Annotated in this window: 57 protein-coding genes, 1 tRNA gene and 1 pseudogene (2 of these 59 cut by a window edge); 32 read left to right on the top strand and 27 right to left on the bottom strand. The window is 59.9% G+C overall.

Features of this window, described 5'->3' with window-relative positions; genetic code table 11:
• The 3 genes in view from GBO37_RS18055 to GBO37_RS18045 are tightly spaced (at most 57 nt apart) and all read left to right on the top strand, a layout consistent with a single transcriptional unit that may run on beyond the window.
• Positions 1-1,017, top strand: the 3' portion of a protein-coding gene (locus tag GBO37_RS18055; protein WP_252930300.1) for a PLP-dependent aminotransferase family protein. 339 nt of this gene lie to the left of the window's left edge; only the last 1,017 of its 1,356 coding nucleotides appear in the window; its start codon lies beyond the left edge, outside the window; the stop codon is at positions 1,015-1,017.
• Between the two features lie 57 nt (positions 1,018-1,074).
• Positions 1,075-1,563, top strand: a complete 489-nt coding sequence (locus GBO37_RS18050; protein WP_252930286.1) for a MarR family winged helix-turn-helix transcriptional regulator — start codon at positions 1,075-1,077, stop codon at positions 1,561-1,563.
• Positions 1,560-2,798 (top strand): MFS transporter, encoded by a 1,239-nt coding sequence (locus GBO37_RS18045; RefSeq protein ID WP_252930285.1) that lies wholly within the window; start codon positions 1,560-1,562, stop codon positions 2,796-2,798. Before GBO37_RS18050 ends, GBO37_RS18045 begins: the two co-directional genes overlap by 4 nt.
• A gap of 7 nt (positions 2,799-2,805) precedes the next feature.
• Here the strand turns inward: GBO37_RS18045 and GBO37_RS18040 are convergent, their stop codons facing one another.
• On the bottom strand, positions 2,806-3,402 hold the full coding sequence (locus tag GBO37_RS18040; protein WP_252930283.1) for a histidine phosphatase family protein: 597 nt from the start codon (positions 3,400-3,402) through the stop codon (positions 2,806-2,808).
• A gap of 129 nt (positions 3,403-3,531) precedes the next feature.
• Here GBO37_RS18040 and GBO37_RS18035 point away from each other — a divergent pair, with 129 nt between their 5' ends.
• Positions 3,532-4,554 (top strand): DUF4113 domain-containing protein, encoded by a 1,023-nt coding sequence (locus GBO37_RS18035; protein WP_252930282.1) that lies wholly within the window; start codon positions 3,532-3,534, stop codon positions 4,552-4,554.
• Positions 4,555-4,606: 52 nt separating this feature from the next.
• On the opposite strand, the gene GBO37_RS18030 is transcribed toward GBO37_RS18035, so the two are convergent.
• Positions 4,607-5,515, bottom strand: a complete 909-nt coding sequence (locus GBO37_RS18030; RefSeq protein WP_252930280.1) for a DUF4145 domain-containing protein — start codon at positions 5,513-5,515, stop codon at positions 4,607-4,609.
• 443 nt (positions 5,516-5,958) lie between these two features.
• On the opposite strand from GBO37_RS18030, the gene GBO37_RS18025 reads away from it, so the two are divergent.
• Positions 5,959-6,917 (top strand): IS630 family transposase gene (locus tag GBO37_RS18025; protein ID WP_127898215.1). Its coding sequence is split into 2 segments (ribosomal slippage): positions 5,959-6,300 and positions 6,303-6,917, totalling 957 coding nucleotides; the frame shifts between segments, so codons are not numbered across the junction.
• Positions 6,918-6,952: 35 nt separating this feature from the next.
• Here GBO37_RS18025 and GBO37_RS18020 read toward each other — a convergent pair.
• Positions 6,953-7,510 (bottom strand): TetR/AcrR family transcriptional regulator, encoded by a 558-nt coding sequence (locus GBO37_RS18020; protein ID WP_164871409.1) that lies wholly within the window; start codon positions 7,508-7,510, stop codon positions 6,953-6,955.
• 772 nt (positions 7,511-8,282) lie between these two features.
• Here GBO37_RS18020 and GBO37_RS18015 point away from each other — a divergent pair.
• The 5 genes from GBO37_RS18015 (at position 8,283) to GBO37_RS17995 (ending at position 16,101) form a co-directional block, all read left to right on the top strand.
• Entirely contained in the window at positions 8,283-9,479 is a 1,197-nt protein-coding gene (locus GBO37_RS18015) for an IS256 family transposase (protein WP_252930279.1), read from the top strand.
• A 109-nt stretch (positions 9,480-9,588) separates the two neighbouring features.
• Positions 9,589-10,689: an efflux RND transporter periplasmic adaptor subunit gene (locus tag GBO37_RS18010; RefSeq protein ID WP_252930278.1), complete on the top strand. Its 1,101-nt coding sequence runs from the start codon at positions 9,589-9,591 to the stop codon at positions 10,687-10,689.
• Positions 10,686-13,751, top strand: coding sequence for an efflux RND transporter permease subunit (locus tag GBO37_RS18005; RefSeq protein ID WP_127898212.1), 3,066 nt, complete (start codon positions 10,686-10,688; stop codon positions 13,749-13,751). The genes GBO37_RS18010 and GBO37_RS18005 overlap by 4 nt, the downstream gene beginning before the upstream one ends.
• Positions 13,752-13,817: 66 nt before the next feature.
• The gene (locus GBO37_RS18000) at positions 13,818-15,092 is read left to right on the top strand and encodes an alpha/beta fold hydrolase (RefSeq protein ID WP_252930277.1); all 1,275 of its coding nucleotides are present in this window, start codon (positions 13,818-13,820) and stop codon (positions 15,090-15,092) included.
• Positions 15,085-16,101 carry a DUF4105 domain-containing protein gene (locus GBO37_RS17995; protein ID WP_205963140.1) on the top strand — a complete coding sequence of 339 codons (1,017 nt, stop codon included), beginning with the start codon at positions 15,085-15,087 and terminating at the stop codon, positions 16,099-16,101. The genes GBO37_RS18000 and GBO37_RS17995 overlap by 8 nt, the downstream gene beginning before the upstream one ends.
• Here the strand turns inward: GBO37_RS17995 and GBO37_RS21695 are convergent.
• Positions 15,994-16,305, bottom strand: coding sequence for a hypothetical protein (locus tag GBO37_RS21695; protein WP_371927630.1), 312 nt, complete (start codon positions 16,303-16,305; stop codon positions 15,994-15,996). The two genes, GBO37_RS17995 and GBO37_RS21695, sit on opposite strands and share 108 nt — an antisense overlap.
• A 439-nt stretch (positions 16,306-16,744) precedes the next feature.
• Here GBO37_RS21695 and GBO37_RS17990 point away from each other — a divergent pair, with 439 nt between their 5' ends.
• Together GBO37_RS17990 and GBO37_RS17985 are read left to right on the top strand one after the other, a co-directional pair.
• Entirely contained in the window at positions 16,745-17,944 is a 1,200-nt protein-coding gene (locus GBO37_RS17990) for a DUF1173 family protein (protein WP_252930276.1), read from the top strand.
• Between the two features lie 98 nt (positions 17,945-18,042).
• Positions 18,043-18,237 (top strand): hypothetical protein, encoded by a 195-nt coding sequence (locus tag GBO37_RS17985; RefSeq protein ID WP_139085623.1) that lies wholly within the window; start codon positions 18,043-18,045, stop codon positions 18,235-18,237.
• A gap of 345 nt (positions 18,238-18,582) precedes the next feature.
• Here GBO37_RS17985 and GBO37_RS17980 read toward each other — a convergent pair.
• Positions 18,583-18,691: transfer RNA gene (locus tag GBO37_RS17980), tRNA-OTHER, on the bottom strand.
• Between the two features lie 510 nt (positions 18,692-19,201).
• On the opposite strand from GBO37_RS17980, the gene GBO37_RS17975 reads away from it, so the two are divergent.
• The 3 genes from GBO37_RS17975 to GBO37_RS17965 all read left to right on the top strand — a co-directional run bounded on the left by GBO37_RS17975 (position 19,202) and on the right by GBO37_RS17965 (position 22,898).
• On the top strand, positions 19,202-19,615 hold the full coding sequence (locus GBO37_RS17975; RefSeq protein WP_252930275.1) for a DUF3768 domain-containing protein: 414 nt from the start codon (positions 19,202-19,204) through the stop codon (positions 19,613-19,615).
• Positions 19,616-19,878: 263 nt separating this feature from the next.
• Positions 19,879-21,753, top strand: coding sequence for a ParB/RepB/Spo0J family partition protein (locus tag GBO37_RS17970; protein WP_252930274.1), 1,875 nt, complete (start codon positions 19,879-19,881; stop codon positions 21,751-21,753).
• 563 nt (positions 21,754-22,316) lie between these two features.
• Positions 22,317-22,898, top strand: coding sequence for a hypothetical protein (locus GBO37_RS17965; RefSeq protein ID WP_252930273.1), 582 nt, complete (start codon positions 22,317-22,319; stop codon positions 22,896-22,898).
• A 236-nt stretch (positions 22,899-23,134) separates the two neighbouring features.
• Here the strand turns inward: GBO37_RS17965 and GBO37_RS17960 are convergent, their stop codons facing one another.
• Positions 23,135-23,419, bottom strand: a complete 285-nt coding sequence (locus tag GBO37_RS17960; protein WP_252930272.1) for an HU family DNA-binding protein — start codon at positions 23,417-23,419, stop codon at positions 23,135-23,137.
• A 649-nt stretch (positions 23,420-24,068) separates the two neighbouring features.
• On the opposite strand from GBO37_RS17960, the gene GBO37_RS17955 reads away from it, so the two are divergent.
• The 7 genes from GBO37_RS17955 to GBO37_RS17925 all read left to right on the top strand — a co-directional run bounded on the left by GBO37_RS17955 (position 24,069) and on the right by GBO37_RS17925 (position 31,381).
• Positions 24,069-25,265, top strand: a complete 1,197-nt coding sequence (locus tag GBO37_RS17955) for an adenine-specific methyltransferase EcoRI family protein (protein ID WP_045983959.1) — start codon at positions 24,069-24,071, stop codon at positions 25,263-25,265.
• A complete protein-coding gene (locus GBO37_RS17950; protein WP_045983956.1) occupies positions 25,262-26,428 on the top strand; it encodes a DUF262 domain-containing protein in 1,167 nt (388 codons plus the stop codon). Before GBO37_RS17955 ends, GBO37_RS17950 begins: the two co-directional genes overlap by 4 nt.
• Before the next feature lie 780 nt (positions 26,429-27,208).
• Positions 27,209-27,466 carry a hypothetical protein gene (locus tag GBO37_RS17945; RefSeq protein ID WP_045983957.1) on the top strand — a complete coding sequence of 86 codons (258 nt, stop codon included), beginning with the start codon at positions 27,209-27,211 and terminating at the stop codon, positions 27,464-27,466.
• A complete protein-coding gene (locus GBO37_RS17940; protein WP_252930271.1) occupies positions 27,463-27,951 on the top strand; it encodes a hypothetical protein in 489 nt (162 codons plus the stop codon). The genes GBO37_RS17945 and GBO37_RS17940 overlap by 4 nt, the downstream gene beginning before the upstream one ends.
• The gene (locus tag GBO37_RS17935; protein ID WP_252930270.1) at positions 27,948-28,400 is read left to right on the top strand and encodes a hypothetical protein; all 453 of its coding nucleotides are present in this window, start codon (positions 27,948-27,950) and stop codon (positions 28,398-28,400) included. Before GBO37_RS17940 ends, GBO37_RS17935 begins: the two co-directional genes overlap by 4 nt.
• Positions 28,397-29,836 (top strand): DUF4942 domain-containing protein, encoded by a 1,440-nt coding sequence (locus GBO37_RS17930; protein WP_252930269.1) that lies wholly within the window; start codon positions 28,397-28,399, stop codon positions 29,834-29,836. The genes GBO37_RS17935 and GBO37_RS17930 overlap by 4 nt, the downstream gene beginning before the upstream one ends.
• Before the next feature lie 657 nt (positions 29,837-30,493).
• Positions 30,494-31,381 carry an ArdC family protein gene (locus GBO37_RS17925; RefSeq protein ID WP_252930267.1) on the top strand — a complete coding sequence of 296 codons (888 nt, stop codon included), beginning with the start codon at positions 30,494-30,496 and terminating at the stop codon, positions 31,379-31,381.
• A gap of 475 nt (positions 31,382-31,856) precedes the next feature.
• On the opposite strand, the gene GBO37_RS17920 is transcribed toward GBO37_RS17925, so the two are convergent.
• The 4 genes from GBO37_RS17920 to GBO37_RS17905 form a co-directional block, all read right to left on the bottom strand.
• Complete coding sequence (locus GBO37_RS17920; protein WP_252930266.1) at positions 31,857-32,258, bottom strand: hypothetical protein; 402 nt, start codon at positions 32,256-32,258, stop codon at positions 31,857-31,859.
• A 73-nt stretch (positions 32,259-32,331) separates the two neighbouring features.
• Complete coding sequence (locus GBO37_RS17915) at positions 32,332-32,745, bottom strand: hypothetical protein (protein ID WP_252930264.1); 414 nt, start codon at positions 32,743-32,745, stop codon at positions 32,332-32,334.
• Positions 32,742-33,479 (bottom strand): hypothetical protein, encoded by a 738-nt coding sequence (locus tag GBO37_RS17910; protein WP_252930262.1) that lies wholly within the window; start codon positions 33,477-33,479, stop codon positions 32,742-32,744. Before GBO37_RS17910 ends, GBO37_RS17915 begins: the two co-directional genes overlap by 4 nt.
• The gene (locus GBO37_RS17905) at positions 33,469-34,236 is read right to left on the bottom strand and encodes a ParA family protein (protein WP_252930261.1); all 768 of its coding nucleotides are present in this window, start codon (positions 34,234-34,236) and stop codon (positions 33,469-33,471) included. Before GBO37_RS17905 ends, GBO37_RS17910 begins: the two co-directional genes overlap by 11 nt.
• A 665-nt stretch (positions 34,237-34,901) precedes the next feature.
• On the opposite strand from GBO37_RS17905, the gene GBO37_RS17900 reads away from it, so the two are divergent.
• From GBO37_RS17900 to GBO37_RS17890, 3 genes are read left to right on the top strand one after another with little or no spacing between them, the layout of a single operon-like run.
• Positions 34,902-35,486: a helix-turn-helix domain-containing protein gene (locus tag GBO37_RS17900; protein WP_252930260.1), complete on the top strand. Its 585-nt coding sequence runs from the start codon at positions 34,902-34,904 to the stop codon at positions 35,484-35,486.
• The gene (locus GBO37_RS17895) at positions 35,473-37,335 is read left to right on the top strand and encodes a relaxase/mobilization nuclease domain-containing protein (protein ID WP_252930259.1); all 1,863 of its coding nucleotides are present in this window, start codon (positions 35,473-35,475) and stop codon (positions 37,333-37,335) included. Before GBO37_RS17900 ends, GBO37_RS17895 begins: the two co-directional genes overlap by 14 nt.
• On the top strand, positions 37,328-39,337 hold the full coding sequence (locus GBO37_RS17890) for a type IV secretory system conjugative DNA transfer family protein (RefSeq protein WP_252930257.1): 2,010 nt from the start codon (positions 37,328-37,330) through the stop codon (positions 39,335-39,337). The genes GBO37_RS17895 and GBO37_RS17890 overlap by 8 nt, the downstream gene beginning before the upstream one ends.
• A gap of 48 nt (positions 39,338-39,385) precedes the next feature.
• On the opposite strand, the gene GBO37_RS17885 is transcribed toward GBO37_RS17890, so the two are convergent.
• The 9 genes and pseudogenes from GBO37_RS17885 to GBO37_RS17845 all read right to left on the bottom strand — a co-directional run bounded on the left by GBO37_RS17885 (position 39,386) and on the right by GBO37_RS17845 (position 45,144).
• Positions 39,386-39,709, bottom strand: coding sequence for an H-NS family nucleoid-associated regulatory protein (locus GBO37_RS17885; protein ID WP_252930256.1), 324 nt, complete (start codon positions 39,707-39,709; stop codon positions 39,386-39,388).
• Between the two features lie 368 nt (positions 39,710-40,077).
• Positions 40,078-40,611 carry a peptide-methionine (S)-S-oxide reductase gene (locus GBO37_RS17880; protein ID WP_103243975.1) on the bottom strand — a complete coding sequence of 178 codons (534 nt, stop codon included), beginning with the start codon at positions 40,609-40,611 and terminating at the stop codon, positions 40,078-40,080.
• Positions 40,612-40,662: 51 nt separating this feature from the next.
• On the bottom strand, positions 40,663-41,157 hold the full coding sequence (locus GBO37_RS17875; RefSeq protein ID WP_018429639.1) for a Dps family protein: 495 nt from the start codon (positions 41,155-41,157) through the stop codon (positions 40,663-40,665).
• 198 nt (positions 41,158-41,355) lie between these two features.
• A complete protein-coding gene (locus GBO37_RS17870; RefSeq protein ID WP_103243974.1) occupies positions 41,356-41,622 on the bottom strand; it encodes a hypothetical protein in 267 nt (88 codons plus the stop codon).
• A gap of 170 nt (positions 41,623-41,792) precedes the next feature.
• The gene (locus GBO37_RS17865) at positions 41,793-42,074 is read right to left on the bottom strand and encodes a DUF427 domain-containing protein (RefSeq protein WP_046092728.1); all 282 of its coding nucleotides are present in this window, start codon (positions 42,072-42,074) and stop codon (positions 41,793-41,795) included.
• A 69-nt stretch (positions 42,075-42,143) separates the two neighbouring features.
• A pseudogene (locus GBO37_RS17860) lies at positions 42,144-42,368 on the bottom strand (glutaredoxin domain-containing protein); the annotation flags it as partial.
• 100 nt (positions 42,369-42,468) lie between these two features.
• Positions 42,469-43,746: a thiolase family protein gene (locus GBO37_RS17855; protein WP_198427195.1), complete on the bottom strand. Its 1,278-nt coding sequence runs from the start codon at positions 43,744-43,746 to the stop codon at positions 42,469-42,471.
• A gap of 56 nt (positions 43,747-43,802) precedes the next feature.
• Complete coding sequence (locus GBO37_RS17850) at positions 43,803-44,507, bottom strand: ferredoxin reductase (protein WP_252930255.1); 705 nt, start codon at positions 44,505-44,507, stop codon at positions 43,803-43,805.
• Between the two features lie 31 nt (positions 44,508-44,538).
• Positions 44,539-45,144, bottom strand: coding sequence for a sulfite oxidase-like oxidoreductase (locus GBO37_RS17845; protein WP_033982388.1), 606 nt, complete (start codon positions 45,142-45,144; stop codon positions 44,539-44,541).
• Positions 45,145-45,749: 605 nt separating this feature from the next.
• Between GBO37_RS17845 and GBO37_RS17840 the strand changes: the two genes are divergently transcribed.
• The 6 genes from GBO37_RS17840 to GBO37_RS17815 all read left to right on the top strand — a co-directional run bounded on the left by GBO37_RS17840 (position 45,750) and on the right by GBO37_RS17815 (position 50,018).
• Entirely contained in the window at positions 45,750-46,763 is a 1,014-nt protein-coding gene (locus GBO37_RS17840) for a zinc-binding alcohol dehydrogenase family protein (RefSeq protein ID WP_066117801.1), read from the top strand.
• Between the two features lie 73 nt (positions 46,764-46,836).
• The gene (locus GBO37_RS17835; RefSeq protein WP_004357630.1) at positions 46,837-47,268 is read left to right on the top strand and encodes a heme-binding protein; all 432 of its coding nucleotides are present in this window, start codon (positions 46,837-46,839) and stop codon (positions 47,266-47,268) included.
• Positions 47,269-47,330: 62 nt separating this feature from the next.
• Positions 47,331-47,621: a DUF1330 domain-containing protein gene (locus GBO37_RS17830; RefSeq protein WP_011191344.1), complete on the top strand. Its 291-nt coding sequence runs from the start codon at positions 47,331-47,333 to the stop codon at positions 47,619-47,621.
• 151 nt (positions 47,622-47,772) lie between these two features.
• Positions 47,773-48,243: a hypothetical protein gene (locus GBO37_RS17825; protein WP_011191345.1), complete on the top strand. Its 471-nt coding sequence runs from the start codon at positions 47,773-47,775 to the stop codon at positions 48,241-48,243.
• A 3-nt stretch (positions 48,244-48,246) separates the two neighbouring features.
• Entirely contained in the window at positions 48,247-48,759 is a 513-nt protein-coding gene (locus tag GBO37_RS17820; protein WP_004357637.1) for a DM13 domain-containing protein, read from the top strand.
• The gene (locus tag GBO37_RS17815; protein ID WP_103827477.1) at positions 48,747-50,018 is read left to right on the top strand and encodes an MFS transporter; all 1,272 of its coding nucleotides are present in this window, start codon (positions 48,747-48,749) and stop codon (positions 50,016-50,018) included. The genes GBO37_RS17820 and GBO37_RS17815 overlap by 13 nt, the downstream gene beginning before the upstream one ends.
• Before the next feature lie 30 nt (positions 50,019-50,048).
• On the opposite strand, the gene GBO37_RS17810 is transcribed toward GBO37_RS17815, so the two are convergent.
• The 8 genes from GBO37_RS17810 to GBO37_RS17775 form a co-directional block, all read right to left on the bottom strand.
• On the bottom strand, positions 50,049-50,450 hold the full coding sequence (locus GBO37_RS17810) for a RidA family protein (protein WP_004099044.1): 402 nt from the start codon (positions 50,448-50,450) through the stop codon (positions 50,049-50,051).
• Between the two features lie 106 nt (positions 50,451-50,556).
• The gene (locus GBO37_RS17805; protein ID WP_004099042.1) at positions 50,557-51,006 is read right to left on the bottom strand and encodes a hypothetical protein; all 450 of its coding nucleotides are present in this window, start codon (positions 51,004-51,006) and stop codon (positions 50,557-50,559) included.
• An 87-nt stretch (positions 51,007-51,093) separates the two neighbouring features.
• Positions 51,094-51,666 carry a hypothetical protein gene (locus GBO37_RS17800; protein ID WP_047722653.1) on the bottom strand — a complete coding sequence of 191 codons (573 nt, stop codon included), beginning with the start codon at positions 51,664-51,666 and terminating at the stop codon, positions 51,094-51,096.
• 91 nt (positions 51,667-51,757) lie between these two features.
• The gene (locus GBO37_RS17795) at positions 51,758-52,726 is read right to left on the bottom strand and encodes a magnesium and cobalt transport protein CorA (protein ID WP_252930253.1); all 969 of its coding nucleotides are present in this window, start codon (positions 52,724-52,726) and stop codon (positions 51,758-51,760) included.
• Positions 52,723-53,427, bottom strand: a complete 705-nt coding sequence (locus tag GBO37_RS17790) for a glutathione S-transferase N-terminal domain-containing protein (RefSeq protein WP_004099038.1) — start codon at positions 53,425-53,427, stop codon at positions 52,723-52,725. Before GBO37_RS17790 ends, GBO37_RS17795 begins: the two co-directional genes overlap by 4 nt.
• Positions 53,428-53,559: 132 nt before the next feature.
• The gene (gene msrA, locus GBO37_RS17785; protein WP_004099036.1) at positions 53,560-54,099 is read right to left on the bottom strand and encodes a peptide-methionine (S)-S-oxide reductase MsrA; all 540 of its coding nucleotides are present in this window, start codon (positions 54,097-54,099) and stop codon (positions 53,560-53,562) included.
• A 1-nt stretch (position 54,100) separates the two neighbouring features.
• Positions 54,101-54,544, bottom strand: coding sequence for a peptide-methionine (R)-S-oxide reductase MsrB (gene msrB, locus GBO37_RS17780; RefSeq protein WP_004099035.1), 444 nt, complete (start codon positions 54,542-54,544; stop codon positions 54,101-54,103).
• A gap of 146 nt (positions 54,545-54,690) precedes the next feature.
• Positions 54,691-55,566, bottom strand: a complete 876-nt coding sequence (locus GBO37_RS17775) for a LysR family transcriptional regulator (RefSeq protein ID WP_011191349.1) — start codon at positions 55,564-55,566, stop codon at positions 54,691-54,693.
• A 228-nt stretch (positions 55,567-55,794) separates the two neighbouring features.
• Between GBO37_RS17775 and GBO37_RS17770 the strand changes: the two genes are divergently transcribed.
• A protein-coding gene (locus tag GBO37_RS17770) for a bifunctional alpha/beta hydrolase/OsmC family protein (protein ID WP_045269764.1) crosses the window boundary here: on the top strand, positions 55,795-56,227 show its 5' end (the start). It continues 800 nt past the right edge of the window; 433 of the gene's 1,233 nt are visible here — the first part of the coding sequence; the start codon lies at positions 55,795-55,797; its stop codon lies off the right edge, out of view.

The following is a 56,227-nucleotide window of genomic DNA, read 5'->3' as shown; positions in this document are numbered from 1 at the left end:
CGGCGCGCGCTGCGTCAGATCAGCCGAAGCGACGATGCCCTTCTAGCGGATTACGGCAGCTCGCGCGGAGGGCAAGACCTGCGGTACCTCCTGGCGCGGCAATGCGCTGAGGAAGGTTTGCCGGTCGATCCCGACATGGTGCTACTGACCGGTTCAGGATCGCAGACACTCGACCTGATCTGTCGTCTCCTGCTGCGGCCAGGGGATACGGTTTTGGTCGATGATCCCTGCTACTTCAACTTTCAGGCGCTGCTGCGCGTTCTTGGGGTCCGGATCGTTTCGGTGCCCTTCACACGGGAAGGCCCTGATCTGACTGCGTTCGCCGAAGCGCTAAGAATTCATCGCCCAAGCCTCTACCTCACGAACTCGGCGCTGCAGAACCCGACCGGTGCCACACTATCGGCACAAACCGCGCACCGTCTGCTGTTGCTGGCATCGGAGTGGGATCTGACCATTGTAGAGGATGACACATTCGCTTCTTTGGAGCCGGACCTGTCACCTCGCCTCGCAATCCTCGACGGCTTGCAGCGCGTCATTCGGATCGGCAGCTTTTCCAAAACGCTATCGGCTGCAGCGCGCTGTGGCTACGTCGTAGCACGGCCGGAACTTGTTGAGGCGCTGACGGACTTGCAGGTCGCCACTAACTTTGGGGGGCCGAGCCCCGTCGCTGCTGAAATCGTCCGGATCACGCTGGCGGACGGAAGCTACCGCAAGCACATCGTCGCCACCCGAACCCGGCTGGCACGGGCGCGGCGGGACGCCTCCGAGAGGTTGGAACGGCTTGGGATCGTACCCTGGCTCATGCCCCGCGGCGGCATCTACCTGTGGTGCCAGTTGCCGGAGGGGAAGGACGCGCAATCCCTGGCAAGGACCGTGCTGGAGAGAGGGATAATCCTCGCCCCTGGCAACGTTTTCAGCGCCGCAGGGACGGCGGGAGACTTCTTGCGCCTAAACGTCAGCCAAGTAGCGCCCTCTATCTATGAGGAATTGGCAAAGGCCCTGCGAACGGTGGCTTAGAACTCCAGTCGGCAAAAAAGCTTGGAGAAAGGATAGTGCTATTATAATAGGGCTATTATGGTCCGTTCATCCAAGAAACCGCGCAGCCTGCTGTTCCCCTTGTCCTTGCTGCTGCGGGAGCTCGATGAGGCCATAGGCGTCCTCTATCGTGACAATGAGGTAGACGGGGTTCGCCCGCGTTTCAGCATGGCTCTGATCGGCCTTGCCGACCACGGGCCGATGACTATTCGTAACCTTGCTGAGTTTACCAACGTGACGCATGGCGCAATGAGTCAGTCCGTCAAGGCAATGAAAGCCGCTGGCATGGTCACGACTGAACCGGGACAGGATGCGCGTAGCATCGTGGTCAGCCTCAGCGACAAAGGCAAATCGGCTATCGGATTTCTCGAAGCTGAATGGGATGCCACCGAAGCGATGCTCGCGGAGCTGGACGCCGATTTGCCATATCCGCTGACCCGTGTGATTTCTGATATTCGGTCGCGCCTTGATCAAGAGCCATTCCAGCAGCGCCTTGCCCGGCATCTGCACGCCAGACAGTCCGAATGAACCCGTTCCGGCTGTTGGACATTGGCCCGCTGCGCGGAGATCCAACCTTCCGCCGCTTCTGGACCGGCACCTCCTTGCAGGCACTTGCCGGTCAACTGTCCGCCTTCGCGGTTCTCTATCAAATGTGGGAGATGACACACTCGTCTCTGATGACAGGGATGGTCGGCCTGACGCTGGCTGTCCCAATGGTGGCATTCGGACTTTGGGGCGGTCTTCTTGCCGATACGCGCGACAAGCGCGGGCTGATCCTCCTAGCGAATGTCGGCGCAGTCTTTTTTGCGCTTTGCTTGCTCGTGCAGGCATTGATGGAGTTCAATTCGCCGGCCTTGCTTCTTGGGCTGGCAGCGGCGCAAGCCGGAAGCATTGCTATCGGCGTGCCCTCCCGGAAAGCCATGATCCCCGACCTCCTTCCGCGCGAAAAGGTCAGCGCGGGTATTGCGCTATCCTATGCCAGCTTTCAGGCGGCAATGCTTGGCGGGCCCGCCCTGGCGGGGATCGTTTCAGCTATCTGGGGAGTGGCGGGGTGCTATGCGGCAGAAACTATCGCCTTTCTGCTGGCCTTTCGCGGGCTTGCCGCGTTGCCGAGCAAACAGACCCATGGGTCTGGAGACAGTGGGAAAGGACGATTGGTGGCTGGATTCCGTGCGATCTGGAAGAAACCGCCGCTGCGCGGCTCGTTGCTGACGGACCTTGCCGCGATGATGCTCGCCATGCCGATTGCCCTGTTTCCGGCACTGAACGAAGCGCGCTTTGGCGGCACCCCCGAAACGTTGGGCCTCTTTCTGTCAGCTATGGCCGCTGGTGGTATCGCAGCCACTCTGCTGTCAGGGACCATTACGTCCCATCCCCGCCAAGGCGCGCTTCAACTTGGCGCGGCTTTGACCTGGGGGCTGTCACTGGCGGTCGCTGGTTTGACCGGGTCCGGATGGGTGATGCTCGCGTGTCTCGCATTGGCCGGTGCCGCTGATACGGTAGCGGTCATGACTCGCGGGACAGTTGTTCAACTGTCCTGCAAACCTGAGATGCGGGGGCGTGTCTTGGCGGCTGAACAAATTGTCGGTGCCGCTGCCCCTCAGATTGGAAATTTCCGTGCCGGATTGATGGCGACAGCCCTGCCTCCCGGCGCGGCATTGGCGTGCGGAGGCGCCCTTTGCATTTTCGCTGTGGCTGCCATTGCCTTTTCACATCTTGGCCTTATGCGTTTCAGGACAACTGAGCCCAGCTCGGTGACGTGAAGAGTCCCTAGCCGCCGGCCATAAGCGCTTCCATCGGCTGCCATCCGCAATGTGGGCTCCGGGCTTTTAGGTCGAACGCAAACCAGCACCCGCCGCCTCCCGGACCTTGGTCGAAGCGTCGGCTGATAGCGATGCCTGACAGCGCGCAAAATAGGAGCGTGCCGACCCCTCCATGCCCGACGAACAGAATATCCCCTTCATGTTGGTCTGACAGGCAGGATTCGACTTCAGCCACTACGCGGCGCTGCGCGCTCTCTGCCGTCTCCCATCCGCGTACGCTCTTGGCAGGCTCGGCAAAGAACTGATCCGCAACGGCCTCAAATTCTTGTGGTGGGAGAAAGCCGGTCGCGCTGCGGTCATTTTCATGCATCCGCGGCCGAACCTCCATGGCCACTCTCAATGCTAAGGCGAGGGGCTTGGCAGTCTCAAGCGCCTTGGTCTCGTCGCTACTGACCACCCTCTGCGTTCGTGAAAGAGATCCAAGCTGCGCAGCCAATATAGCGACCCGATTGCTGCCTACTTCATTTAGTGACCACGCCCGGATGTCTTTTAGAGGCTCTATCAGCACCTGCGGATGGGTTAGGTAGCGGACGATATTGGGCACGGCTAAGCCTCTGGTGACGGACGCTGCTAACGGAAATACTCATGGTGCCCCTTCCATTGGTCAATGTCTGAAAAGTCCCGCAAAGCGGATTGACTTCTATTCCACATAAACGGCGACCTCAGCCGCCGCGTGGTCGAGGTCCTGCACAGCTATTCCCCCCGCCTCGACGTCTATTCGATAGACGAGACGTTCGTTGACCTTGCGGGCTTTGGGGATCGCATGGAGGCACATGCCGCCCAAATGCGGGATGCAGTCAGAACCGAGACCGGCATTCCGACCTGCGTTGGCATCGCCCCCACCAAGACGCTTGCCAAGCTGGCGAACTATGCTGCCAAGAAGAACCCGCTTTTTTCCGGGGTCTGCAATCTCATGGACCAGGATGTGCGGGACTATGTGATGCGCCGCATTCCCATAGGAGAAATCTGGGGCGTGGGGTCCGCGACAGAGGCCAAGTTGAAGGCCCAAGGGATCAATTCTGCCGCCGAGCTGCGCGACCTGCCTTTGGCTCTTGGCCGCAAGATCGGCACGGTTGTCCTGGAACGCCTGGTGGCCGAGCTGCGCGGCGTGTCCTGCGTCGATTTTGAGGACGTGGCCCCACAGCGCAAGGGCATGGCCGTCACCCGCTCCGCGGGCACGCCCATGACCAGCTTCGACACCCTGGCCCAGGCTATCAGTGCCCACGCTACACGGGCGGCCGAGAAGCTGCGGCAGCACGGCTTGGTGGCAGGCACGATGACGGTGTTCTATCACACCAACCCGCACAAGCCCGACAGGCCGCGCCATTCCTTTTCGCGTAGCATCCGCTTGCGGCCCATGTCCAACCACACGTTCGACTTGGTGGATGCCGCTGTGGCCGCTGCGCGGCGGGGCTGGAAGGGCGATCCGTCCGGAAACGGCTATGGCTATACCAAGGCCGGGATCATCCTCGATGACCTGCTGGCCGAGGCCGACCGACCCGCCATGCTGTTTCCCCCAGATCGACCGCGCGACGCGCGCCTGACAGACGCGCTTGATACGATCAATGACCGCTTCGGCAAGAAGACGATGGTGCTGGCGCGGGAAGGGGTCAGCCGAACCTGGGCGACGAAGGCGGATCACCGATCACCAAGATACACAACGAGGATCAGCGAACTTCCTACCCTTCGAGTCTAATAGAGCGCTCTATTGCTTAACTACTAACTTTCACCTCAGCCGTGTTTTCGTATTAGACAAATTTTGCCATTGAAATAAACGTCTTTCCGGCAATATTTTTGAATCTAAGATGCAATCTTTTAGATCTGAGTATTTTAATAATTTTAGCTACTGAAAGAAGATAGTTCTCGGCATCTTCTGGAGTAATGCTGGAAGCTTTATCGTGCGCAGCCCTGTTTCGAAGCTTGCGGAGCCCATTGACAGAGTTAACAATATTTTTAGATATGTATTCATTATCGAGAGAGTCTTTTGATGTGTTTTTAAGCATTGGAAGGGGGTCATTTATGCCTAATTCTTCAATTAATGCATGCCACTCATATGCCACATAATCATATCCTTCGATTACAGCCAATGCCGGGTTAATTTCGCACAATATTATTAAATCATTCATTTCGTCAGAATCAATAAAGTCTTTAGTGCTTAGTAGTTTCTTGTTTTTCTCAATTCTATTATCCAAATTGGCATCACTATTGGTTTCTGCTTGGTCACTGGTTTCTACGTTACCATTAGTTTCTGCTTCGTCGCTGGTTTCTACATCACCATTGGTTTCCACTTCGTCACCGGTTTTTACATCACCATTGGTTTCTGCTTCTTCACTGGTTTCTACATCGCCTTTGGATTCAACATCACCATTGGTTTGTGCAGCGCCATCAGAATTTATTTGTTCTCGGGTGTCCGTGTTCTGTTTGGATGCCACCTCTTGTATATCGCTTACTACATCTCGCAGCACATCGCTGAAGTCGACAGTGTTACCAGCAATGGATGCTGATTTAATGCGTGAAATAAGCCTTTTTACTGGCTCTCCAAAGAAAAATATTGCAAATACGACAATGGCAGGCCAAGCTAAGGCACTGACCAAGCCAACTAAAGTTTCTGCAAAAATTTCAGCGCCTGATTTTATTATAATTGAGTTAGGGGTCATCAAGCGATCTTTCATTTTTTTGAGAGACTACAGCTTCTAAAGGCTCTGTACAGTATTTTCCGGTGGCGTGCCTCCTGTTGGTTGGTCTAAGGCTGATCGCCTTGGACCGCCCGCCCCGAGGAACCGCGCTCTGGGGTTAGCTGGCAAGTGCTGGCCTGCGCCCAAAGCCTATACTCCTGCCCTTCCTTTGCGCTTGGTCATGCCCGGTTATCTCGTTCCGAGCTTGCCCGTGCAGAGACGCATTAGTTAGAGCTGCGGTGTGGCCTCGGATATTCTTAGAGAGAGGGCTTCAAGTTCTTGGATGCACGTATCATATGAACCACCCGATTTTGGGAAATCATCGCGCAAACGCTGGTAGAAACTAGAGCGTTTCTGCAAAACCCGGAATCATGGGATTTTCATAGGGGTCTGCTTGTGATTCATCCTTTCTAGGAGGATGGATCATGTCAGCACCTTTACCGAATGCGCTGCGTGCGCGGTTCAAGGCTTGTCTCGAAGAGGGTTTGAGTGGGCGAGCTGCCGCGGCGCGATTGATGCTCTCGCCTGCGACGGGGTCTCGTTGGGCCCGGGCAATTCGGCAGCACGGGGATGCAGTGCCCGCGCCGCAGGGGCGGCCACGCGGGCGCGGAAAGCTTGCGCCGCATCAGGCCTTTTTTGAAGAGCTGGTCGCCCAGGATCCGGATATCACGCTCTATGAATTGCGCGATGCGCTGGCCATGGCCGAGGGCGTGAAGGTTCATCACTCCTCGATTGCGGCTCTGCTCAAGCGGCTTGGTTTCACCTATAAAAAAAATCGTTGGTGGCCTCCGAACAGCACCGCGCCCGTGTAAAACAAGCCCGGCACGAGTGGCAGGAGCGGCGCATTCCCTTTATGCGTCGCCAGCCCGAACGGCTGGTGTTCATTGACGAAACCTCCGTGAAGACGAACCTGACCCGACTGCGAGGGCGCGCCTGCCGCGGCCAGCGGTTGCGGATGGACGCGCCTTTCGGTGGCTGGGGCACACAGACCTTCATCGCAGGCCTCACGTCGGAGGGGCTCATTGCGCCCTGGGTGATCAAAGGCGCGATGGATGGCTCCGCCTTTGCGACCTATGTCCGCGATGTCCTGACCCCGGAACTGACGCCCGGCACGGTCGTCATCCTCGACAACCTGGCCACTCATCGCAACGTCGAGGCCGCCGAAGCCATCCGTGACGCCAAGTGTTGGTTCCTGTATCTGCCGCCCTATTCACCCGACCTGAACCCCATCGAGCAGGCTTTCTCGAAGCTGAAGGCGCATCTCCGCAAAATGGGCGCACGAACCTTCGATGACCTGTTCAAAGCCCTTGGTGACATCTGCAGCATGTTCTCACCCCAGGAGTGCTGGAACTACTTCCACGCGGCAGGGTATGTATCAGGTTAATACAGAAACGCTTTAAGCAATACGAACCATCTCAGTTAATGGGCCATGCCAAACGGCCAGGTTTCAGCCAAAAGCTTCGGCATGATCGTTTCTACAAATTGCTCCGGCGTTGCGCCCGCAAATAGATACTGTGCTTTTCCGTCTACGACCAAGTTCGCCATGCCATGGATCGACGACCAAACCACGAAAATCTCGGCCATATTGTCTTCCACAGCGCCTTTTTGACGCGTGATCGCGGCTGCAAAACCTGACAACGCACGGGTGGCAGCCGCCACATAGCGGGGGTTGTCGCGATCGACGAGATCAGGTCGGAACATCAGCCGGAACCGCCCAGCATGGGCCAGCGCGAAGCTGACATAAGCAATCGCCATTTGCCGCAGATCGGCAATAGGGTCATCAGTCGGTATGACCGCGTTCAGCGACGCGCCAAGGCTATCATAGCCTAGCAGAGCCACCTCTGTCAGCAGCCCCGAGGTGGAACCGAAGTGGTGCGCGGGTGCACCGATTGATACACCTGCACGCCGTGCAGCCTCGCGCAGCGAGAGGCCCTCGATCCCGCGGTCGCGGATGATGCCATCGGTCGCTTCGATCAACGCCACCCTCAAATTTCCGTGATGGTAGCCGGATTTCCCGGAGATGGAATCACTGTGCATCTATGCAGTGCTCAATTCTTGTGTTACGCGCCGTATCTTCACCGCGCTCCTGATAGTAACGAGGATACGACTAGAATGAAACACCGACTGATAGCGGCTTAAAACTAGGGATTTTCGCGTTCTTTTGCCTTTGCGGCGCTGGAGCGGGCTGACAAGATCGAAGCAACAGCTCCGTTGGGCGGGCCTCGTAAAGCTGTTAAACCGTTTTGTTAATGCCTTGGTGCCACTAACTCTTGATGGGATAAACCGAGCTTGCATTCGAAGCTCTATATGCAACCTACGTGCGGTTTGCACCTGTGGGATTTCATCTGCGCAGATTTCTCGACTGTTCCAGCAACGGGGCGTCTTTTGGTTCAAGGGCTCTTCATCTGTGCAGGAGTCGCGTTGCCCCCGGAAAAACAGCTGAAACTCTGAGCATTGGAAAGGTTGAGTCTTCCTGGCAGCACCTTGATTGGGTCCACATATCGCGACTGCGTCCCGCTGCTTCGACTTTTTCCGAACACCAGACGCTGCGCTTGACTAGGCACATAGCTGGGCAGGCTCCTGTGACATTTTCCGTTCAAAACGGCAGTGTCCCGGGTGGTGGTGTAGGAGGCCGCGCGCGGAGCCTTTGGCGTAGCGCAGCGCGCGGCCGTGGGTGACGCTGGCGGTCACCGCCGATCTTCGGAAAAGGTTCGGGTTGCAACACCTGGAACCGAGAACGGAGATGACGATGACCGACGACAGAATGGCGCTGATCGAGTTGGTTGAGAAGGAGGCTGACGGCGATCTCGTGCGCGAGATGCTGGCCTTTGCGGCCGGGCGCATCATGGAGGCCGAGGTGGAGGCCCGGACGGGTGCGGCCAAGGGCGCGCGATCGCCGATGCGTGAAGTTCAGCGCAATGGCTACCGGGAGCGCCACTGGGACACGCGAACGGGGCGGATCGCGTTGGAGATCCCGAAGCTGCGCAAAGGCAGCTACTTCCCGAGCTTCCTTGAGCCACGCCGCACCGCCGAGAAGGCCCTCGTGGCGGTGATCCAGGAGGCCTACGTCCACGGCGTTTCGACCCGTTCGGTCGACGATCTGGTGAAGGCCATGGGCGCGGGCGGCATGTCCAAGAGCCAGGTCAGCCGGCTCTGCGCCGAGATCGACGAGCGCGTGAACGCCTTCCTGACCCGACCACTGGAAGGGGCATGGCCCTACCTCTGGCTTGACGCGACCTACCTGAAAGTCCGCGAGGGTGGTCGGATCGTCAGCCGTGCCGTGATAATCGCCGTGGCGGTGAACGAGGACGGCAAGCGCGAGGTTCTGGGTGTCGCCACCGGTCCATCCGAAGCCGAGACCTTCTGGACCGAGTTCCTGCGCAGCCTCGCCGACCGCGGCCTGCGCGGCGTGAAGCTGGTGATCGCCGATGATCACAAGGGCCTCCGGGCCGCTGCACGCCGCGTCTTCAACGCGACCCACCAGAGATGCCGCATTCACTGGATGCGCAACGCGCTGGCCCACGCCCCTGCCAAGCAGCGCACGGCGGTGGCGGCGATGCTGAAGACGATCTTCGCGCAGGAGACCAAGGCCGAGGCCGAAGCCCAGTGGGAGATCGTGGCCGACGCCCTGCGCGAGAAGCAGCCCAAGCTCGGCGCCCTGATGGACAACTCCCGCGACGACGTCCTGGCCTACATGTCGTTCCCCCGCGAGCACTGGACCCAGATCGCCTCGACCAACCCGCTCGAAAGGGTGAACCGCGAGGTGAAGCGGCGCGCCGATGTCATCGGCATCTTCCCCAACGACGAGGCCATCATCCGCCTGGTCGGCGCACTGATGCTTGAGACCAACGACGAATGGGCGGTCGCGCGGCGCTACATGTCGCTTGAAACCCTCGCCCGCGTCACCGACAATCCCAACGTCAGGCTGCCCGCCGTGGCAACCTGATCAAGCTCGAACCTCTCCGAGGCTCGGCGCTCCTACACCACGCCGTGGGACACTATCTTCAAAACCGGCCATGCCATCTGGCGACGATCCATGCACGAAGGCTACTTTTATGAAATTCAATATCTCTGCGGTCATTTCCCTGACGCTTCTGGCGTCTTTGTCTCCAGCATTCGCACAGGTGGGCGATCCGGGCGAAAGCCTGCGCCCGGCCAAATTGATGGTCCTGGAAGAGGCCGCCGACTTCGTCGAGCGGCGGTTTTTCGGGCGAATCGCGGCCAGATCGACCGTTGATCTGTCCTTTCGGGCGGGCGGCCAGATTGAGGAACTGCCTATCCGACAAGGCCAGTTTGTCGAAGCGGGCACTCTTCTGGGACGACTTGATCGCGGTCCCTTCGAACGCGCCGTGAATGAGGCGCAGGTACAGCTTAATCAGGCCGAACGGCAGTTGGCACGTCTCAGTAAATTGGGGGCGGGCGTCGTAGCCCTAGCTGAAATCGAGAATGCCCAGAGCACACGTGACGTGGCACAGGTGGCCTATGAGGATGCATTGGACAGCCTGAACTATGCCACGATGCAAGCTCCCTTCGACGCGCTCATCTCGCAGCGACTGGCGGATCAATATGCGACAGTTGCGGCGGGCGAACCCGTCGTTCGAGCACATGACATGAGCGAAATCCAGGTTCACATTCAGGTGCCGGAAATCCTGTTCCGCCAGTTCGGCGGCCAGCTGGAGTTTCAGGCCAGCGCGCAGATGGTCGTCGACGGCCCTCTTTATCCATTGGAATACCGCGAGCTGACCGCCGAGGCTGCCGAAGCGGGCCAGACCTATCGCGTAGCCTTCGCGTTCGGCGAGGATCAGCCCGAAAATCTGTTGCCGGGGGCCTCGGCCACGGTTCAGGTCACCGTCCAGCGCCCGGGCTCGGACAGCGTCGTGACGCTGCCGGCCAGTGCGCTGCGCTATGCGCCCGATGGCCGCCCTCAGGTGCTGGTTTATCGCCCCGATGACGCCGACCCCGATCGCGGCACGCTGGCCAGTCGCAGCGTCACGATCGAACCCGCCGGGGGCACCAGGTTTTACATGCTGGACGGTCCCGAGCCGGGCGTGACCATCGTCGCCTCGGGCGCGGCGATGCTGGCTGACGGGACGCGGGTAGGCCGCTTTACTGGTCTGTCCAACGACAATGGTCCTACGCCCGAGGCGTCGCAATGAACCTAGCACGTAAGGCGATCGACGCGCCGCTTCTGACTTGGCTTTTGATTCTCGGCTGCCTTCTGGGCGGCCTGTGGGGGTATGCGACCGTAGGCCGGCTGGAGGACCCGAGCTTTACCATCAAGCAGGCGGTGGTGATCACCTCCTATCCCGGGGCCTCGGCGGAACAGGTCGCCCGCGAGGTCAGCGAGCCCCTAGAATCCGCGATCCAGCAGATGGCCTCGCTGGACACGGTGACCTCGTCGAACAAGCCCGGCTCATCGCGCATCGATGTCGAAATCCTGTCTACGGTCAGTGGGGCCGAGCTGCCGCAGGTCTGGGACGAGCTGCGCAACCGCGTGGCCGATGCCGGTGCCCAATTGCCCGAAGGCGCGAACCTGCCGGTCGTAAACGACGATTTCGGCGATGTGTTCGGGATCTTCATGGCGGTGACCGCGCCCGGGTTTTCGGATGCCGAGATCCACGAGATCTCGACCTATCTGCGGCGCGAGATCCTAACGGTCGAGGGCGTGTCGAATGTGGCCATCGCCGGTTTGCCGGAAGAGGCGGTCTATGTCATGCCAGACATGGCCATCGCATCCAATCTGGGTGTCCCGCCCGGCGCTTTGATCGACCAGATCAGCGCGGCGGCAGCCGTGTCACCCTCGGGGTCTTTGGCGGCGGACGGCAACCGCTTCGGGATCGACGTGCCGCGCGGCACCAACAGCGTCGATGCGCTGCGCGAGCTGACCGTGAACGTGGGAACCTCGGTATTTCAGATGACCGACATCGCCACGGTCGAACGCGGTCGCGTTCCCACCCCGCGCGAAATCATCCGCTTTGACGGGCAAGAGGCGTTCACGCTTGGCATAGCGGGTGTGTCGTCGCAGAACATCGTCGATATCGGCATGCGCGTCGATGCCAAGATAGCCGAACTGTTGCGGGAGCTGCCCCATGGCGTGCAGCTCCACCCCATTTATCAGCAACATCTGGTCGTGGACGAATCCTCGTCCGCATTTCTGGTCAATTTGGCGATGTCGGTGGCGCTGGTGGTGGTGGTGCTGGCGCTCTTTATGGGATGGCGGTCGGCGGTCGTCATCGGATCGACGCTGTTTCTGAACGTGATCGGAACGTTCTTCTTCATGTCGCTTGGCGGGATAGAAATGGAGCGGATCTCGCTTGGCGCGCTGATCATTGCGATGGGGATGCTGGTCGACAATTCGATTGTCTTGGCCGAATCGATGCAGATCAAGATGGCCTCGGGCAGCTCGTCCCGCGACGCCGCCGAGGATGGCGCGAAGCGGGTCCAGCTGCCGCTGCTGGGCGCGACGGTGATCGGCATCATGGCCTTTGCCGGCATCGGCCTGTCGCCGGATGCGACGGGCGAGTTCATGTTCTCGCTGTTCGCGGTGGTGGGGATCTCGCTGCTGCTGTCCTGGGTACTGGCGCTCACCGTCACGCCGCTTCTGGCCCATTACGTCTTCAAGCGCGGCAAGGGCGACGGTGAGGGTGGCGATTACAATGGCCCAGTCTTTCGGGCCTATCGCACGGTACTGGGTGGGGCGCTGAGGGCGCGCTGGCTGTTTCTGGCGGCGATGATCGTCATCACCGTGCTGTGCTTTCGCGGCTTTGCCTCGGTGCCCCAGCAGTTCTTTCCCGACAGCAGCACGCCGGTCTTTTATGCGCATTACAAACTGCCGCAGGGCAGCGACATCCACAGCGTGTCGGACGACATGCGCAAGGCCGAGGAATGGTTGCTGCAGCGCGACGAGGTGACGTCGGTCGCGACCTTCGTAGGCTCGGGGGCGACGCGCTTCATGCTGACCTATTCCCCAGAAGAGGCGCTGCCCAGCTATGGCCATCTGATCATCCGTACCGCCACGACCGAAACGATCCCGCGGCTGTTGGAGGATCTGAACGAATTTGGTCGCGAAACGCTGCTTGAGGGCGAGTTCCGGACCGAACGTCTGGCCTTTGGTCCCGGCGGCGGCGCGCCCATTCAGGCGCGGATTTCGGGGCCCGATCCAAAGGTTCTGCGCGCGCTGGCCGATCTGGTCAGCACCACGCTGACCCGGCAGGATGCGGGATTGATTGATATCCGGACTGACTGGCGCGAATACGAGCCCGTGCTGATCCCAGAATATGCCACGCAGCGCGCGCAGACGGCCGGGATTTCGCGCGCCGATCTGTCAGATGCCGCGCTGATGGCGACCGAGGGCCTGCCCGTCGCGATCTATCAGGAAGCCGACAGGCAGATCCCGATCCGCCTGCGCGGCAGCGGCGCCAATCCCGATCTCGCCCAGCAGATCGTCTATTCCGAGGCTGCCGAGGATTACGTCAGCATGGAGCAGCTGATCGAACGCGTTGGATGGGAGCCCCGCGACACCCTTATCCAGCGCCGCGACCGGGTTCCGACGATCACGGTCGAGGCGGGGATCCCCACAGGGGGCAATGCATCCGATGTCTTTTCTACCATCCGCGCCCCGGTCGAGGCAATCACCATGCCCGATAGTTATGTCCTCGAATGGGGAGGGGAATATGAAAACAGCACCGACGCGCAACGCAGTCTGGGCCAGCAATTGCCGGCTTCACTTCTGATCATGGTGCTGATCTCGATCCTTTTGTTTGGCAAGCTGCGCCAGCCGCTGATCGTGTGGCTTCTGGTGCCCATGGCCGTCAACGGAGTGGTGATCGGTCTTCTCATCACCGGCCTGCCATTCTCCTTCACCGCGCTTCTGGGGCTGCTGTCACTGTCGGGGATGTTGCTGAAGAACGGCATCGTATTGGTCGAGGAGATCGATCTGGTTCGGGCAGAGGGCATGCCCTTCCGAAAGGCGATCATTGAAGCATCGACATCAAGGCTGCGCCCGGTCGTGCTGGCGGCGGTCACCACAATCCTGGGGATGGCTCCGCTGTTGTGGGATCCATTCTTTGCCTCGATGTCGGTGACCATCATGGGCGGTCTGGCCTTCGCAACTATCCTGACCCTGATCGCCGCGCCGGTCCTCTATTACGTGTTGTTTAGCAAGGAAAGAAAAATGGAGGAAGGCGGGAGTGCTAATCCGGTCGGGGCAAGCGGATGATGCGCGGCCTTGCGGCGAATGGGGCTGCCTTCAGGTCACCCATGACAGCACCTGCTGAGAGGCTTCGTGGCGCTAGCAGACTCCGGCAGCAATGCGCGTCCCGCAAATCGGGTGCAGATCAGCGGTAACGGCCTGCGGGACGTGTTTGATAGACAGCCAGCGGCGGCTGGAACAATGGATAATGGGAGAACTGGAATGACCAACGCTCAAGGGTGCTTGCACGCGAACAGGGCATCCTGCCTTTTGATTATGGCCATCACCCTGTTCCTTGGCGGGTGCGCTGCCAGACCCGGTCCTGAGGTTCTGCGAACGATCGAGGCGCGCGTTCCCGGCGCGCAGACCGTCACCATCTATGCCGCCACGACCCGTGAGCGGGCGGCTGAGAACGCTAATGTCTTCACCTCGGGGCGTGCCAGCCAGCCGAACTACTCGTCCTTCGATATCTCGGTGCCGCCCAACCATCAGCCAGGCGTGATCGAATGGCCGGACGAAGAGATCGACCCGCAGACCAGCTTTGCCACGGTCGGGCAAAGCATCCTGACCCGGCAGGGCTTCCTGCAAAAGGTCGCCGCATCGCAAGACAGCAGAAAGGACGTGCTCATCTTCGTGCACGGCTATAACTACAACTTTCCCGAGGCGCTGTACCGGCTGACCCAAATGACGGTCGATGCCGATCTGGACAACACTCCGATCCTGTTCGCCTGGCCTTCTCAGGCTGCCATTGCGGGCTATGTGGCCGACAAGGAATCCGTTACCTATTCGCGCGATGCGCTGGCCGATCTGCTGGCGGCGCTGGCGCGGGACCAGCGCATCGGCACGATCACCGTCTTTGCCCACTCGATGGGCGGCTGGCTGACGGTCGAGGCGTTGCGCCAGCTGCGCCTGTCGGGGCAAAATGACATCCTTGACCGCCTGACCGTCGTGCTTGCGGCGCCCGATATCGACGTCGATGTGTTCCGCGCGCAGATGCAGGTCCTCGGCCCGATGACGCAGCCGATGGCAGTGCTGGTCTCGCCCGATGACCAAGCCCTGCGCGTCAGCAACCGGCTGAGCCGCTCCCGCGCGCGCGTCGGCGCGCTGGACATCACCGACCCGGCCGTGCAGCAGGCCGCGCGAGAGGCTCGCTTGGCGATCATCGACATCTCCAGCCTCGAGGCTTCGGACGGCCTGAACCATGACCGGTACGTCAGGCTGGCCTCCTTCTACGCCAATCGGGGGCGGGAGGGAGGAGACGGCCCTGGCCCTAGTCTTCGCCGCACAGGGGCCTTTGTATTCAACACGGTCGGCGCCACCCTTTCCAGCCCATTCTCGATCGTGGGCGAGGCTTTGGCGGGTGAGTAGGACCATCCCGCAGACCCGGCGTGGACGACGGTGGCTTGCCGGGGCTGCCTTCACGCTTGTCGTGCTGATCGCCGCAGCCCTGGTGGGGCTGGCCCTGAGGTATCAGCTGGATGGATTCGCGCGCTGGTTCTGGATCCTTGCCGTCGGCGTGACGGCCCTTGCCATTCTGGCGCTTCGGGCCGCCGGGCGACGCGGCGCGAGCCGGGCGGTGCTGCTGCCCCTCGTCGCCGTGGCTTTGGGATGGTGGCTGACGATCCGGCCCTCGGGCGATCGGGACTGGGCGCCAGATGTCGCCCATGGCGTGACCGCGCGGATCGAGGGGCAGACCGCCATTCTGGAGAATGTCCGCAATTTCGAGTGGCGCAGCGAACAGCATTTTACCCCGCACTGGGAAACGCGCCGCTATGATATCGGCGCGTTGTCCTCAGTCGATCTAGCAACATCGACATGGGGCAATCCAGCCATCGCCCATACGCTGATCAGCTTCGGCTTTTCTGACGGCGCCTTCCTGACCTTTTCAGCCGAGATCCGGCGAGAGCGGCACGAATCCTTTTCCGAGATCGGCGGCTTCTTCAAGAAATTCGAACTGGTGATGATTGCCGCCGACGAAGCGGACATCCTTCGGCTGCGGACCACCATGCGCCGCGAGGATGTCGCCCTGTACCCGTTGGACCTGACAGCGTCGCAACGCCGGGCGCTGTTCCTGACCTATCTGGACAAGGCGAACCAGCTGGCCGCGCAGCCCGCCTTCTATCATACGATTACCGCCAACTGCACCACGATCATCTTTCAACTGGCCCGGGTGGTCGAGCCGGGCATCCCGATGGACTGGCGCATCCTTCTATCCGGCTATCTGCCAGATTACCTGCATGACCATAGGGTGACCGGCGCCGGGCTGCCGCTAGAGGAGGTCAGGACTGACGCCCGTATCAGCGCCAAAGCACAGCAGGCCGACCCCGCCATTCCCTATTCCATTGCCATCCGTGCCGAGGATCCCCCCCGGCGCTGACCGTCGCCTTGCTTCCGCCGTTATCCTCGACTTTTCTTTCCTTCGCAAAACATAGAGGGTGTCATCCCCGGATTTCGTACGCCCGAGGGAAAGAGCGGAAGTTTGCGGTGAGCGGTGGCAATGCCGACTGAACTTTGCAACGGCATGAAGATAGGATCGTTGTGTGGCCGGCGACAGGTTGCGAAGCGTCATGTCGTCGATCATACGGCGACGCAGCGGGCTAACCGCTGATGTGGCATCAGCCATGGGATGGTCTCCTGATCAAAGGTTGGTCTCAGCAACCAAACCTTCTCATCAGGAGGCCATTCCCGCCAAGAGCGACGCCCTCCCGCGTCAGCGGGTTCGTTCAATCCCATGATTCCGGTTTTTGCAGAAACGCTTTAAGCCACTTGGAAAGATCGGTTAGGGGGTAGGTGCCAGACCAGTACCTGCCGGTCATCGTGAACATCGTTTCAGTGTGAGTCACTTTCATTCTGTATGCGCCTCTGTCTGGTAAGTGCGTTTCTTACAGTATGGCCCGTCTAGCATGATGCGGATTCCCCAAGTATAAATTAGCGCCGGGTTAATTCACAACCAGACAACAATATTCTCTGGAAATTACAGCTGATATGCACGATTCTCTTTCTTATTGAAGGAGAGCATTATGGTAGCCGAAAATACTTATCGCCTCGGTCATTCGCGTTTCAGCACATCGACCGAAGGTTTGCAACGAATCTTGGAAGGCGCATACGATAAGAAGGCCAGGCCGCTGTGCCAATGCAGCCGCCAGGAACCAGCAATGTATATCGCCAAGGTCGGGAACGAATATATCCTGAAACGAATGCCCGGAACGGGTCATCTTCATGATCCAGTCTGTGAGACCTTCGATCCACCCCCGGAACTGTCCGGCCTGGGCCAGGTGAACGGACAGGCCATCGTGACCGACGAGGCGGGCGGCACGATGCTCAAACTGGATTTTCCGCTATCGGTGAAGGGCGGACGTGCCGCCCCCGTGGCCGATCCGGGAGAGGCCGCATCATCCGCCATCGCCAGCCCGGCAAAGCTGCGTTTGCTGGCCATGCTGCACTACCTTTGGGAAGCTGCGGGTTTGAACAGGTGGCGGAATAGTTTCGGCCGCCGCCGCAGCTGGTTCATCATCCACCGTGAATTGATGGCCGCGGCCGCAAAAGTCAGCACAAAGGCCGGGCCGATCTCTGGCAACCTCTTTGTCCCCCCGCTCTATTCCATCGAGGAAAAGGAAAGGCTCGCCGCCGAACGGCGGCGCTTCCTGCACCGGCTTCAGCCGGTTGCAGGAAAGCCCACACCCCTTGGCATCATCATCGCAGAATACAAAGGCTATGAGCCTTCGACCTACGGTCGAAAGCTGATTCTCAAGCATCTCCCGGATTATCCCATGTTCCTGGACGAGGAGACCGGGAAGCGGTTCGACAGGATCGCGGCCGACAAGATCGAGACTATTGAGGCAACGCCGAACAGCCATCTGATCGTCATTGCGACCTTCAGCCCCAAGCCGAGCCACGGCAACATCCGCGAAATCGCCGTCATGCCCGTCAACGGGCAATGGATTCCGTTCGATCACGACCGCGAACACCAGTTGCTGGACGCCCTGGCCGAGCGCGACTTCATCAAATGTCTGAAATACAACCTGTCGGCCACGGCGCCTGTCGCCAATGCCCTGCTACTGGATACCGGAACGCCTGTCGCCATGTTCGCCCCCAGTCACGACATGACGGAGGAGGCGTATGACGACCTGCAAAAGATCGCCGCCGATGGCGTCTATCCGCCGTGGCTGTGGGCACCCGGAGAATTTGACTTGCCTGGTATCCCAGGTAACTCAAAATAATCGCATGGTATGCCAGCTCTTTCTGCGGATACTTATATATCGGTTTCATAAATTTACTTTGCAAACCCTGAGAACCTGCACAGTAAAAGGATAATATAATGGACGGTTATTGCCCTTATTGCTTAGTGCCAAGTTTTCACATCTGGGCCTGCCCACATTGCGGAGGGGTCAGACCTATTCCGGATGAGAAGCTTGAGACCAAAAAAGATAAGTCAGGTGTGGGGGGCTGGACGATTTTGTTGCTGATCGCTGGTCTCGGCATGCTGATGCAGATTTCTGCGCTGTTTCTCTGACCGATCCGGGCGTCCCCTTCGGGCCGCGTCCCCGGTTCCGGCCGGCTGCACCGGCCTCCACCCGAGCTGGTCGGGGCGATGCGCCCGGCTGCGCTGCACGGTTGAATGTCTCGTCCCGAGCCATCCCCCCGCACACCGGTCCTGGGCGCCCTGCCCTGCCCATCTCGTCCCTGACGGGCGGGACCGCTGACGCAGGACGCGCCCGGTTGTCCAGTCGTGCACCGGGAACGGCCTTGGAAGTAAAGGTGCGCGACCGCAGCAGGAGCGATGCCTTATGGGAGCTTAGGTTAAATAAGATCGGGCCACCGTTAGGTGGCCCGAAATGCCCGTAGCCGTAGACGAAGTTGGCGGAAGCGATGAGATTCGAACTCACGGTAGGGAAGACCCTACGTCGGTTTACTCTAGCTACGGGCGGTATTCAGGCCGATGGTTTAGACCGCTCACCCACACTTCCGGTAGTAATAATCTAGCGGAGCTTCCTCTCATTGCAAGAGGGCTTAAGTGAGAAATGCATAGGCTGAGGATGTCAAAACTCGGTAGGCTAGTTACGGCGTCCGGAAGCTTGATCTAAAGCATGTGAGACGGGCTATAGTAATACTGAAGATCCCCGCGCGAGGCGCGGCGATCGAGACGCAGGGGGGATTTGGACAAGCCAAACGCCCCCTGCCCTTGTTGGGCCAGGCGCTGCGCGCCTGTCCGTCAGGGGACCGCCGGTCCCCCACCGCAACACGAAAATGCTGCACGTCCTGCGGGGCCGTGTCCTCGCGCTGCGCGCTGCGGGCCGCACCACCCCCTTGTCCGTTTGATTTTCCCATTGCGGCGGTTCCCCCCCTGCCCTCGCCGGGAGGCAAGGGTTCAGGAGAGGGGCGCGCTTCGCGCTTCCTCGCCTGACCCCTCGCCCATTTTGGGCACCGGCCACAGGGCAAAGTCCGGGCCGGGATCGTCGCAAAAGAAGGAACGCCAAATGGCACAAGCAAACCAGACCGACACCGCCACCGAGCAGGCCCGCGACCACATGCTGCGCCTGCTGATCGCAGAGCAGAACGACGCCTTCCGCCGCTGCCTGGGCTTTGCCGCCCTATGGCGGGACCATCATCTGAAAGGCCGTGCTGTCGTCACGCCGGGTTTCGAGGCCCTGCCGGTGGCGACCAAATCCGCCTTGATGGAGAAGGTTATCAACTTCAGCGACTTCACCGAAGAAAACGACCCTTGGGAGGATCATTCCTTTGGGCGCGTGGAAGCCGATGGCGCTGCGATTTTCTGGAAGATCGACCTTTACGACACCGCCTACACCTACGGCGCAACGATGCCCGATTGTGCCTGTGACCCCGGCCAGACGCGCCGTGTCCTGACGCTCTACCTGCCGTCCGAACACTGACCAGAGATCGGCCTGCTTTCGCTCCGTTAGCAGGCCGATGCTTCCCGCAGCTTCAACCGGAAAGGGGGTGAACACATGAGCAAAGCAATCTTTGAACAGCGCCTCGCGGAAGCATGGGCACTTGTCAGGAAGGGCGATGATTTTGGGATCGGCCGCCGCTTCCTGAACCAGCACGGGGCCGTTTAAGCCCCCCCGCCTTGTCCTGCCCTCACAGCCGGACAAGGCACCAATAAGCATAATCGTCGCAAACAGGAATGCCACCCATGACAACCGAAATCATCACCGCAGCCGCCATCCAGTATTTCCCGCTGGCCCAACTCTATGTCTCCGACATGAACCCGCGTCAGGATGCGGACCCGGAGGGGATCGACCTGCTGGCCGACAGCCTTGCCATGATCGGCCTGATCCAGAACCTCTCCGGCACCGTTGACGCGGATGGCCGCGTCGGCATCGTCGCCGGGGGCCGCAGGCTGCGCGCCATTGCCCGCGCGGTTGAGCGTGACCCGACCGTGACCAAGCGCCACCCGGAACTGGCATCTGTTCCCGTCCGCATCGCCCCAAACGAGGCCACCGCGCGGGCATGGGCCAGCGCCGAGAACGCCGCCCGCGAGGACCTGGCCCCCGCCGATGAAATCCGGGCCTATGGCCGGATGAAGGAGGCAGGCGCAGACGTGTCCACCATCGCCCGCAGCTTCGGCAAGACCGAGGCGCATGTTTACCGCCGCCTTGCCTTGGCCGCACTGCCCGTCCCCGTTCTGGACGCCTTGAAGGCGGGCCAGATCAGCTACGGGATGGCGAAAGCCTTCACCGTGTCCCAGGACGAGGCCCTGACCTTGCAGGTTCTGGCCGAGGTGAAGGGCCGCGACCTGTCGGAACACCAGATCAAGCGCGCTTTGCAGCCCGACGCCATCAGCGGCACCGACCGCCGCGCCGTGTTCGTCGGGCTGGACGCCTACGAGGCCGCTGGCGGGCGGTTGATCCGCGACCTGTTCAGCGACACGACCGCACTGAACGATGCCGACCTGCTGGACCGCCTGTTCATCGAGAAACTGAAAGAGGAAGCGGCGAAGGTCGGGGCGGTCTGGAAATGGGCAGAGGTTATGACCGACAGCTATATCCCCTATGACACCACCGAGAAGATGGACCGGGTTTACCGCGTCGAGGGCGAACTGACCGAGGAACAGGCCGAGCGTTACGACGAGTTGGCCGAACTGGCGAACGGCGACGTTCTGGACGAGGCAGGCCAAGCCGAACTGGCGGAACTGGTCGCAATCCTTGACGGAGACTATACCGATGCACAGCGCGCCGTGGCCGGGGTGTTCGTCTATGTGGGAAGCGATGGACGGCTTTGCGTGACCAACCCCCTTGTCAGCCCCTATGACCGGGAGGAAGCAATCAAGACGCAGGTTCTGACCGGACACGCCGCAACGCGCCACGGCGCGGCCAGCGTCGAGGATGCCCCCAAGTCGCCCTATTCCGGCGCGCTGGTCGAGGACATGAAGGCCGTGCGGCTGGCCGCGATCCAGACCGCGTTGCTGGACAAGCCGGAAATGGTGTTCGACCTGCTGGCCTTCGGCCTGTCGCTGGCATCGGGCGTCAGCACCCATGTGTTCGACCTGTCGCCGGGACGCCCCAACAACTGCCCGAGCAAGCCCGAGGGGTTGGAGTTTTCCGAACGGCTGACCCATGCCCCTGCGGGACATGAGGCATGGAGCCGCCCGGAACTGCGGATTGACGATCTGGCGACCGCCTTCCGCACGTTCGTCGCCGCTGGCAAGAAAGCCCGCAACGCGGCGCTGGTCGAGAGCGTGGCGCGGACCCTGCCCTATGGCGCAGGTAGCGCGGAGTTTTTCGGACTGATCGAGGCCGATGCCGGGGCCGGTATCCGCAAGGTCTGGACGCCCACCGCCGAGAACTTTTTCAGCCGCGTCAGCGCCGACTATCTGGACGCGCTGCATCTGGACCTGACCGCCTGTGATCCGCAGGGGAACGGTTTCAAGGCGCACAAAGCCCAGAAGAAGGCCGAGAAAGCGCAGTGCATGGAGCGTCTGTTCAGCGATGCCGAGTATCAGAAGGCATGGAAGATCGACGCAGAGAAGAAGGCCCGCATCGAGGCTTGGACCCCGGACTGCTTCTGAAAAAAATGAAGGGGCGGGGAGAATAGCCGCCCCTTCAATCCAACAGGAGGAAGAACCCGAATGTATGTTGCAACTTATTGGGATGGCAATACCTGAATAGACCCGCGCAGCGAGCTATAAACATTTATTGAAGACCGGCAGGCGATGCTCACCGCCGCTGCAATCCACAAGAACGCCCGCCCCTGTTTTACTACCGCTCAAACCGACATTTCCGCCGCAGCTCCTGTTCAGTAGAGCGCGGCCCCGCCCATCCTTCTGCGACGAAGGTTCAACTGGCCCCGCCTCGCGCGGGGCCTCTTTTCCATCGCCGCCTTTTGTCGTGACAGGGCAAGGAAAAGCAGAGCGGACGGCCGTCTATGCCGGCCACCCCCGCCAGGCCCGGCCCTTCGGGCGGAGCCTTGCCATCGGCAAGGCAGCACCGCGATACAGAAACGGCAGAATAACAATCAAAGCCGAAAAAATATGGCGCAGGTGATGCTTCGCATCCCTTGCGCCATATTGGTCCGCAGTTATTATCAAAGCAATGTCTTTTGAGAAACCTCTATTCAACAGCCGGAAATATTATGATCGACATGAGCCTTGAAGATAAAGCGCATTACGTCATGGGAAAAAGCATCGACTTCGATCCAGCAGTTTTTACAAATGCAGATATGATAAATGCGGCCACCCGTATCATGAGCCACGTGGCAGTTGTCCGAGCCGATACGTTCTGGAAGCCCGAAACTGTTGGTCAAAGCAGGCGATACGGACTCTCGTTCTATCCCAAAGGTCAGAGGCCGATAATTTACCTGAATGTCCTCAAACACAAAGGCGACAAGCTGGAACTGTTCGACACGATCCTGCACGAAGCGTTGCATTGTTCCGCGCTGTATCTGGATCGCCACGACGAGCTGCCAAGCGATGAACAGTCGATAGAATACAGGCTGGAAGAACTTTGCGTGTCGTCTGGCATGAGTAAGCTATATCCCATGCTCAAAATCGCAGACATGCGGGAAGCAAGTCGGCGACAAAAGAAAATCGTAGATCAGTCGATAAAATCCTTGAGGCAGGACATGTCTGAGAATGTCATTGAGGAATGGGTCGCCAAGGGCCAAGAAGCTGCGAATTGGCTTCATAACATCATCACGCCCGAAACCCGGTCATAGACAGCGATCCGGGCGTCCCCTTCGGGCCGCGCCCCCGGTTCCGGCCGGCAAGACCGGCCTCCACCCGAGCTGGTCGGGGCGATGCGCCCGGCTGCGCTGCACGGGTGAATGTCTCGTCCCGAGCCATCCCCCCGCACACCGGTCCTGGGCGCCCTGCCCCGCCCATCTCGTCCCTCACGGGCGGGACCGCTGACGCAAACCACGCGCGCAATCATTTGCCATGACAGATTATGGCCTTAATTTTCTCGATTGAGCCTGCCGTAAAGGAGATTGGAGCCTTTGAACCAAGGCACGGACTTTTGCGGTATGGATACCGCTATCCCCGTCTTGGGGTTTCGACCGGTGAACGCCACCCGAGGTCTGACTTCAAAAACACCAAATCCTCTGATCTCAACCCTTTGTCCACGCGCAAGGCTCGCGATAATTGCCTCAAAGATCTTATCAACTGCGGCCTCGACGTCCCTTGATGGAAGATGAGGTCTTTCAGCTACAATTCTCTTTATCAATTCAGAACGAACCATGCAGTCCACCTCAGCAAAAACTTCAAGGTCACGAAATTAGCTGATCATAACCCGAAGCGATCTTATCTGTTCCTATTTTGGTCCCAGGTTTATTTGAAATAGCGAGATCCCGCGCAGGCGCGTGATCGAGACGCAGGGGGGATTTGGACAAGCCAAACGCCCCCTGCCTTTGTTGGGACAGGCGCTGCGCGCCTGTCCGTCAGGGGACCGCCGGTCCCCCACCGCAACAGGAAAATGCTGCACGTCCTGCGGGGCCGTGTCCTCGCGCGTCGCGCTGCGGGCCGCACCACCCCCTTGTCCGCTGGATTTTCCCATTGCGGCGGTTCCCCCCCTGCCCTCGGCCGGGAGCAAGGGTTCAGGAGAGGGGCGCGCTGCGCGCTTCCTCGCCTGACCCCTCGCCCATGTTCTGTGGCACATAGTTCTGCCTTTTTTGCCAGGCAGTCTGCCTCGCGGGCCTGCTAGCTTGACGAAATCTGATGGTCATCGGTCGGCGCAGCATCGACATAAAGAGCCTATCGGTGACGTTAGCAAGTCGATCGACATCAAGAGAACCGCGTGACTTCAAACACATCCATCAGTAGATATGTCTGAGTTTTTTGTTTATTTGCGGCCGCCGAAAGCTGTGCGGCATGACGCGTTGGGAGAGTTGATGGCTAGGGATGGCAAAGCTGTGTTGAACCGCGGCTTGACGGCGGCACGGGAGGCCAAGAAGGACGAGTTCTACACGCGCTATGTGGACATCCAGAAAGAGGTCGAGGCTTATTTAGAGTTTGATCAGGAGACCTTCCGAGACAAGGTCGTCTATTGCAATTGCGATGACCCTTTTGAGAGCAATTTTTTTAAGTATTTCGCGGCGAACTTCAACCGCTTGGGCCTAAGGAAGCTCGTCACGACGAGCCGTAAGGGTTCCACGATTGCCGGTATGCAGCTTACCTTTGATGAATATATCCAAGGAAACCGGACCCCGAAGCGACCGAACGCTGTAGCGGTTGAGATCGAGGAGGTCACGGATCTAAATGGCGATGGCGCTCGGGACATCGAAGATGTTCGTCTGTTCCTAGAGCAGAACCCGCACCGCCGCACGCGGTTGCAGGGCGATGGCGACTTTCGCAGCCCGGAGTGCGTGGCCCTATTGCGCGAGGCGGATATCGTCGTGACGAACCCGCCCTTCTCGCTCTTCAGTGAATACGTCTCCTTGTTGATCCAGAACGACAAGAGGTTTTTGATCATTGGGAATACCAACGCCATCACCTATCAGGACGTCTTTCCCCATGTGATGGCCAACCAGCTCTGGCTCGGTTGCACGAACTTTAATGTCGGCATGTTCTTCGAGGTGCCTGACAGCTATACGAAATTTCACCACATTGACGAGGCGACGGGCAAAAAGATGGCCCGGGTCTCATCCTCCTGCTGGTATACAAACCTCGATCACGGGCGGCGGCACCGGCCGCTAAGCCTCATGACCATGTCGGATAACCTGCGCTACAGCCCAGGTCTTAAGGGCAAAGAAGCATATGACCGATACGACAATTATGACGCTATCGAGGTAGGGACCTACAAGGAGATCCCAAGCGATTTCGATGGAGTGATGGGCGTGCCCGTGACTTTCCTGGACAAATACAATCCTGATCAGTTCGAGATCGTGGGGACGTTAGAATCGAGCAATCCAGACAATCCCTACCGAACGCGCTGGTATACTGTCCAAGACCAGAAGGACTCCTTTTATCGACGCTTCGGCAAGGCGGGCAACATCCCTCTAAACATGTCCGGCGTCATCAATGACGTGAAGGTTTACAAGCGCATTCTGATCCGGCACCGCCGCCCCGCTGAAGGTGACAACTCATGAAGACGACCCTCGAGACTGAGATCACGGTGTCGCAGCTCTGTGACGGCTTTGTCTACAACCAGCTGGAAGGAAAGGGGCTCTTTGGCCTTTCTGGCCAGCTGACGATCCAGCCGGAATACCAGCGCAATTACATCTATGCAGAGAACAATGGAGGGCGCGAGCAGGCGGTGATTCAGTCTCTCCTAAAGGGCTACCCGCTTGGTCTTGTGTATTTTAATAAGATTGCTGAGGGAAAATACGAGGTGCTAGATGGTCAGCAGCGGATCACTAGTATCGGTCGCTTCGTGACGAACAAGTTCGCCATTATGGATGGTGGAAACCCGAAGAATTTCGACAGTCTACCTGCCGACCAGCAGCAGAAGATCCGCGAATCTAAAATGCTGATCTACATCTGTGAGGGCACGGAGACCGAGATCAAGCAATGGTTTGAGACCATCAATATCTCTGGCGTGCCCCTGAAGCCGCAGGAGCTTCTGAACGCGATCTATTCCGGCCCCTTCGTCACGCGTGCTAAGGCTGAGTTCAGCAACAGTCAAAACGCCAACATCCAGAAGTGGTCGAAATACATCAAAGGCAGCGCTAACCGTCAGGACTTCCTAGAGCGCGCCCTGGACTGGGTGAGCCGCAACAATATCGGCGGCTACATGAGTGCGCACCGCATGAGCGACAGCATCGGCGGGCTGAAGAATTACTTCGACAGCGTTATTGATTGGGCGGGAAGCGTCTTCACCAGTGTGGAGAAGGAGATGCAAGGCCTCGAATGGGGCAGGCTCTACGAAACCTACCACACCACCGCCTATGATCCTGCCACCGTGGCAGCCGAGGTCCAGCGCCTTTATGGCGACCCTTTCGTCAAAAACCGCCGCGGCATCTTCGAATATGTCCTAGGTGGGTCACAGGACGCGAAGCTCCTCGATATCCGCGTTTTCGACGAGGCGACAAAACGGTCAGTTTTCGCAACTCAGACCGCAGCCGCAACAGCGGCCGGTAAGTCAAACTGCCCGCACTGCGCGGTCGGACATGACGCGAACAAGAGCCGGATGTGGACATTGACCGAGATGGAAGCCGATCACGTCGCTGCCTGGAGCAAAGGTGGCGGGACGACAGCCGGTAACTGCGAGATGCTCTGTCGGACGCACAATAGGGCGAAGGGCAATAAGTAAAGCTGACCTTCGATCTTGAAATCAGGATGCAAAGCCTCGTCGTGGACGGGGCATTCTCCGTCTGACCTGCTACTGGTCTTTTATCCGGCTGCAACCGGAGCCGGTTAGGCCAATATATTTATGGCTTTCAGCATGGTTTGAGCAATCGCTATTCGCGTCGATGCTGCCTGGCAGTCGAGAGGCTGCTTTTCAAAGATATGGTGATCGCGGGCACCGCGATCGCTGATCCAACGGACAGCCGCGCCTCCGCTTCGCTCTAGCACCGCTGACGATCTTTCATTTTATTTTTCCGCCTGCCATCCGGCCGGCGATCCGAACACGGGCTCTGGTGCCGCTGCGCGTCAGCCTCCACGGAGAAATCCGGTTCCTCCCACGCGCGGGGCGCGCGGGTCCCTCCCAATTTCACCGCTCCGGCCCCGTGTGTCAGATCACCGTCCGGCCGCAGGTCGGGCTGCGCCCACCCTGCTTTGCCCTTCGGATGACATGAGGTCATCCAAAGTGAAAAGCAGCGATGGCTTCGCCACTGGCGGAACAGGAAGGAGCGTCACGACATGTCGGACCGGATCAGCATACGCGCTGGAGATTTGGCTGCGGCCCATCAGAGGCAGACCTTTGTGACAGGAAAGGCAAGCATGCCTTCGCATCAGGGACAGGCCCCACTGATTTCACGCAATTTTCCCCACCGCTGAAGGCAGAACTATCTGCACCCTGCCACCCATTTTGGGCACCGGCCACAGGGCGAAGTCCGGGCCGGGATCGTCGCAAAAGAAGGAAAGCCAAATGGCACTTTTTGAAATCATCACCATGACCGACGACAGCGGCATGAGCCGCGTTGTGACCGATGACCTTGCCGCATGGGTCGATGACATGGGCACCGAAATCACCGGGACCGAGACCCGCGCGAGCCTGCGCACCGAATTGCAGGGCCAGCCCAAGATTGCCGGTTTCCTTGGCCCCTTCTGGGGCGGCCTGTCCCAGACCGGCGATGCCATCATCCGCTATGAGGATGAAGGCACCTATTCGGCACTGAGCCAGTGAGGGAGCCGCAGATGACCCATTTTTCTGTCGTGCAGACCGATATTCACCCCGCCCCCTATGTCGCAGCAACGGGCAGCGCGCGGAGTGCCCAAATCCTGGCCCGCCTTGTGCGGGAGCGTTGCCCCGGAAATGCCTTTGGCATCCGCGAAGGCGCGGCCTTTGGCGGGCCGAAAAGCAATGGTTTCATTCGCGATTGCGCTCGATCCTTGGAGGTTCAGCGGATTGCAGCGAAAGAATTGTTTGCGGAAGCCGACGAGAACCCCGACCAGCTGGTGAAATGGCACGTCTATTTCTACGACGCCGGGACCGGAAAATTCCGCTTCACCGTGAACGCCTATCTGGATCACGATTTGCGCATTCGCGCCAAGTGTGAAGCCGACCCCGAACTGGCCGGGCGCACGGTCGTCTATGGCGATCCGCCCACGATGGAGACGCTTTACCTGATGCTCGATGCCTTTGCGGCAAAGCAGGAGGCAACGGCATGAGCGGGTTTTCCTTCAACGGTTTTGTGGCGGGGGATACCCCCGCCACCTTCACCGACTTTCGCGTGTCGCCGGTCAGGATGATCCGCGAGGGCACGGATGCGGAAGCCATCGAGGTTTGCAGCCCTGCAGGCCGGGCGTTCTGGTCGATCTATGGCGACACCGGCGCAGGCTGGCGGCTTGTCCATGACGCCGAGGCCGACGACGCGGGCCTTGCCCTTGTCGCCCTGTCCCGGAACGCGGCAGCCCGGTTCGAGTATGCCGACCTTGAGACTGTCACTGTCGCCGGGACGCTGGCCGATCTTGCCGACCGTCTGGCCGAACGCATCCACGACGAAATCCCCGGATACGACAACCCGGAAGATTTTCGCGGTGACGACTTCGACGCGCACCCGCTGTCCGAGCTGCGCGAGCAAATCCTTGAAGCCATCGAGAGCGAGGCAGCAGCATGAACACCCGCACCACCTTCAGCGCCGGCGCACTGGTCGCACCGATGAACATCATGAGCATTTGCGCCGCCCGTGAGGCCGCGCTGACACAGATGCAGGACGCCATCGGCACCCTGTCGGACGGCTACAGCCGCGCGCTGGACGCGGCCGAGACGGCCAAGGGCGCGACCGCGGGGCATTCCTGCTATCTGCACTACAGCGACAACGAGGCCGTGAAATCGACCCTGTTTTCCGCCTTTGATCCTGTTGCCGTCCTGGCCCGGTATAAGCGCACCCTCGATGCCGCAATCTGGCTGCGGATCGTTGAGGAAAGCCGCCTCAAGGAAATCATGGACCGCACCGAGCGGGACCAGCTGGACAAGCAGATGGGCGCAGATGACATGCCCGAGCCGACGCTTGAGAACATCCGCGCCACCTTGGAACGCCTGACCCTCGATGCCGACCTGATTTTCATGCGGGGCGTGGCCCGCGCCTTTTCCGAACTGGACCCGGCTTTCAAGAGCCACGACGCGTTCAAGATCGGAAAACGCATGATCTTCACATGGGTTTTTGATGATGGCGGCTATTGGTCCTATTCCGGCAGGGGCGAACAGATGCGGCGCACCCTGGCCGATGTAGAGCGGGTGTTTTCGCAACTGTCCGGCCAGCGCAGCTATGGTGATCTGGAAGGCGCGATCAATGCCGCCCGGCGCGGCGGATGGGGCGCACGTCAAACCGAGATCGAGACCGAGTATTTCACCGCCCGATGCTTCAAGAACGGCAACCTGCACCTGTGGGTGAAGGATGCCGACCTGCTGCGGAAGGTCAATCAGGTCCTGGCAAGCTATTATGGCGAGGTGCTGGCCGATGCCGCAGGGTCCGACGAGCAGCCCGCCGACTTCCGCACTGGCACTGCCGTTGCCAAGGATCTTGCCTTCTACCCGACGCCTGCGGCGACGGTCGAAGAATTGCTTTCTGATCTGACGATCAAGGCGGGCACCCGTGTTCTGGAGCCAAGCGCCGGTATCGGCGCCATCGTCCGGCCTGTCTTGAAGATGGGCGCGACCGTGGACGCAATCGAAATCCACCCGGACCGGGCAGCGGCATTGCGGGGCATGGCCCACCCTGCGCTCAAGGTTCATTGCGCAAATTTCCTGAAGGTCACGCCTGCGCCGGTCTATGACCTGATCCTGATGAACCCGCCGTTTTCAGGCACGCATTTCATGGATCACGTCAAACACGCATGGGACTTCCTTGCGCCGGGCGGCGAGCTGCGCGCGATCCTGCCCGCGTCCGCCGAGGTCGGATCGACCGCCAAGCATGAGCGGTTCCGGGCATGGGCCGCACAGCATTCCCTGCGCGGCCATCGGTGCCACCAGTGGCGCGATCTGCCGCCCGAGAGCTTCGCCAGCGTGGGCGTCCGCATCAATACCGTGGTGCTGACCCTTCAAAAGCGCTAGGTGTAACCTACTCCTTTTTGCGACGGAGAAACTCAGGCCCCGCTTCGGCGGGGCCATTTTTTTTGAACTGCCACGCCCCTCGACCTACAAAAAGCAATGCGCGCAAAAGGCAGGACCGCTGCCGCGAGGCGCATCCGGTTGTCCAGTCGCGCGCCGGGAACGACCTTGGGAGTGAAGGCGCGGGACCGGAGCAGGCTGTAAGCGAGACCATAGGGATCGAGCGTCAGCCTGTGGTCAACCGGATGCGGCTTGCGGCAGCTGCGGCACAGACCAACGGCGACCCTTCCAGGATAGCGAGATCCCCGCGCAGGCGCGGCGATCGAGACGCAGGGGGGATTTGGACAAGCCAAACGCCCCCTGCCCTTGTTGGGCCAGGCGCTGCGCGCCTGTCCGTCAGGGGACCGCCGGTCCCCCACCGCAACAGGAAAATGCTGCACGTCCTGCGGGGCCGTGTCCTCGCCTTCGGCTGCGGGCCGCACCACCCCCCTTGTCCGTTTGATTTTCCCATTGCGGCGGTTCCCCCCCTGCCCTCGGCCGGGAGCAAGGGTTCAGGAGAGGGGCGCGCTGCGCGCTTCCTCGCCTGACCCCTCGCCCATTTTGGGCACCGGCCACAGGGCGAAGTCCGGGCCGGGATCGTCGCAAAAGAAGGAACGCCAAATGGCTAAATCGTTCGACCTCTACCAGCACGTCACCGACAGCATCATTGCCAGCATCGAGGCGGGCACCCCGGCATGGCGCAAGCCTTGGACCGGCGAAAAGGGCGGCGCACCGTTCCCGCTGCGCAGCAACGGCGAACCCTATTCCGGCATCAATGTCCTGATGCTGTGGCTTGCTGCTGACGCCAAGGGCTATCGCGCCCCGTTCTGGTTCACCTATCGCCAAGCGCAAGAAGCAGGCGGACAGGTCCGCAAGGGCGAAAAATGCGCCACGGTTGTCAAATATGGGACGTTTGAGCGCGAGGACAAAGAGACAGGAGAGGAACGCCGCCTGCCCTACCTGAAATCTTACAGCGTGTTTAACGCCGAGCAGATCGAGGGGCTGGCCCCGGAATACTATGGCAGCCCCGCCGAGGCCGCGCGTGACCTTGGGACCGAGGCCGACCCGGCGCTTGATGCTTTCTTTGCAGGGATCGGGGTGGAAATCCGCACGACCGATGACCCGCGAGCCTACTACAGCCCCGCCGCCGACTTCATCCACATGCCGCCGATTGCCACGTTTCACGATGCGGCGGGCTATTATGGGACGCTGGCCCACGAGGAAATCCACGCCACAGGCCATAGCACCCGCCTTGACCGTTTTTCCCGCTTTAATGACCGCAAAGGGCATGCGTTCGAGGAAATGGTGGCGGAATTGGGAAATGCCATGCTTTGCGCAAAGCTTGGCCTTACGCCTGATTTTGGGCAGTCCGGCGCATATATCAAGAGCTGGTTGCGCGCGTTGAACGACGACAAACGTCTGATCTTCAAAGCCGCCAGCGAGGCCCAGAAAGCCGTTGACCTGTTGACCAAGCGCCAGCACGACGAAGAAGAAAGGGCGGCCGCGTGAGCGGCCCCCTGCCCGAGCTGTCGTGCCGCAAATGCGGCACGACCAATCCCCCGGTCTATCTGGCCCCTGTCACGGTCGGGGGAGCCGGAACCTGCATCTGCATTGGTTGCGCGGAGGCGCGCGGTTGGCTGGACCGGGATGGAAACGTGAAGCCGGGGATTGCGCTATGACCTGAAAATCAACAGCCGCGTTGGCGAAAGGTGGCAGCTTCGCCGCCAGCGCGCCCGCCCGAGGCTTCGCCTTACATCGCAGCGCGGCAAGCCGCGCCACATGATCCTGGTGCGTTTCACGCAGACGCCGCCTGACGGCGGCTTTGGGCGGCGGCTGCGCCGCCGCGGGTGCATGGGCAAAGGTGCCGCTTTACAGGATGGATTTGACCACAGCCCACTCGCGTCCCTTCGCTCTATGGGGGCCGTTCCGTTCGCGGTCTGCAAGCCCGTGGCCACAAGATGGGCCACGGGTGGACAAATCCGGCTCAGGTCTGGGGCGTAGACCCTCTAAGTTCATCGAAGACTTTCCGCTGTTCCTCGCTTGAAAGATCAGCAAGTAATCGCGTTGCCAGTCTCGCCCTGCCTCGCACTCCAAGTCCGGATCGCAGTAGTTTCCGGCCAATGACGAGAAAATAGGTTTGCAGTTCATCATAGGATGCAGCGTCAGCCCAATTGCGCGCTTCATCGTCAATGTTCTGATCCACCAACGAAGGTGGTCCGGCGCGAAATTCTTCAAGCAGGGAAACCATCACCATTTGCGCGTCTGGCCACTCACAGTCAGAAACCGCATCAAGCAATTTCCGCATCTGATACTTGCGTTCAAACAGTTCAGCTTCGGTAGAGCTGCCGTCCCCATTTTCATCTGTTGAAGATCTATGATTTGTCATGACCAGCCTCGGCAACGGGGGATGGCAAAAATTGCGCAGTGACAATGCGTTGTTATATCGTTCGGTATTTTCCTTACTCAGCAGCGCCACAGGCAGTCGGAAACGGTGTTCCTGTATCGAGACGATACACATTATCACCAGTAGCCAGCTCAAAACGTGAAGAGCTTCGCAGTCCGTGGATCAGTGTTGACCAACTTTCAGGATCATCCATCAGCACACTGCCTGACGAGACGTCGAACGTGTATGCAGCTTCTGCTGTCCGCAATGCCACGCTGCCTTCTACATCGCCTTGGCCTGTTTCAAATCGGGCTGAATAAATTGGCGGAATGAACGCCCCATCAGGGTCGCAGACAATTTTGATACTAATACCAGAGGTCGCATAATCGTAGATTTCAAGTCCACGAAAGTCAGTGGTTTTTTCCCAAGCCATTGCAGGGCTAACGAAACCAGCTGCTACGACAAACAGCATCGGGAGAGTATGTTTCATTCTGAAAATTCCTTGATGGCGTTATCAAGATGTGAAAACCACGCGGGTTCGACCTGGCCTAGCAGCAGACTTGCCCTTGAAGCACTTTTGCCGCCGCGCACTTGGGATTCAATGGCGTTGATGACTTCATGTTCAACGGTAGGTCTGATGTAGTAAGACAGTCTTGCAGGACCACTCGGCTCCGAGACTTGCGGAATATAACGCGCTTCAAAACGCACATCAGGCATTCCGCGATAGGCAGTCCGAAAGACATTACCCAAGTCGACACCGGCAGCTTCCAGTCTACTCAGAGGTTCGACATGTCGATTGAGAACGCGAAGTCTGAGGGAAATGCTCTTGATGTTTTTGGGTCGACCGCGCGGAGGTAGACGCAAATCAACTTTCCCTGCCGCATCTGGCGTCCTGTCATACTTTGAGGAGCTGTCAACCTTCACCCCTGGTTCATCGTCCGGTTTGTCGATGGTCTGTTGCACCACGGGTTCCTGCAAGGGCATGCCCTCTCCCGTCAGCACCTCTTGGTGGAGCGGATTTTCTATCTTGCTTTCATGGCTATTTGTTTCACTGGTTGTCCCGTGCGGTGACTGAGGCTGAATAGATGGCCGCCGCTTTTTCTCAAAAGCGTCAAGCGCGTCGGGTTTCAGGGTCGTATAATCTGACCTGTCGCGAACAGGTCTGACGACCTTATCAAAGCCGGTTGCGTCCTCACGGGTCACTTTGATTCTGTTACGCGCCATTTGCTGCACTCATTTTACGTTCTTCGACAATGCAGTTGCCAAGCAGGATGGCCAATGCCATGGCCGCCTCGAAATGACGCAGTTTCATTTTCGATGATGCGTCCGACTTGCCTCTCAGGTCTTCGATTATTTTTCCCAAGGTTCCTCGCTCTTCTATCTCTTGATAAATTTGCTTCTCCGGGACCATGACGTCTAAGGGGTCGAATTTCTCGATGATTTCGTAATGGCGTTCGAGTTCCCGGACGCCGACCCCATCAGGCTTTGGCGTCCCTTTCACATGCGTCAATAGCTTTGGGTTGACCCTGGACATCACGACATGAAGCGGCGGTATATCGTCCGGGTCTTCGGCGCGGGCTTTCAGGTCCGTATACCACTCGACAGTTTCCTGGGTTCTATCCCCATCGGCCTTTGCATTCAGGCAGGGGATGATCAGGGCGTCGGCCACACTTGCAAGATCTACCCCAAAGTCCACGCCCTCACCTTTCGTATCGATGATGATGAACCTGACTTTGTTGTCGAACTCCTCGACCAGATCGAACAAGTCCCGGTCCTTGGATACGGTGCGAACAATGAGGTTATCATCCGCAAGATTGTTCTTTTTGCTTACGTCCCACCAAGTCGAAATGTCCTGGTTCGGGTCGAGGTCGATCACCAGGCATTTATGGTTGGCATAGGTCACTGCGGATGAAAGCAGTTTGACGATTGTGGATTTCCCAGCACCGCCCTTCTTGCTCATCAATCCTATCACGATGGCCATTTTTCTACTCCTTCCGCATCTGACGGATGCTTTTGCGGCGATGCTGACATGAGGTTCGTGTCGGATCAAGTGTGACCTGATTTATAACCTGATAAATAATCTGATGTGTGGCCTGATTTGTGACAAAACTTGTGACCTGATATATGATGTGCCTTATGATGTAACGTATGACCTGATGTGTGATATAAAGTGTGACCTGATGTGTGACCTGATGTGTGACCTGATGTGTGATGTGGCCTATAACCTGATTTGTAGTGTGATGTATGATGTGATTTGTGATCTGATTTGTGATCATATTTGTGATTAGTCAGCGGGTGCCGCCTGCCTAGAATCCGCCAGCTTTACCGTCTGCGCACTCACGATGGCTTTGCAGAAGGGCAGCGGCAGCTAAGAGGCTCTGTGCGGGCCTCTGAGGGCTTGTAAGGCTACTTCTGGTTCCCTTGGGCCTAACGTGCCCTTTCGCCCCCTCAGCGCCTCTCTCCGCGCCTCTGGGGCTGTCCCTCGGCTGCATGCTTCGCTGCACCCTCGGTCCAGGCACCGGCGACGAGCCGCCGGTAAATTGAATTCCACCCTCGCCCAAAAGCCGAATTCCTTGACAGTCTTCGTCTTTTGGGCGAGGGTGGAATGGTTGATTGGCAAGAAATGCAACCGTAATTTTTTACACTTTGGACATGGCCGGAAGAACGAAGAAGATCACGCCCGCCGACGAGAAAAAGATCGTCGCATCCGTCCGTGCTGGCGTGCCTGTGGCCGTGCTGGCGAAGACCTATGACGTGACGCGGCCGACCATCTACCGGGCCATTCGCAGCTTCCACGACAAGGCCAAAGTCTCCGACACGAACACCGCGCCCGTGTCCTTCACGGTGAACCGGGACAGCCTTCTGGCCTTCGATGCTTTCACGGGACGGCTTGGTTTGAAGAGCCGGGCAGACGCCTTGCGCCGGGTCTGTTGCGTTCCTGCCGGGTTTCTGGAGCCTGATCCGGACCTGGCCGATGCCCTGCGCGACGTGGCGCGGGAGCTATCGGCCATCGGGCGGAACGTGAACCAGCTGGTCGCCACCAAGAATTACGAGGTTCGGCGGGGCGAGAAGCTGAAGCTGAGCAAGCCGCAACAGCAGGTTCTTGCCGATCTTCTGGATCACATCGACCTTGTGTCCACCCAGGTCCGCGAGATGGAAGGCAAGCGGGCCTCGGAGACGTTCCGCCGTTTTGTGGCCGGGATGAAGGGGGCGGAAGATGGGACGGACTAGCGCCGTTGCCGGTGTTTCCACCCGGCTTTTCGAGGACGGTTGGGACCGGATCAAGGGCGGCCGTCAGCTTGCCGGTGCCCGGCAGATGGCGCGTGCGGCTCAAGGGGCATCGCCTGCGTTCTTCAAGATGATCCGCACCGGGGGCTGTGCCTCGAAGGGGCAGCTATCAGCGCAGTTCAGCTACCTGTTCAGCAAGAGCGTGGATGTGCATGATTCACGCGGCCTTCTGGACGGCGAGAAGCGCCTGACGCCGGAGCAGATCGAGCGGGCCGTGGCGCGCTGGACCGACGATTGGCAGGGCCAGTTGAACGCGGCCCGGACGAGCCACATGGTCATGTCGTTTCCGCGCAATGCCAAGTCCCAGCATGTCAGCATGATTGCCGGGGAAATCTGCAAGGAGAAGCTGGGCGGGCGGTTCGATTACATGATCGCCGTCCACACCGACAGCCCGAACAAGAACCCGCACGCCCATATCATCGTCAATCGGCGGGGCAGGGAGCCGGGGGATTATTTTACGCTCCGGCAAGGCACCGAATACACCTACCAGGCCTTCAAGGAGGCGATGGTGGATCATGCCGCCCGCTACGGCATCCAGCTTGAGGCCACGACGCGTTTGCAGCGTGGTCATATCCAATACCCCCCCACCGATGGCGCGTGGCGGCGGGCACAGGAAAAGGCAGCGACGACAGGCGCTGCCTTCGAGGCCCCTTCGGGGACGCCTCGCGTCGGGGACGCGCTGCGCCGCGCCACCGACGAGGTTCGCGACTGGTCCCTGCGCTACCGCGAATTCGCCAGCTTTGCTTCGCTGAGCAACATGCAGGATCTTGCTACCGCATTTGAGAAGGCATCTGCCGTCCTGTCCCAGGGTGGCGTCATTTTAGCTAAGGGAGACGCTTACATGTCTGTCGAAGAAGACTTTGATAAAGCCGCCGCCGATCTGAGGCGCGCTGTCGATAGCGCGGAGGTTCGCATTGCAGACGCGGCCCCGAACCATCGCCCGGCGATGGAACGCAAGCTGGCCGAGGCGCTGTCCTCGGTGGAGCATCTGCAACCACTCGGTGCCCGGTCGCGCGATCTGAGCGAGACCGCCAGCGAGGAGGGCATCTATTCGGCGCAGAACGTCGAGGGGGTGAACGCCCGCTTTGCAGTCGATGGTCGTTCCAAGCTGGCAATGGCCCTGGACGGAACCGGGATTGATCCGGTCGAGGTCGAGGCCCGGATGCGGCTTGGGGCCAATTCCGCGGCGCTGGAAACCCGTTGGGTCCAGCAGGATTTGCAAAGCGTGGCTGATTTGCGCGGGCTCAATCTGCGCGATGCGGCGCAGCTGGACATGGCCATCGCGGTGGTGGACCACGCCTACGACCGAGTGGCGGCTGACTATGGCGTCGATGACGCCATCCATCAGCGCGCGGCGGCACAGCATGGTTTGGCAATCGAGACGTCCGAGCGTGGTCACGACACTACGGCGCAGATCGAGCGTGCCCGCGTGGCCGATGCCCAGGAGCGGGCGCCGGTCGCATCCATCGGGTCGCGCGATGCCATGATTGCCGATCACAGCGAACTGGCACGCCGGGCCAGCCCTGTCGGTGCCGAGGACGAACGCAAGTTGCGGGAAGCTGTCGAGAAGGCATTGACCCGCGACGAACTGACTGCGCTGAAGAACGGCGATGCGTCGGTTCTGCGTGGCGTCGGCGATAGGCAGGATCAGCTGACTTTGGCGCGCGATTACCTGCGCGCCAGCGACGATCTGGCGGCACGGCAGGGCCTCAGCCGTGTGAACGACGAGTTGTCGGAAGAGCGTGTTCGCGTTCTTCAGGAACGCGGCCATCAAGGAGGCGGTCATGCATAAGCTGCACCTTCTGGGGGGCGTTCTCTTGTTCGCCCTGGTCGCAACCAGCCTCGCCTATGTTGTCGGAACCGGTTATCTCTCATTCCGCTATGGTTTCAACGGCGAGTATCTGGATTGGACCTGGATTGCGACCGGATACTTCGCCCTCAAGAACAACGACCCGCAAGCCTTCCGGATTATCAATCTGATCTGGGGCGGATTTATTATCCTGTCGCTTTTGTTCTCAGCAAAAGTCCTGACTGAGAAACTGACCACCTTCGGTCGTTCGCATTGGCAAAGCCGTCGCGAATTGAGAGCCAACAAGTTTTTCGAGAAGCCGGGGCGCGGTTTTGTGGTCGCAAAAATGGGATCGCCAAAAAGCCGGGCCAAATTCCTGTGTTCGGCATCCTTTCCGCATTGCCTCATGGTGGCGCCGACTGGTTCGGGTAAGGGGATTAACTTCGTTGTCCCGAACCTGCTCCTCTCGACGGGGAGTGCGGTTGTTCTTGATGTGAAGGGCGAGAATTTCGAGCTGACCAGCCGTCATCGCCGGGCGATGGGGGACAAGGTATGGCGCTTTGCGCCGCTGGACTGGGGCAAGCCCAGCCACCGCTACAATCCCCTCGACCGGATCACGGCGCTTCCGGACCCGGACCAGAGGCAGATGGAAATCCGTCTGCTGGCAGAGCTGTTCCTGCAAACCGAAGATGACAGCATGAAGGGCCTGCTGGATGGCGGCATTGATATCTTCGTGGCCTGCGGCATCTTCGCAATGGAGCGCGGCAGGGCGAGCCTGGGCGAGATCTACCGTCTGGCATCGGCAGGGGGCGACAAGCAGAAGCAATACATGGGCTATGCGAACGAGGTGAAAAGCCCTGCCGCGAAGCTGATGCTCGAACGGCTGGCTTCGACCAATGACAATACGCTGACGTCCTATCTGTCGCTCCTAATGACCTCGGGCCTCAGCCTGTGGTCGAACCCTGCAATCGACCGGGCCACGGAAACGAGCGATTTCAGTTTCCGTGATTTTCGCCGCACGCCGCAAACCGCTTATTTCGTGGCCCCGCCGCATGACAAGATCAAGGCACTGGCACCGCTGGTCCGGCTGTTCTTCTCGGACCTGCTATCCAGCCTGCACACCCACGAGCCGGGCAAGGACGAACCTTGGCCGGTGATGATCATGCTGGACGAGTTCGACATGCTCGGTCGCATGCCGATCGTCACGGACAGCATCAAGACGCTGCGGTCCTATGGCGGAAACATGGCCGTCATCACCCAGACCATCCCGGCGCTGGACAAGATCTATGGCGAGGACACCCGCATGTCGCTGCAAGGCGGGGCAGGGGTGAAGATCTACCTGGCACCCGCCGATCCGCGCACCAAGGCGGAACTGTCGGCCGCCGTGGGCAAGACCACGCACCGCGTCACGTCCAAGTCGAAGACCATCGGCAAGGGACCGTTCTCGGGGGTGAACGTCTCGGAGCGGACCGAGGATCGCGATCTGCTGTCGGAAGATGAAGCCGGTCGTCTGGACAAGGATACGGTGATCGTCCTCGCCAACGGCCAGCATCCGATCAAGGCAACCCGGATCAAGTATTTTGAGGACCGGGTGCTGAATCCCATCTTCCAGGCACAGAAGGGACCGTTGCCTGCTCCCGATCCGAAAGACCTAGCCATTCGTGATCTACAAGGCGATCTGGTCAGGACCACTCACAAGTTGGAGGCTCTGTCCAACGAGGTTAAGGAAAGCCGTAAACGGAGCAGAGTGAGGGCGGCACTTGGATCAGCCATTCTCGTATCTCCCGATGAGAGCGGGAAATCTGATGCAACATCAGCGCCAAGCGTTCCAGTCAATGCGCAGCCTGTCATCGTGCGGCGTAGAAAGTCTGCGAATGAAGCGGGGGATGGACCAGCGTTGCAAGTTACGGATGAAACGGTGAACCTGTTGGTCAATACTGTTTCCAATGTAAAAACCATTGTTGCCCAAGACGATGGCAGCATAGCCGTAGAAGCGGCAGAATGACAAAACGGGCGGCCAATGGCCGCCCGTTTCTTTTGGGCCTTAATGGCTTTATTTGATCAGCAGATCATCGACACTGCCGCCCGCGTCCAGATGACCCTTCACCCAACGGGGCTGACGCCCCCGACCAGTCCAGGTCTCGGACGAGTCGTCGGGATTGACATACTTGGGTGCGACAGTCGCTTTGGCGCCTTTGGGAGCCTTCCCACTGCCAAGCAAGTCTTTCAGCGAATAGCCATGCTCCTCGGCCGCCTGCTGCGCCGCCATCATGGCTTTCTCTTTCTTCTTGGATTCAAAGCCGTCGATCTGGCGACCGACAGCCTTGTGAAGATCGCGAAGCTCTTTCAGCGACATATTTTCTAGATCGATATCCATTGCAGTTCCCTTTTCACCCATATCTTGCAGCTTTGTGTCTATATTCGGCATTCCTCGGTGCTACTTAACAAGGATGTGCGAGGAAGGACTGTTGATCAAGGTTGGCTACGGGCGTTACCGCGCTGTTCCGCGGCGAGCCGCTTAACCGGAACGCTGCCGACCGTCAGTCCGAAGATGGGCCGAATAGGCGCACCGCGCTGTCGATGATCAGTTGGGGTCGCGGTTGGTGTAGTTGAGAGCAACCCAGGCGTATCCGACAGGGTTGCGGCGGACATGGCCGATTCCGGGGAACGCCGTATGGAGCATGGCAATCAAGGTCTCATTGCGCGCGAACTCGTCGAATGCTTCAGCGCGGAGCCGCATTAGAACTACGAACCATCACCGCTATCGATGACTTGCCGGACAGTCGGGTTCGCTTCAGGGAGCGCCAGTTCCGAAAAGTGCCGTCGGATATGATCCAGCTTGGGATCGATGTAGCGGCGGCAGAAGGGCCTGCTCGGGTCGGTTCGATAGTAGTTTTGGTAACGCTCGTCCGACGCTCTGAAACCTTTAAACGGGAGGACCAGGGTGTGCACCGCCTTGGCAGACGCGCCGGCGAAGCGGACGATCGCCTGTTCGGCCTCCGGCCGCTGGCTCTCTTCAAAGATGTAGATCGCGCTGCGGTACTTGCTGCGAGGCGAGCGGGCCCTGGCAGCGGAATGCGTTCTGAGATGCACCTCGGACAGCGTCGCCAACGGAATAACCGATGGATCGAAGGTGACGATCACCCCTTCTGACCAGGTATCTGCCGGCGCGTCCGACCGGACAAAGCCCTGGTCGACCTGGGCGACGCCGCGCAACGCCTGGAACACTCCCTCTGTGCACCAATGGCATCCCCCTCCAAAGCCGGCCTTCGCCATCATCACCTCCCACGCCGAGGCGTGAATCCTGACGTAGGTTTGCCCGGCAAAGCGCTAGCGGCTGATTTCGAAGAGGAACCACGCACGGCGCTCAGCCTCGTCCGTCCAGGCATCGATCAGGCCGGACGTCGCATTATCCTTCGCCTTGTCCGCGACGTCCTTTGCGCGGCGAAACGACTCGACCATGTGGAGATTGTCGGCGCGGAGCTCGCCCAGCATGTCCTGCGGTGTCACGAACTCAGCATCATTGTCCTTGATCGTCTGGTGGCGCGCGATATCGCCGATCGATCGAATGGTGGTGTTGCCCGTCTTTCGGGCGCGCTCGGCGATCGCATCGGTGACGGCGAGGATCTCTGCGGCCTGCTCATCAAGAAGCAGGTGATAGTCCCTGAAGTAGGGTCCGGAGACGTGCCAGTGGAAATTTTTTGTCTTCAGGTAAATCGCGTAGCTGTTCGCCAGAATGATCTTCAGAGCGTCGGCGACAGTCATCGCCGCGCATTCGTCAAGATCAGAAGGTGTCGGAAGGGCGGAGGCATTGTTGTTCGTCATCGCTTAGACTTTCTCAATCTGGCTACACGGGATCCAGCACCGATTCCCCCACGGATGGCGATGTATAGAAGATGAATTCATTGCCAGACGAAGTCCAATGGCCGGTGGCTATAGTTTCGATACCTTTGAGCGACATGCGCAGTCTTGGGGGGCCGGGCGTCGCAGGCGGACCGGTCGGCCGGGACCTCCACCTGCCCGTCAGGGGGCCGGTCGGAAATCCAGCACGAACGCGACGACCTTTTCGGCGGACATCTCGCACGGCTTCAGCAATGTTCTATCTGATGTAACGCGATAGAGGTTGAAGCTGACAATGTCGGTCCCGGCCAACTCCCTGGCGAACAGGCTGTTGCGACGTCCGTCACCGGATCGCCGGACAGTCACGCCGAAACGCCGGCCTTCGTAGGCGCCTTCGCTGTATCCCTCGGGAAGCTCCGCGAAGGCGGCATCGAACTCGGCATGCTCCATCTCAATCCAGTCGTCTTGATTCGACAGAAGCCCAAGGGTCCGAGGCCCTCGGCGCCAGTCCGCGGAGAAGGTCCGGGGCGGAGCCCTGTAGCCGACGCGGCCTGGGATGGGCGGAAAAGCCGTCCCGCGGGCGCTTGCACATGGCGCTGAGGCCGCCACCTGTCCGCCTGCTACGCAACCTCCACGCCTTTCCAGAAGGCGATATGATCCCGGATGCCCTCGGCGCCTGGCGTCGGATCTGGATAGGTCCAGGCTGCGTTCACGTTGAGCGCGTCTCCCACACGCACATGGAAGTAGCGCGCGGTGCCCTTGATCGGGCAGACGGACGTGTGCGGGCTCATCTCAAGCAGGCCAAAATCGACTGCCGACGGTGGGAAGTAGTGGTTTCCCTCGACGACGACCGTCTCGTTGCTTGTGGCGATGGTGGCGTCATTCCAGATAGCTGAGACCAACGGACTCTCCTTTCGTATTCATCAACCGGCACGGGGCTTGCGGGCTGTCTGCCCCAAGGCCGCACCCCCTCAGATGGCGGGCGGCGTGCGCCCCAGGAGTTTGTCGAGTTCGCCTCTGACATCGAGCTCGAAAAGCTCGTCGGAGCCACCGACATGCGTGCCGTTGATGAAGATCTGCGGCACGGTGTTTCGACCCGACGCTTCCGTCATGGCCTGCCGGTGAACCGGATCCGCCTCGATATCGAGTTCCTTCCATTGCACGCCCTTCTCCTCGAGGAGCATCTTCGCCCGGCGGCAGAACGGGCATCAGTTCGTGATGTACAGCAGCACATCAGTTGTCATATCGCGTCTCCGACAGTTGGAAGCGGATCGCTGTCATGGCGTTGATCTACCGTCAGCCGCGTTCGAGGAGGGCGACTGTGCCTTGACCGCCGTCGGCGCAGATGCTGACGATTGCGCGCGATCCGGGCGGCATGGCCCAAAGTTCCTTCACCGCCTGGCTGAGGTCGCGCGCGCCTGTAGCGCCGAACGGATGACCCAGGGCGACCGAGCCTCCATTGGGATTGACGCGGTCCCAGTCAAAATCGCCCATAGCCGCCTGGACACCGGCTGTCGCGCGCACCCACTCCCGATCGGTGATGGCCGCGACGTTCGCCAGGACCTGGGCTGCAAAGGCTTCGTGGATTTCCCAGAGTGCGATGTCGGAGAAGCTGAGTTGATGCCGCGCGAGCAGGCGCGGAATGCCATAGGAGGGCGCCATCAGCAGGCCCTCGGTGTGGAGATCGACGGCAGAGATCTCGTAGTCGACGAGCCGCGCGTAGGGGGTGCCCGCCGGGAGTCTCGCCACACCGGCTTCGGTAGCGACCCAACACCCGGCGGCTCCATCCGTAATCGGTGAGCTGTTGCCGGCGGTCAGGGTTCCCCTCCCGCTGTCGCGATCGAAGGCGGGCTTGAGTGCGGCCAGCCGTTCGGGCGACGTATCGGCGCGCGGGTTCGCATCGCGCGCCAGCTCAGGCAGCGAAATCACGAGATCGTCGAAGAAGCCACGTTCCCAACCAGCGACTGCCCGCTGGTGGCTCTTGAGCGCCCAATCATCCTGCGCGACGCGCGAGACCCGCCAAGCCTTGGCGGTCTCCTCCATATGATCACCCATCGTCCTTCCGGTGATCCGGTTTGCCCAGCCCTTTGTGGGGAGCACGTAGTCTCGTGGAGTCAGAGACTGGAGGGCGGCAAGCGCGGCGGTCGCATCCTGCGCAAAGAGGTCGGTGAGCCGCTTCGATGCATCGGCCGTCAGGGCGATTGACGGCCGGCTCATGACTTCGGACCCGCCGACCATGGTGAGGTCGGTTCCTCCGCCCAGCATCCCTGCCGCAGCGAAGGTCGCCGTCATGCTGGTCGAGCATGCCAGGACGACGGAGAACGCCGGAACAGTCGGATTGAGCTTGGCATCAAGCCAGGTTTCGCGAGCAATATTGCTCCAGCCCAAATTCGGGATCACGGTTCCCCAGACGAGGAGATCAGGCTCCGCCTGCGCCGCCATCGCCTGCACGACAGGCACGGACAGAGAGATGGCATCGTAGGCAGCCAACGCGCCTCCGCCGCGGCCGAAAGGCGTCCGAAGGCCAGCGGCAATGAAGACGGGTTCGGCAAAGCGGCTCATGATGATCTCCAAAATTAATCCGTGGGCTGCACGTCCACGATCGGCGGGACGCGAAGTAGCTTGCGCCGCTAGCCGCCGTAGCGCTCGGTTTTGACAATGGAGGGGTCCAGGCCGGCCAGCAGCGCGCCCTCGGTCGCGATGTTGACGAAACCGTTGGACCCGCAAACGAATACTTGTGTGGGCTTTCGGTGAAGCCGGGCCAGAACTTCTTGGACCATCACGCCGTCGATCCGTCGCGCAAAGTCCGATGCGCGGATCGGGTTCTCGCGCGTAATTGCCAGCGCCAAGGCGAATGCCGGATCGCTGCATTCGATGGAATGAAGCTCTTTTGAGAAGAGAACGTCTTCAGCGGTTCGTGCGGACAGGAGCAGCGCTGTCGGCACGACCTGGGCTAGTGCGCGGCGCTGCCGGATCATCGCCATCAACGGCACGAGGCCGGAGCCTGCCCCGATCAACAGCACTGGGTCTATGGCAGGTTCAGGCCATAGGAAATGGCCGCCGAGCGGACCACGAAGCTCGATTTCGTCGCCGATCGCCGCGACATCGTGGAAGAACGGCGAAACTTCGCCATCCGGCAGGCGCTCGATAGCGAGCTCGACCGTCGGGAACGAGATTGCCGAAGACGCAATCGAGTAACTCCGCATCGCACTGTAGCCACCGGGCGCGGTCAGCCGGACATCGACGTGCTGCCCTGCGATGTGCGCGAACGGTTTGCTCAACCGAAGGAAGAAGCTCTTGATACTCGGGGTTTGCTGGACGATTTCGTCGATCACGCATGACTGCCACGCGATTTGCGCGCCGTTTTCAGTCATTGGTGTATCGCTGCTCGCGCCACGGATCGCCATAGATGTGATAGCCGCGCAGCTCCCAGAAGCCCGCCTCGTCACGCGTTGTGAATTGCAGCGCGTTCACCCATTTGGCGGACTTCCAGAAGTAAAGGTGCGGAACCAGAAGACGCGCCGGCCCTCCATGATCGCGGGGAAGCGGCTTGCCCGCATAGTTGAGGGCGACCATCGCTTTCCCGGAGAGCAGATCCGCCAGCGGGACGTTTGTCGAGTAATTATCGTAGCAGTGCGCCAAGACGAAATCGGTGGGCCGATCGAGCCCTGCATCTGCAAGGATGTCTTCGATGAGTACGCCCTCCCAGGCGGTATCCAGCTTGGACCAGGACGTGACGCAGTGAATGTCTCGGGTCATCTTGGTCTTCGGTAGGGCGTTGAACTCGCTCCAGTTCCACACTTTGACGGGCTTCGGACCGATCTTGACGGTGAATTTCCAATCGGAGGGCTCCACGCTCGGCGTTGGCCCGGCCGTCAGAACAGGGAAATTCTCCACGAGATGCTGACCCGGCGGAATCCGATCGGACTGGTCGCCGCCTGGACCGCGGCCTGTGAAACCTCTGGTGACCATAGCGAAACCCCCTTGCTTGTCACGACAGACCAGAACCTGATTCAGTTCAGAATTCTGTAAAAGATCTTTGCGCGCACAACCGCCGAACGAGCCAATTCACTGAAAATCAGAATACCGGATTCTCTATTAGCGTAGAGAAAAGTGTTGGACCATTTTGAGTCGTGGTTGTGCGTGAAGACTATAGCGTCAGTCCAGTATGATTTCCCAATACCCTGTAGCTATAGTTTCGATAGCTTCGAATCGGCATTGCAGGCGTATCCCCGTCAGCGGATTTCGAGCGGACGCCGTCGCTTGCCAACGTTGGTGTGAGACCGGCGGGCGAGATCGCCCCTGCCAACGCGACCGCTGAGAGGTCGACTCCTCAACCGCTTGGGCGCTTATCGCCTCCATCCGGATGCTCACCCGCCGAACAGCAATAAACCGCTATTTTCGATAAACTTCTGAATCCGGCTCCGAGGTATGGAAACTATGTCGTACCGCTATTGGATATGTTGCGCGCATACCTTCATAGTCTGACACGCGAAATCTTTAAATCCTGAGTATATTTCGGAAGAAATTTCGATCTGATCGATAAGACTTCAGGATACAGCAAGCTGGAGACACCGATGAAAGCCGTTGGTTACAAGGTTCCGGGACCCATCGCCGAGGACGCCTCTCTGGTCGACATTGATCTGCCTCGGCCTGTCGCTGAAGGAGGCGATATCCTGGTTGAGGTGAAGGCTGTCTCGGTCAACCCGGTCGACTACAAAATCCGCAGCAGCACGCCGCCCGCTGATGGCGATTGGAAAGTGCTGGGATGGGATGCGGCCGGGATCGTGCAAGAGGTCGGCCCCGACGTGACGCAGTTCGCGGTAGGCGACGAGGTCTATTATGCCGGATCGCTCATAAGGCCTGGCACCAATGCGGAGTTCCATCTCGTCGACGCCCGGATCGTCGGTCGTAAACCCGCGTCGCTCGACTGGGCGGAAGCGGCGGCGCTGCCACTCACGACGTTGACGGCCTGGGAAGCCATGTTCGATCGCCTGGACGTGACGAAGCCCGTTCCCGGGGCGGCGGCGGCGATCCTCATCATCGGTGGTGCGGGTGGGGTCGGGTCGATCGCCATCCAGATCGCTCGACAGCGCACGGATCTCATCGTCATCTCCACCGCCTCTCGGCCGGAAACCCAGGAGTGGGTTAAAGGGCTTGGGGCTCATCATGTCATCGACCACTCTCGGCCGCTCGCGCCACAGATTGCCGAGCTCAACATCGGCGCTCCCGCTTTCGTGTTCTCGACCACGCATACCGAGCAGCATGCATCCGACATCGCCGAACTGATCGCCCCGCAAGGACGGTTCGGATTCATCGACGATCCCAAGGCGCTCGACGTCATGCTGTTCAAGCGCAAGGCAGTGTCGATCCACCACGAGCTGATGTTCACACGGTCGCTCTACGGCACGCCCGACATGGATGAGCAGGGCAAGATCCTCAATTCGCTGGCGGTGCTGGTGGACGACGGCAAAATTCGCACGACGCTAACCGAAAAATTGTCGCCAATTAATGCCGCCAATCTGAAGACGGTGCACGCACTGATCGAAAGTGGCGCGGCAAGAGGCAAGATTGTCCTCGAAGGCTTCTGATGACTGCCACCGCCGAACGTCTTTTCTAACCTCAAGAACGCCGGACGGATTACGCCACGGTGAAGGAAATTTCATGACGAAATCCATTGCCACCGCCTCGATCAACCGCGAAACCGCCGTCGCCCTCATCGACGCGGCGATCGCCGCGGCACGTACAATCGGCATCCCGGCTGCGGTCGCCGTCGTCGACGCCACCGGTAACCTGCGCGCGTTCGAGCGCACTGATGACGCGCCGTTTCTCACCGTCGATGTTGCCATCGACAAGGCTTGGAGTTCCGCCTCGTTTGGGTACCCGACCCATGTCTGGAACGACTATGTTTCGAACGATCCAAAAGTGGCGCCGCTGGCCTATCGCCCCCGGATGGTCGCTGTCGGCGGAGGCTATCCGATCCTGGAAGACGGGAAGTTGATCGGCGGGATCGGCATCTCCGGAGGCAACTATCAGCAGGATCAGGATGCGTGCGTCGAGGCACTCACGAAAATCGGGTTCGAGCTGCCAGCCTGACGACTTTAAGGCCATCGCCAGCGGCGGTGGCCTGCAGATGCGACCTTATGAAAGACTTTAAGATGGAAGCGTTCGTCGTCTTCACCCGCGAAGAAACCACCGATCCGGAAGAACTCGCAACCTATTCTGCAGGCGTCGGCCCATCGTTCGATGGCCACGACGTAACCTTTCTCGCCGCTTATGGCGCGATGGAGCATTTGGAGGGGCCGCCCGTCGAAGGGGCCGTAATTTTGCGGTTCCCGACGATGCAGGCCGCCCGTGATTGGTATCATAGCCCCGCCTACCAAACCATCGCTGCGCACCGTTTTGCCGGTTCCCGCTATCGCGCCTTTGTCATTGAGGGGCGGCGGTGACACACCGACGGAAGAACGGCGGGGCTGGCCACGAGGTATCGGTCGGCGAACTCGCATCCTACAACCTGTAGGGGATCAAGGCGGTGAGGTTCGCGTGCCATCGCCACACGCGACCACTCATCGGACTTCTGCATCGGAATTGGAGGATCAGATGAGCGTCGACGAACGACAAGCCCCCGAGCTGCGGGTGCAGAGATGGATTGGCGCGGATGGAGAAAGCATCGCGCCGCTCAAGCTGTCGGATCTCGGCACCGGCCCGAAAGTCCTCTTCGCCTTCCAGCACTGGTGCCGTGGCTGCCATTTGCATGGATTTCCGACGCTACAAAGGTTGCATGGTGCATTGAGCGCCAAGGGCGTGGGCTTCGCGGTGATCCAGACCGTCTTCGAAGGAGCGGATGAGAACACCTTCGAGAAGCTGCGCGTGAACCAGCTCAAGTATGCGCTTCCTGTCGCGTTCGGTCAGGACGAGCCACCTGCCGGCGCGACGCTTCCCACCTTCATGGAGGACTACCGCACGCGGGGAACGCCCTGGTTCTCCGTGATGGACGCTGGCGGCCGCATCGTATTCTCGGACTTCCATCTCGACGCCGATCAGCTCGTGAAGGGACTGGAGCTGGTGTAACCGATGCGGCGCTGGGTCATCCTGATTGCCACCCATCTCGCGATGCTCGCCATGGGCTTCGCGGGCGGTGTCTACACGCTGCCGATCCTGACCGCCCCCCAGGCCCCGGACGCGGCGGCCTTGCGGACCATCTCAGCCGAGACGCTCTACGCAGGGCGTCTGGCCCGCGATCTCAAAGGCAGCGACCTGCTTCACTGGGGGGAAGGCGAGATCCGGGTCTCGCGCGACCGTATCGCCCATATCGGGCGCCTCGCCCCTGGTCCCGACTACAAGCTCTACCTCGCACCACGTTTCGTCGACACGAAGGAGGCCTTTCTCCTAATCAAGGACAGATCAGTCCGCGTGGGCGATGTGAAGACGTTCAACGGCTTCATCGTCGAGGTGCCTGCCGGCATCGATGTCCGTGACTACAACACGGTCGTCATCTGGTGCGAAGCATTCGACCAGTTCATCAGTGCGGCAGAGTATCAACCCTCAAGTCAGGCCCGAGAACGAGCCCGGCGATGGATACCATGAGGTCGGCGGGCAAGCGCGGCCTCGTTCTCGCGCCGGTGGCGGCGCTGCTGCTGAGCGTCGCCGCTCTGCTGCTGGGCAATGGCCTGCTGAGCACGCTCCTGATCGTGAGAGCCGGCCATGAGGGGTTCTCGACCGGCGCGATCAGCGCGATGATGTCCTTCTATTTCGCGGGTTTCACGATCGGCGCGCTCGTGTTGCCACCGATCATCGTCTCCGTGGGACATGTCAGAACCTTCGCCGGCTTCGCGGCCATTGCCTCGATGACCGCCCTTCTCCATGTGGCGTTCGTGGAGCCGATCGCCTGGATGCCGCTTCGCCTGATTACCGGCTTCGCCTACGCGGGCATGATCCTCGCAACGGAGAGTTGGCTCAACGCCCACGCATTGCCATCCACACGCGGGCAGCTCCTGTCGATATTCGGAGTTGTCTCTATGGGCTCATGGGCAATCGGGCAGGCGTTACTCAACATCGCACCGCCCGCCGACGTGACATTGTTCCTCATCGTGTCGCTGCTGATATCAGCGGCGGTGGTTCCGATCACCTTGCTGCCCAGTCATCCGCCGGCCCAGGTGGAACAGGAATGGGTCGCGTTCAGGGACCTCGTCCTCGTATCACCTCTCGCTGCGGCTGGCGCTTTCCTGGCCGGCCTGGCTATCGGTGGTTTCTGGGGCATGGGCGCGAACTTCGCCCAGAGCATCGGCCTCGATGTGGGCGGTATCTCCGCCTTCATGGCTGCGGTTCTTGGTGGAACGCTCGCCTTCCATTGGCCACTCGGTTGGCTTTCGGATCGAGTGCCCCGGAATCTTGTCATCGCCGGTGCGGCGCTGGCGTCCGCAGCGTCTGCCATCGGCGTAGCGTTGGCGGTGGAAGCGCCTCTGCCGCTGCTCCTTGCGGCAGGTGCGCTGTTCGGCGGCTTTGGCATCCCGATTTATTCGTTGTGTCTCGCCGTCGCAAACGACGATCTTCCGGCCGGTCGGCTACTCGGCACCGCGCGCGGGCTTCTGTTGCTCAACGGGATCGGGACAGCCGCTGGCCCCCTAATAGGAGCAGCTGCAATGAATATCGTCGGCCCTGGCGGCCTGTTCCTTTATGCGGCGGCGTTGCTCACGCTCCTGGCAGTGCTGGCCATCGCCCGCAGGCAGCCGAGGCGCGCCAACCAGGCCAAGGCGGCCCCCCGTTCTCCGAGCACGCCGATGATAACCGGATCTCTCGATACGATGATATGCATGGAGAAGCGGGCGCAGGGCGTGCGGGATTAGCGCGGCACGGCGCCTGCACGAACCGCGGGGTCAGGCGATGATAGCTGTTACGCGAATTTCGATACGCATGGTTGGAAGCCCCAGCGCTTCGATTCCCAACTGCGTCCAGATTGGAGCGCGGTCGGGCATGTAGTGGCGATACAGCTTGGCCATTGTTTCGTTGATCACGGGAGGGAATCCACCGACGTGATAGGAATTGACGTGGACCACATGCGGCCAGCGTGCTCCGGCGGTCGCGAGCGTCCGTTCCACGTTCTTGAACGCCTGCTCGATCTCTTCCTCAATCGACTCCGGAATGACGAGATCGTCGTTCCATCCGCCCTGTCCGGAGATCTCCACGCGGTCACCAATGCGCATTGCCTGAGAATAATGAAGCGCGTCATGCAGGCGCGTCCCGTATCCGGGGGTGATGAAGAATGAAGGTGTTGTCATGAGTTTGCCTTTGATGAGCCAGGTCAATGCGGCTGCAAGTGACCGTATGCATGCAGAAAGAGATGCAGGGCGTTCGGCACTAGCGCGCCGGCTGCGGTGGAGGGCTTTATTCCACGTCTTCTACGGTGAGGTCCCGGCCGTTGAACTGCACGGTCTCCCCGGCTCGGGCACCCTCGATCGCTTCGAAGATCGGCGCCATCGTGGAAATGCCCATGAGCTCACGCCCCTGACAGGTAAACTTGCTCGTTGACACCGCGATCACAAAGTGGCGGCCGGACAGCTTGACGACAGCGCCTTCGTTGACGGCCAACTTGGGGCCGAAATCGATCGTCCTGAGCTTTTCGAGTTTATTGGCGTAGTCATGGAGCGTGTCATCGAGCGCTTCAGCGAAGTCGCTCGCGACCTCGGCCTGAGCTAGTTCGTCGTTTTCGATCGGTTCGCTCCGATCGAGCCGAGCGGTAGAGACATAGTCCAGGTAGTTTTCGCGAGCGCTGTGCAACGCTGCTGTCTCCAGCAAGAGCATAGTTTCTCGTATGTGGTCCTTGTTCCAGTCCATAATCACCTCCTAATTTTCGATGTTCTTAAAGTTCAGCCTGCAGATGTGTGGGCCAGGAAGGCCAGCCTTTCCGGCTAAGCGACACCGCTATTCGTCGCTGATGACGTCTTCGCCCTGGTATGGAACCCTGATCAGCCGAGGATCTCGAATGATGCTCGTGACGAGCCAGACATATTCCTGCTCGGCGGTATCGAAGCCGAGGATGCTGAAGGATTGGCCGAAAGGGCATGGCGGGAAGTCTGGAAAGCCCTCGCGCAGAACGTAACGCTCGGGATCGCTGTGAAACTCGCTCTTGTAGACTTTCCGTAGTCCGTGCTTGCTCGGCGCGTCCTGGTCACCTGCCGGTGCTGTTTCCCGATGCTCCACAAGGCGCTCGGACAAGTCGCGGGGGCAGATTTCGTGGAACACGTCGAAGGCGTCGATCAACAGGCCTTTATGCTCTGTCGCCGGATCGGTGATCGCGTAGATGTTGGAGGCATCTTCGCCGTCGTCCCCGCTCTCGAGGCGCAACGCCGCATCGACGCGAATGCTGCATGCATCGAGGGTTGACCCTAGTTCGAGATCGACGAGATTGCCGTCCTTGACGCGGTATTCGCGGTCATAGCCGTTGGCGATGAATGACTGGACTGCTTCTAGAACGTCGGTCACCTGGGAGGTCATGGAAGCACCTTCATCTTGAACTGGATTGGACACGCTCGCGCACAAAGCGCGCTGTGACTCGGCGGACGGAGAAGCTCGCGAAGTGCGTTACTCATAGCCACTTGGCCTTCTTGAAGCGCATGAACAGGAGAAGGCAGAACACCGCTATCACTCCGAGCACGACGAAGTAGCCATATGGCGTGTCCAGTTCCGGCATGTGCTTGAAGTTCATGCCATATATTCCGGCGATCGCCGTCGGGACCGCCAAGATCGCCGCCCAGGCCGCGAGCTGGCGAGTGACCACACCGATCCTTTGCGCTTCCAGAAGGCTGCTGGCCTCGAAGACCGTGGACAGGACAAGCAGGAGGCCGTCGACCATGGACTGCACGCGGTGGACATGGTCCGCGACGTCGTGGAAATATGGTGTCATTTCGGCGCTGATGCAGGGAAAGTGGCCGCGAACGAGCTTTCGCACCAGCTCGGTCATAGCCCCGAGCGTGCGCTGGAACCGCGTGAGTTCGGACCTTAGTTCGAAGATTCGCGCCACCTCTTCTGGCCCGAGGAAATCGTGCAGCGACCGTCGCTCCATCGCCAGGACGTCGTCCTCGATCATTTCGAAGATGGGCAGATACTGGTCGACCACTCGGTGCAAGATCGCGTGCAGCACATAGTCGACACCCTTGCCGAACTGCGTCGGCGATGCCTCGAGTTGCTCCCGAAGTTTGCCCAGCGCTCCGGCATTGCCGTGCCGCACGGTGATAAGGTGATTGTGACCGGTGAAGATCGCCATCTTGCCGTAGCTGATCCGGTCGCCGACCAGCTCGGCGGTCTGGGCGACGACGTACAACTCATCGTTGTAGACCTCGAGCTTGGGCGGGCACAGCGGGTGCATGGCGTTGTCGATCGCCAAAGGATGGAGGTTATACGTCGTCTGGATCGCGCTGAGTTCGTCTGCGGTGGGCTCGCTAAGCGCGATCCAGCAGAAGCCCGAGCGATTCTCGTTTAGTTCGACGTGCTCATCGAGCCTGATTTCACGGACTCGCTTACCTTCGTTGTAATAATATGCGGCGATAATGGTCATGCAGGCCTCGCAGGAATTCGCAGGCCACGCTGTACAGCCGGTCGCGCCAGCCCGCGTTCGAGCCATGCCTGCACGTTCGAATAGCTGCTTAGGCCGAGGATGTCGCCCGCTGCGTAGAATTCGACCAGCGCATTCACCCAGCCAAACGTCGCAATGTCCGCGATCGAGTAATCATCGACAATCCATTCGCGGCCCTCCAGCCGGTGATCCAGGACCCCGAGAAGACGCCTGGATTCATCAACAAAGCGCTGCCGAGGTCGCTTGTCCTCATAGTCCTTGCCGGCAAATCGCAGGAAAAAGCCTAGCTGTCCGAAGGTCGGCCCAACGCCCGACACCTGAAAGAACACCCAGGCCAGAGTCTCGTACCGCTGGGCGGGTGTTGTTGAGATGAGCTGCCCCGTCTTGTCGGCCAGATAGATGAGGATCGCACCGGTTTCCCATATGCCAATGGGCTGGCCGTCAGGGCCAGCCGGATCGATGATCGCGGGTATGCGGCCGTTGGGATTCAACGACACGAACGCTGGATCCTTCGACTCGTTGTTCGAGATGTCGACGAAGTGGGGCTCATACGGCAGGCCAGTCTCCTCCAGCATCATCGAGACCTTGACGCCGTTGGGCGTGGGGGCCGCGTATAGTTGCAAGCGATCCGGATAAGATGCTGGCCAGCGCTGCGTGATGGGAAAGGAGGAGAGGTCTGTCATATCTGGATCCTGGCACTGCGACGGCGGCTGAATGGAATGATCTGCTTCAAGGCCGGGTTCGACGACCGCGTCGATTGACGCGGTCGTCGGAGGTTGCGAACCGGATCGGCGCGGCACTAACGGCAGCGAAGCCTATTCCGCTGCAGCCCCGGCCGCAGGGCTCACATCGCCGGCCTCATGCCGCTTTGGAAGAACCCAGTCGGGACGGACGAAGTGGCAGGTGTAGCCGCCCGGCCGCTTCTCCAGATAATCCTGGTGATCGGGCTCGGCCTCCCAGAACTCGCCGACCGGCTGGACCTCGGTCACCACTTTGCCATCCCACAGCCCCGAGGCATCCACATCGGCGATCGTATCCTCGGCGACGCGCTTCTGCTCCTCGTCGACATAATAGATGCCCGACCGGTAGGAGAGCCCACGATCATTGCCCTGGCGGTTCAGCGTCGTCGGATCGTGGATCTGGAAGAAGAATTCCAGGATGTGCCGGTAGCTCGTCACTGTCGGGTCGAAGACAATCTCGATCCCCTCGGCATGCGTGCCGTGATTACGATACGTGGCGTTCGGAATATCGCCGCCCGTGTAACCCACACGGGTCGAGATGATGCCGGGCCGCTTGCGGATCAGATCCTGCATGCCCCAGAAACATCCTCCTGCGAGAACAGCGCGCTGATGCATGTTAAGCCTCCTCTACTTGATCGAGATATTCACCGTATCCCTCGGACTCCATCTCGTCGCGCGGGATGAAGCGAAGGGACGCAGAGTTGATGCAGTAGCGCAGACCGCCGCGGTCGGAAGGACCGTCCGGGAAAACGTGGCCCAGATGGCTGTCGGCGTGTACCGACCTGACCTCCGTCCGGACCATGCCGTGTGCACTGTCCCGCACCTCGTTCACGTTTGCCGGAACGATCGGCTTGGTGAAGCTGGGCCAGCCAGTACCCGAATCGAACTTGTCCGTTGAAGCGAACAGCGGCTCTCCCGACACTATGTCGACGTAGATGCCAGGCTCCTTGTTGTCGTTGTGCTCACCCGTGAAGGGCCTTTCGGTCCCCGAATCCTGGGTAATCCGGCGTTGCTCGGGGGTCAGGCGGTCAACTGCTGCCTGTGACTTCTCAAACTTCATGATAGTCTCCAATAATTAATCTAGAGAGCTCGACACACTGTCATTTATCTTTGCAGTCATTGCGCCGACTATCGCAGTGCGCCCCAGATTTATCCAATACGCTGCGCGTATAGTTTCCATAGCGCCGAAGCTCTTCACGTCGTGATTCAGTTCCACTCATACCGGGCTGCCAGCTGCGCGATGTTCCGTATCTCGACCGTTGCCGTGGAGCCGGATACTGTCGCGATCACGACTTCGCGCTCCAAGACAAATCCGTCGATCGGCCGAGTGACGAGGCCTTGCACGGTCGGCGATCGTTCCGGAAGAATGCATATGGCGTGGCCGTCAGCGACGACCCGTTGCACCCAGTCCTCGCGATCTGATCGAAAGCGAGGTCGCATGAGCAAGTCCCGTCGCGCGAAGTGATCGAGGATCCGATCGCGAAACTCGCATTTCAGGCGATCGACGAAAGGAAACTCGAGCAGGTCTTCGCCGCGCACGATCTCGTTGGCAGCCAAGGGATGGTTTGCAGAACAGCCGAGCACGAAGCGCTCCCGAAATAGAGGATGCACATCCAGCTTGCGTTCCGGTCTTGTTTCACGCGGCATGATGCACGCGTGGTATTTTCCTGAAAGCACCTCCGATGTGTCCTCGTTCGACTGGAGCGAGTGCAGCTTGATTTCGATGGATGGCATCTCCGCCAATGCGCTCTCGAAGAATGCCGTAAATTCCTTTGGTCCGACGGTGGGCGCGACGGCGACATCCAGCACGCGGTGCCCCCCCATCGCCCAGTGCTCCGAGTGATTGCGAACGCTCTTCATCGCGACCACCATGCGCCGGAATTCTGCCTCGACGTCATGGCCAAGGCCAGTCAGGCGGCTGTTCTTCCCGTCGCGATAGATCAGCGGCCCGCCAAGCTCATCTTCCAAGCGGCGGATCGCGCGGGTCAGACTTGGCTGTGACACACCGCTCAAGCGAGCGGCCGCTGTGAAATTCAGCGTCTCGGCCAAGTTGATGAAATAGCTGACTTGATTGAGTTCCATAGTCCTTTGGCCCACGCGCCTGACTGATACCTCTTCCGTGAGACCGCCTTTGGAACGCAGGTCGCAGAAGTATGCTTGGCGCATATAATCATGATATAGGGGCTTGTCTATATGCGCCAGACATATAAATGATAGCCTGAGATGACGATTACCGGTTGGCGGTGCGCTCCGCTCAGCTCCGTCGAAGGTTCTGAGAGCGCAACCGCCAAGCCGCGTGCTGGAGGTTTGATGGACATGGCAGGAAGATCATTTACGTTTGTCAGTGGGGCTGGCTCTCCGCTGTCCGGGCACCTCGAACCGCCGGAAGGGACGCCGCGGGGCTGGGCGATCTTCGCCCACTGCTTCACGTGCGGGAAAGACAGTCGCGCCGCTGTTCACATCTCGCGCGCGCTGTCGCGTGCGGGCATCGGGGTCTTGAGGTTCGATTTCGCCGGGACCGGGATCGGCGGTGGGACGGGAGAACCTGTGAACTTCGCGTCGGACGTCGAGGACCTTCGGGCCGCCGCAAATGCGATGGCGGCGGCGGGCATGTCACCGTCCCTCCTCGTCGGGCACAGCCTGGGTGGCACCGCTGCGATCGTAGCCGCCGCCGACATGCCTGATATTGCGGCGGTAGCGACGATTGGTGCGCCGGCCGACCTTCAGCATATCTTGCGCCTCT

The organism is Paracoccus sp. 08 (assembly GCF_024105395.1).
In the GTDB taxonomy this organism is placed as follows: Bacteria; Pseudomonadota; Alphaproteobacteria; order Rhodobacterales; family Rhodobacteraceae; genus Paracoccus; species Paracoccus marcusii.
This window is presented reverse-complemented; position numbering and strand designations above follow the sequence as displayed.

Bases quoted from the DNA above. Each gene is read 5' to 3' on its own strand.
- GBO37_RS17810 (WP_004099044.1), bottom strand. From the start codon at position 50,450: ATGACAACACCTTCATTCTTCATCACCCCCGGATACGGGACGCGCCTG.
- GBO37_RS17825 (WP_011191345.1), top strand. From the start codon at position 47,773: ATGAGCGTCGACGAACGACAAGCCCCCGAGCTGCGGGTGCAGAGATGG.
- GBO37_RS17965 (WP_252930273.1), top strand. From the start codon at position 22,317: ATGATCGACATGAGCCTTGAAGATAAAGCGCATTACGTCATGGGAAAA.
- GBO37_RS17835 (WP_004357630.1), top strand. From the start codon at position 46,837: ATGACGAAATCCATTGCCACCGCCTCGATCAACCGCGAAACCGCCGTC.
- GBO37_RS21695 (WP_371927630.1), bottom strand. From the start codon at position 16,305: ATGATCGACGACATGACGCTTCGCAACCTGTCGCCGGCCACACAACGA.
- GBO37_RS17795 (WP_252930253.1), bottom strand. From the start codon at position 52,726: ATGACCATTATCGCCGCATATTATTACAACGAAGGTAAGCGAGTCCGT.
- GBO37_RS17975 (WP_252930275.1), top strand. From the start codon at position 19,202: ATGGCACAAGCAAACCAGACCGACACCGCCACCGAGCAGGCCCGCGAC.
- GBO37_RS17775 (WP_011191349.1), bottom strand. From the start codon at position 55,566: ATGGAACTCAATCAAGTCAGCTATTTCATCAACTTGGCCGAGACGCTG.
- GBO37_RS17880 (WP_103243975.1), bottom strand. From the start codon at position 40,611: ATGATGGCGAAGGCCGGCTTTGGAGGGGGATGCCATTGGTGCACAGAG.
- GBO37_RS17925 (WP_252930267.1), top strand. From the start codon at position 30,494: ATGGCTAAATCGTTCGACCTCTACCAGCACGTCACCGACAGCATCATT.
- GBO37_RS17805 (WP_004099042.1), bottom strand. From the start codon at position 51,006: ATGGACTGGAACAAGGACCACATACGAGAAACTATGCTCTTGCTGGAG.
- msrB (WP_004099035.1), bottom strand. From the start codon at position 54,544: ATGAAGTTTGAGAAGTCACAGGCAGCAGTTGACCGCCTGACCCCCGAG.
- GBO37_RS17985 (WP_139085623.1), top strand. From the start codon at position 18,043: ATGGACGGTTATTGCCCTTATTGCTTAGTGCCAAGTTTTCACATCTGG.
- GBO37_RS17910 (WP_252930262.1), bottom strand. From the start codon at position 33,479: ATGGCGCGTAACAGAATCAAAGTGACCCGTGAGGACGCAACCGGCTTT.
- GBO37_RS17845 (WP_033982388.1), bottom strand. From the start codon at position 45,144: ATGGTCACCAGAGGTTTCACAGGCCGCGGTCCAGGCGGCGACCAGTCC.
- GBO37_RS17870 (WP_103243974.1), bottom strand. From the start codon at position 41,622: ATGGAGCATGCCGAGTTCGATGCCGCCTTCGCGGAGCTTCCCGAGGGA.
- GBO37_RS17840 (WP_066117801.1), top strand. From the start codon at position 45,750: ATGAAAGCCGTTGGTTACAAGGTTCCGGGACCCATCGCCGAGGACGCC.
- GBO37_RS17970 (WP_252930274.1), top strand. From the start codon at position 19,879: ATGACAACCGAAATCATCACCGCAGCCGCCATCCAGTATTTCCCGCTG.
- GBO37_RS17920 (WP_252930266.1), bottom strand. From the start codon at position 32,258: ATGACAAATCATAGATCTTCAACAGATGAAAATGGGGACGGCAGCTCT.
- GBO37_RS17960 (WP_252930272.1), bottom strand. From the start codon at position 23,419: ATGGTTCGTTCTGAATTGATAAAGAGAATTGTAGCTGAAAGACCTCAT.
- GBO37_RS18050 (WP_252930286.1), top strand. From the start codon at position 1,075: ATGGTCCGTTCATCCAAGAAACCGCGCAGCCTGCTGTTCCCCTTGTCC.
- GBO37_RS17955 (WP_045983959.1), top strand. From the start codon at position 24,069: ATGGCTAGGGATGGCAAAGCTGTGTTGAACCGCGGCTTGACGGCGGCA.
- GBO37_RS17800 (WP_047722653.1), bottom strand. From the start codon at position 51,666: ATGACCTCCCAGGTGACCGACGTTCTAGAAGCAGTCCAGTCATTCATC.
- GBO37_RS17890 (WP_252930257.1), top strand. From the start codon at position 37,328: ATGCATAAGCTGCACCTTCTGGGGGGCGTTCTCTTGTTCGCCCTGGTC.
- GBO37_RS17945 (WP_045983957.1), top strand. From the start codon at position 27,209: ATGGCACTTTTTGAAATCATCACCATGACCGACGACAGCGGCATGAGC.
- GBO37_RS17990 (WP_252930276.1), top strand. From the start codon at position 16,745: ATGGTAGCCGAAAATACTTATCGCCTCGGTCATTCGCGTTTCAGCACA.
- GBO37_RS17930 (WP_252930269.1), top strand. From the start codon at position 28,397: ATGAACACCCGCACCACCTTCAGCGCCGGCGCACTGGTCGCACCGATG.
- GBO37_RS18045 (WP_252930285.1), top strand. From the start codon at position 1,560: ATGAACCCGTTCCGGCTGTTGGACATTGGCCCGCTGCGCGGAGATCCA.
- msrA (WP_004099036.1), bottom strand. From the start codon at position 54,099: ATGCATCAGCGCGCTGTTCTCGCAGGAGGATGTTTCTGGGGCATGCAG.
- GBO37_RS17830 (WP_011191344.1), top strand. From the start codon at position 47,331: ATGGAAGCGTTCGTCGTCTTCACCCGCGAAGAAACCACCGATCCGGAA.
- GBO37_RS17885 (WP_252930256.1), bottom strand. From the start codon at position 39,709: ATGGATATCGATCTAGAAAATATGTCGCTGAAAGAGCTTCGCGATCTT.
- GBO37_RS17815 (WP_103827477.1), top strand. From the start codon at position 48,747: ATGGATACCATGAGGTCGGCGGGCAAGCGCGGCCTCGTTCTCGCGCCG.
- GBO37_RS17790 (WP_004099038.1), bottom strand. From the start codon at position 53,427: ATGACAGACCTCTCCTCCTTTCCCATCACGCAGCGCTGGCCAGCATCT.
- GBO37_RS17935 (WP_252930270.1), top strand. From the start codon at position 27,948: ATGAGCGGGTTTTCCTTCAACGGTTTTGTGGCGGGGGATACCCCCGCC.
- GBO37_RS17915 (WP_252930264.1), bottom strand. From the start codon at position 32,745: ATGAAACATACTCTCCCGATGCTGTTTGTCGTAGCAGCTGGTTTCGTT.
- GBO37_RS17895 (WP_252930259.1), top strand. From the start codon at position 35,473: ATGGGACGGACTAGCGCCGTTGCCGGTGTTTCCACCCGGCTTTTCGAG.
- GBO37_RS17905 (WP_252930261.1), bottom strand. From the start codon at position 34,236: ATGGCCATCGTGATAGGATTGATGAGCAAGAAGGGCGGTGCTGGGAAA.
- GBO37_RS18005 (WP_127898212.1), top strand. From the start codon at position 10,686: ATGAACCTAGCACGTAAGGCGATCGACGCGCCGCTTCTGACTTGGCTT.
- GBO37_RS17950 (WP_045983956.1), top strand. From the start codon at position 25,262: ATGAAGACGACCCTCGAGACTGAGATCACGGTGTCGCAGCTCTGTGAC.
- GBO37_RS18010 (WP_252930278.1), top strand. From the start codon at position 9,589: ATGAAATTCAATATCTCTGCGGTCATTTCCCTGACGCTTCTGGCGTCT.
- GBO37_RS18015 (WP_252930279.1), top strand. From the start codon at position 8,283: ATGACCGACGACAGAATGGCGCTGATCGAGTTGGTTGAGAAGGAGGCT.
- GBO37_RS17820 (WP_004357637.1), top strand. From the start codon at position 48,247: ATGCGGCGCTGGGTCATCCTGATTGCCACCCATCTCGCGATGCTCGCC.
- GBO37_RS18030 (WP_252930280.1), bottom strand. From the start codon at position 5,515: ATGACCCCTAACTCAATTATAATAAAATCAGGCGCTGAAATTTTTGCA.
- GBO37_RS17875 (WP_018429639.1), bottom strand. From the start codon at position 41,157: ATGACGAACAACAATGCCTCCGCCCTTCCGACACCTTCTGATCTTGAC.